Consider the following 57,671-nt stretch of genomic DNA (forward strand, 5'->3'; position numbering starts at 1 on the left):
CAACGGCCGCTCATTGCAGCTGTACCTGGGCAAGCAGACACCCGACGGGACCGGTTACTATGCCTACCAGCGCGATGACGACAATCTTTACGTCATTGAGTCCGTTTGGGGAGAGGTGCTGCGCCGGCTGGCCTTTGAGCCTCCCTACCCGCAATGGTATTACCGGCTGGACCCGGCGCGCGTGCTCTATCTCGGCGTGACAAAGGGCGAAGTCACCTCTGATTTCGTGACCGAATCGACGGGCTGGCGCTTCGCCAATCCGGAGCGCACGGCCATTGACGAGAACCGCTGGGCCGAAATCCTGCCGCTGCTGGACGGCCCCGACTTCCTCGGCATTGAGGCGGAACACATCAACGACCTGGCAAAGTACGGCCTGCTGGAGCCGAGGGCAGTCATCGTCATCGAATACCTGCCTCCCCAGGGCATTGAATCCTCCAACTGGGAGAGCATCCTGGAGATAGGCGACCCGACTCCAGAGGGTGACAGGTACTATGCCCGCGCGCAGGGACAGCCATTCCTTCTCGTCCTGGACGCCCCCTGGTTCGAGACTATGGAGCGCCTTGTGGACGAGCCGCCAATCCCCGAGGAGACTGCGGCTGAGGCCACACCCGCGGCCCAGTAGCGTCCCTGCCCGCTCCCTTGGCTAGCTCAAGACGCTCCCCTATACTCACCGTGTCCATTACCTGCACTTGAGGGGGATTCCCGCATGCGCGCTGAGATACTCGCCTTTGGCACCGAGCTCCTCATGGGGGAGACCCTTGACACCAACTCCGCCCACATCGCCGCCCGCCTGCCCGCCCTTGGCATCGACCTGCACACCGTCACCATCATGGGCGACGAGATGGGCGAGATGGTGGAGATGTTCCACAGGTGCATGGAGCGCTCAGACCTGATCATCTGCACGGGCGGACTTGGCCCCACGAAGGACGACCTCACCCGAGAGGCCATTGCCGAGACGTTTGGCGAGACCATCACCTTCGACCCTGACCTCATCACTGCCATGGAGCGGAACTTCCGCAACCGCGGACAGGAGATGCCTGAAACCAACAAGAAGCAGGCAGGCGTCATCCCCTCCGTCACCGTGCTGCCCAATCCCCGAGGCACGGCGCCGGGCTGGTGGGCGGAGAAGGGCGGCAAGATCATCATCGCGATGCCGGGCGTACCCGGAGAGATGGTGCTGATGTGGGAGCATCAGGCCGCGCCGAGGCTCAAGGAGCGAGCGCAGGGCACTGTCATTATGTCCCGCACTTTCAAGACCATCGGGCTGGGCGAGGCGGCCGTCGGGGAGTACGTCGGCTCGCTATTCGGGCGTGATAACCCGTACCTCGGCATCTATGCGCGGCAGGATGGCATTCATCTGCGCATTATCGCGCGGGCCGCGAACCAGGAGGAGGCGCTTGAGCTCATCGAGCCGATGGAGGCGGAGATACGCCAAGCGCTGGACTTCGCCATCTGGGGCGTCGACGGCGAGACGCCGGAGGAGCGCGTCGGCGCGCTGCTGAGCGACCGCGGACTAACGCTGGCAGCTATGGAATCGTGCACGGGCGGCCTGCTGGCGAGCACCGTCACTGACGTTCCCGGGGCGTCGGGCTACTTCAAGGGCAGCCTTGTCACCTACGCAACCGAGGTCAAGTCAATTGCGGGCGTCGACCCCGCGCTCATAGAGGAGCACGGGGTAGTGAGCGCCGAAGTTGCCGGGGCCATGGCCAAGGCTGTGAGGGAGGCGCTCGACGCCGACGTGGGCATTGGCATCACGGGCGTCGCCGGGCCGGGCCCGCAGGACGGTATACCGGCGGGCACCGTGTATGCGGGAGTCGCCATGGACGGCGCGGTCGAGAGCACGGTCATGCGCTTCCCGCCGGACCGGCCGCTCGTCAAGCGTCGAGCCGTCGTCATGGCGCTGCTGCAGGTGTACCGCATGCTCCTGGAGCGAAACGGATAGACGATTTTCGTTGCGGGCGCCACGCCTTACGCAATATACTCGTAATGCACGAAACAACGCTGATTGCTTTGTCCGGCGAGCTGCCTGGGAGGACCCATGAAGGTTGGCATTCTGAACGTCACCGGCTATGCGGGCAGTGAGCTCGCACGCATTCTTGCGCACCACCCGGAGGCCGAGATGGTCGCCGTGACGGGGCGCAGCGCTGCGGGCCAGCGACTGGCAGAGGTGTTCCCGCACCTGGCGGCAACCGACCTCCCCATTATGGAAGAGATTGAGGAGAGCGTTGACATCGTCTTTTCCGCGCTGCCGCACAAGGCCAGCGCCGAGGCGTGCGGGCCCTTCTACAAGCAGGGGATCAAGGTCGTCGACATCAGCGCGGACTTTCGCCTGAAGAGCCTGCCGGAGTACGAGTCGTGGTACAACGTGCAGCACCCGTTCCCCGAGCTGATTGAGGAGGCGGTCTACGGCCTCACGGAGCTCCACCGGCAGGAGGTAGCGGCGGCGGGACTCGTGGCGAACCCGGGATGCTACCCCACCGGCGCAATCCTCGCGCTGGCGCCCGCCGTCAAGGCAGGCATCATCGAGCCCAACGTCGTCGTCGACGGCAAGTCGGGCGTGTCCGGCGCGGGGCGGGGCCTCGCCCTGAGCACCCACTACTCGGAGGTCAACGAGAGCGTGCGGGCCTACTCGATGGATGGCCACCGCCATCTGCCGGAGATCACCCAGGAGCTGCGCCCCGACAACGGCACGGAGCCGCGCGTCACCTTCCTCCCGCACCTGATACCCATGACGCGGGGCATCCTGAGCAGCTGCTACGCCGACCTGAATCCCGGCGCGCTGCCCAATGGCGGGGAGGCGGCCGCAGCTCTCTTCGAGGTCTACCGCGACTTCTACCGCGACGAGCCGTTCGTGAAGGTCGTCGACCAGCCGCCGCACACCAAGCACCCCCTCGGCAACAACGACTGCCTCGTCTACCCGGCCATCGACCCGCGCACGGACCGGCTCACGGTAGTCAGCGCGATCGACAACCTCGTGAAGGGCGCCGCGGGCCAGGCCGTGCAGAACATGAACCTCATGTTCGGGCTGCCGGAGGCCATGGGCCTGGAAACCCTTGCCCTGTACCCGTAACCAAGCCGACAATTGAATGAGTGACGTTGGCTGCAAGTCTCCCTTACAGGACCAGCCCCAACGTATTAGAATGCCCCCATGGTCTAGCGGCCGAGGACGCCACCCTTTCAAGGTGGAGATCGCGGGTTCGAATCCCGCTGGGGGCACCACTTTCAGCCCTTCAATCCGGGCGACTCACTGTGGTACGGGGGATGTGGTATGGCATCGGATGCGATTCCAGTTGTTGCCGCCAGGGACGTGCACAAGACCTATGGGACCGGTGAGGTGCAGGTGCATGTGCTGAAGGGCGTCAGCCTGAGCATTCAGCGGGGCGAGATGGTCGCCATCATGGGTCCAAGCGGCGGCGGCAAGACTACCCTCCTCAACTGCCTCTCAGGTCTGGACGACATCGATTCCGGCATAATCTCCATCGGCGGGTCCGACCTTGCCAAGATGAACGACACAGAGAAAACCCGCTTTCGCGCGACCAAGATGGGCTACATCTTCCAGTCCTTCAACCTTCTTCCCGTGCTCACTGCCCTTGAAAACGTGGAGATGCCCTTGTTGATATCGGGCTTTCCGGAGAAGGAGTCGCGGGAAAAGGCGCGGACCGCACTCGACCTTGTAGGCCTGGCGCAGCGTTCGGGCCACTATCCGGCGGAGATGTCCGGCGGGCAGCAACAGCGTGTGACCATCGCCCGCGCGCTGGTGAACCAGCCGGAGATCGTGTGGGCGGACGAGCCGACGGGCAACCTGGACAGCGAGAACGCGCAAGAGGTGATGGACCTGCTCATCCGGCTGAACCGTGAGCTGAACAACACGTTCGTCATCATCACGCACTCGGACTCCGTGGCGGAGCAGTCTCACCGCACAATCCGGATGCGCGACGGCCTTGTCGTGGACGACGGACTGGGCGGGAGCGCGTAGTCCGCCATGGACGAGCTGTTTGGCGCGCCGGTCACGAGCATTGCGGCCGCGTTGGCTGTTCTCTTTACCATCGCGGTCCTCTTCCTTGTCTATATTCGAGTGCGAAGTCCCATCCTTGTCCGCATGGCCTTTCGCAATGTGCTCCGCAGGCCTGGCCAGAGCCTGCTCATCATTATGGGCCTGATGCTTGCGACGGCCATCATCTCAATCGCGTTTACCATTGGCGATTCCGTGTCCTACAGCATCAAGAACGCAGCAACGGAATCGCTCCGCAACGTCGACGAATTGATAACGGTGGACCCGGAGTCGGAGTTGTGGAAGGGCCGCACGCTTCCCGATGGCTTCGGCGAGGCGAGCGTTGAGGGACTGCTGGCGGACCTGCAGGCGGACCAGGACGTCGACGGCGTGCTGCCGGCGCTGTCCGTGAGCGTCGCCGTCACTAACCCGGCAACGCGCCAGTTCGAATCAAGGGTGGAGTTGTCCGGGATTGATCCCGATTTGGCGAATGACTTCGAGCAACTCCACGACACTGCAGGAGCCCCCGTCAACCTGAATGGGCTGGGCGCCGACGAGGTCTATCTCACCCGGCAGGCCGCGGAATCGCTGCAAGCCGGGGCGGGAGACACCGTACAAGTGGTGCTCGGGCCGGGGCAGTACGTCCCTGTATCCGTCGTGGGCGTCATTGATGAATACTTCGCGCGGCCCAACGGCACTGACGTTACCCTGGTGATGCCGCTCGCCGCGGCGCAGTCCTTACTGGGACGACCGGGAGAGGTGAACGCTGTCCTCATCTCCAACGACGGCGACGTCAACTCCGGCGTCGAGCTTACTTCCACGATTGTCGAACGCTATGAGCAGCGTGACGACCTGGCGGGCCAAGGTCTCCATCTGGTGACTCTGAAGCAAGAAGTTGTGGACAGGGCCAATGAGGTTGGCGGCCTGTTTGTCTCACTCTTCACCACATTCGGGCTCTTTTCCATCGGCGTTGGACTGTTGCTGATATTCCTGATCTTCTCCATGCTTGCGGCGGAGCGTAAGAGCGAAATGGGAATGGCCCGCGCGGTGGGGATGCAGCGCGGGCACCTGATACGCATGTTCACTTTCGAGGGATCCATTTACGGCATCGGGTCCGCAATGGTTGGCGCGGTCATCGGCGTCGGACTCGGGTACTTGCTTGTGCTGGTCGTCGATGCCATTTTTGGCGGGACTGAGACTGGTGGGGGCTACTTCTACAACTTCCATTTCGAACCGCTGGGGCTTGTGATTGCATTCCTGGCGGGCAGCGTGCTCACCTTTACGACGGTCGTGGCGGCATCGCGGGGAATCAGCAGGCTCAACATCGTCCGCGCCATCCGGGACCTGCCGGAGCCGGAGGTGTCCGGTTCACGGAACCGGCTCCTCATTCAGGGCGTCATCATCGCCGTCTTGGGTGTGCTGATTGCGGTGGGAGCGCTGCAGGACCTGCAGATTGTCAATCTGGGTCTTGGGATATCCTTCTTCATCATAGGCATTGCCATGGCGGTCCGTTCGCGGGGCGCGTCCGCGCGATGGACCTACACGGCCACCGGTCTGATCCTGGTTGTTTACTGGTTGATCCCACACGAACTGTTCAGTTTCATCAGTGAAGAATGGAATGAGGACATTTCCGGCTTCTTTGTCACCGGAGTGTTCATTGTCACCGGCGCAGTTTTGGCGACCGTCAACAACTCGACCTTCGTGCTGGTTTTGATGACCGGCACCTTTGGCCGCATCCGCAGGCTCTCTCCTATCATCAAGTCCGCCGTGTCCTATCCGATGCGGTATGGCTACAGGACCGGCATGTCGCTCGCTATGTTTGCCATCGTCATCTTCTCCGTTACGGCAATGGCTACCCTGGTGGCTGTGATGGACAATCTGTACGGGGACCAGGACCGACTCGCCGGCGGCTACGAGGTTACCGCAGTGGTCCGCTCCCACCTGAACCTGATTGAAGACCTGGGGGCGGCGGTAGACGCCAGCACGGCGCGGGACGTCATCGAGTACGCAAATGGAGAGCCCTCCGTGGGCACCATACGCTCGGCCAGCGGCGCCGAGGCCCGGCTGGCGTCCAGCGTCGACGGCGAGACTGAGCATACGTTCATCACCGGTCTCGACGACGATTTCATCGCAAGCAACGGCTTCGACATCGCCCTGACTACGGCAGAGTATACGGCGGACGGCGAAGTTGACTCTGCGGCGGTATGGCAAGCCCTGCGAGACAACCCGGGGACGGCCGTCGTCAACGCCCTCCTGGTGCCGGCCCGCAATCAGGTCGCGTTTCAACTTGTTGAGGAGCAGTTCACGCTGCACGAGGTAGAGGGCCTCTTTCTTGAGAACGAGGTCATGGACCCCATCCCCATCGTCATTCAGGATGAGGACACCGGAGAGATTCTGGAGCTCACGGTAATAGCGGTCCTGGACAACTTTGCGTCTTCTGACGGTCCGCTGCCCAGCGGATTTCTCACGTCCACTCAGTCCTTCGTGGATATGCCGGACGCCAGCCAGTATTTCTTCAATGTGAAAGGCGATACAGCGGAGGCTGCACAGACCATTGAAGCGGCCTTCTTTGAGAATGGGATTGAGTCGATTGACCTTCAGGCGTTGATTGCCGAGTTGCAGGCGGTGCGCAAGGCCCTGTTCAACATGATGGTGGGCTTCATGCTTCTGGGCCTGGTAGTGGGCATCGTGGCTCTGGGCTTCATCAGCGCCCGCACCGTCGTTGAGCGCCGCCAGGCGATTGGCGTCCTTCGGGCCATCGGTTTCTCCAGGGGCATGGTGCAACTGAGCTTCCTGATTGAGTCCTCTTTCGTTGCCCTGCTGGGCATAGGGCTTGGCGTAGGGCTCGGGCTCTTGGCCTCAGTGAATTTGGTCAACGAGATTCGGTCAGAGGAGCCTTCGCTTGAGTTCGTCATACCGTGGGTGAATATAGCGCTCATCGCGCTGACTGCCTACTTCTTCACGCTGTTGACCACCGTGTTGCCGGCGAGACAGGCGGCGGCAGTCGCACCCGCAGAAGCGCTGCGGTACGAGTAAGGCGAATGCCTCGGAAGCGCCCCTCCGCAGACTCAGGGCGAACGGCTGTCGTTTTCTATTGCGCTAGTCCCGCTCCAGCAGCTCGATGCGCACGTTGCCCGGCGCCTTCACGAAGGCGATCTTTACTCCGGGCCGTAGCTGGAACGGCTCTGTCGAGAACTCCGCGCCCTTGGCCTTCAGTTCCTCAGCGGCGGTGAATATGTCGTCCACGCGCAGGCCGAAGTGATCGAGGCCGGTGTAGGGCTCGCTGGGGCCCTCAGGCACGTTATCGCCGGCCCGGGCGATGAAGATGGTCAGGCCGTTGAGGTCCAGGTCCACACGGGGCTGGCCGTCGGACTGAACGGACTCGAGCACCTCGGCGCCGAACATCGTCTCGAAATAGCGCGCCGTCGCCATGGGGTCCCGGCTGCGCAGGTGCATGTGGTCGTACGTGTACATGGTCATGGCACTCCTCCATCATCGGATGGCGGGAGGCTAGCACGGGCGCCTCTGGCGGGCAAGCCGCGTCCTTGACTGCGCTTCTGACGCTCCATAGACTACAAACAATACGACTCCAAGGAGGAGCGGATGCTCTCACAGCACGACAACGAGACTCTCACTCGCGTAGGCCCAGGAACCCCGATGGGCGAACTGCTGCGTGAATACTGGATACCCGCGATGCTCTCGACGGAGCTGCCGGACCCGGACTGCCCTCCCGTGCGCGTACGGCTGCTCGGCGAGGACCTCGTCGCATTCCGCGACACCGACGGCAAGCTGGGCCTCATCGACAACTACTGTCCGCACCGCCGGGCAAGCCTGTTCTTCGGACGCAACGAGGAGTGCGGGCTTCGCTGCGTGTACCACGGCTGGAAGTTCGATGTGAACGGCGACTGCGTCGACATGCCCTCGGAGCCGGCAGAGAGCAACTTCAAGGACAAGGTGAAGATCAAGGCCTACAGGATGGTTGAGCGCAACGGCATGATCTGGGCGTACATGGGTCCTCGCGCGGTCCCGCCGCCGCTGCCGGACATCGAGCCGAACATGATGGAAGAGAGCGTAGACTCCAACTCGGCCGGGCTGCGGGAGTGCAACTGGGTGCAGGCGATGGAGGGCGACATAGACACGGCCCACCTGAGCTTCCTGCACCTTGGCAAGGTCTCGGCGGAGGACGTGCAGCCAGGTACGTTCGACTACTACAACCAGAAGGACAAGGCGCCCCATTACAAGGTTGTCGAGACGGATTACGGCACCATGTACGGCGCGTACCGCCCCGCGGAGGAGGACTCCTACTACTGGCGTGTCGCCCAGTTCATGATGCCCTTCTACACGATTCCACCAGAGGGGCGCCTGGGGCAGAAGATTGGCGTGCGGTGCTGGGTGCCCGTGGATGACAACCACACCATGTTCATGAGCATGTCAGTACGCAACACCAACAGTTCCATGGCGCGCAAGACCGTCGACGGACAGCCGATTGTGGGGCTGGGCGGCGCGCGCGGGAAGCGCCCCGACGGCACTGGATGGCTGGAGCGGCACCGCTTTGAAGCCAACAAGGAAAATGACTACTTCATTGACCGGGACGCGCAGAAGAGCAAGAGCTTCACGGGCATCGTTGGCATCCACATACAGGACCAGGCGATCACGGAGAGCATGGACCCCGTGGTCGACCGCTCCCGGGAGCGGCTCGGCACCAGCGACGGCATGATCATCAAGACACGGCAGCGGCTCATCAACGCGGCCCGCTCGCTGCAGGAGGGCGTGTCTGCGCCCGCTGTCGACAACCCGGAGCTCTACCGCGTGCGGTCGGGCGGGGTTATCCTCCCACGCGCCGCCGACTGGATCGAGGCGACGGAGGAATTGCGCAAGGCCTTCGTCGTCCACCCGGGCATTGAGAACACCACGTCCTAGCCACGATCATACGCGGCAGCAGGGGGGCGCGCACCGCAAGGGCGCGCCCCCCTGTTTCAGGACCGGCACACATTCAAGTTGTCTATACGTTGCCAACTGTTGCGTCCGTTCTATCTGGCAAACAGCCTTCACGTGAACTTCTACGAAAGCCGGCTTGAACGGCCCTACGTTCGGGACTTGCTCGCTTGCCGGTAGCGCGCGAGCAGTCATCTCATTCCCACGCGGAATCCTGTAATTCCATATTTGGTATTGCGCCTGTCGACCCTCACTTCGTACACTGGATGAGTCAAGGTTAACTTCTGGATTGGAAGCACCGAATTGAACGACTGGGCTATCTATGCGTCCACAATCTCCCGGTCTTTTGGCGACGTAAAGGCGGTCAACGCGGTAGACCTCGCCATCCCTAGGGGCGAGGTCTACGGCTTCCTGGGGCCGAACGGCGCCGGCAAGACCACCCTCGTGCGCATGCTGATCACGCTGCTGCTCCCGACCGCGGGGCAGGCGTGGGTGGTCGGCCATGAGCTCGTATCGGACGCCAAGGAGATACGGCTGCGCATTGGCGCCGCGCTACAGGATACGGCCCTGGACCCGAAGCAGACCGGCGTCGAGTTTCTCCGATTGCAGGGGTTCCTGTATGGGCTCACCGGCAGGGAAGTGCGGCAGCGCGTCGACGACCTGGCGTCGCTGGTGGACATCGGCGACGCGCTCTCGCGCAGCATCGGCACCTACTCGGGCGGCATGAAGCGGCGGCTTGACCTGGCCGCGGCCATGATCCACAACCCGGAGGTCCTGTTCCTCGATGAGCCGACGACCGGCCTTGACCCGATCAGCCGCCGCCGCGTATGGGAGGAGATCCAACGTGTCAACAAAGCGCTGGGCGTCACCATCTTCCTCACGACACAGTATCTTGAAGAGGCCGACATGCTGGCCGACCGCGTCGGGATCATCAACCAGGGCGTGCTCGCGGCCGAGGGCACGCCGCCCGATCTGAAGCGGTCGCTCGGGTCCGACGTGATCATTGCGACGGTGGATGGCGACGCGGAAGAGGCGCGGCTGGCGGTCGGGAGTCTGCCGGCCATTGAGCAGGTGGACGTGTACGGCAACGAGGTCGTCGTCCGCGTGTCCAACGGCGCGGCGCAGATCGGGGCCATCGCGCTCGCACTGAACCAGAACGGTGCCGAGATCCGCGAGATACGCATGCATACCCCAACCCTCGACGACGTTTTCCTCAGTGTCACGGGCGAGCGATTCGAGGAGGTTGGAACGGAGGAGTCAGCAGATGGCGAGTAGCCAATTAGCCGCGACGGAGGTACGCGCCCGGCACGCGGGGTTTCACCGGGACGTGATGTCCGTGGCCGGCCGTGCGCTCCGTTCCATTCCAAGGGACCCGGAGGCCATCTACCCGGCGCTGGTCATCCCTATCTTCTTCTTTGCCGTAAACATCGGCGCGCTGCAGGACCTGGCCGAGGATATCCCCGGGCTGGATTACAAGGCATTCCAGCTCCCGGTAGCCATCATCTTTGCGGTGACCGGCATCTCCCGCGCCATCACCCTGGTCACGGACATCCAGACCGGCTATTTCGACCGGCTCGCACTGACGCCGGTCAGCCGGTTCTCATTGTTGCTCGGGCTCATGGTGGCCGACATTGCGCTGGTGGTCGCGCTGACTATCCCGGTGCTTATCCTGGGATTCATCGTGGGGGTGCGTTTTGAAAGCGGCATGCTGGGGATACTTCTGTTCATCGCCATGGCCGGCGCGTGGGGTCTGGCGTTCACCGGCTTCCCATACGCCATCGCCCTGAAGACAGGCAATCCCGCCGCGGTCAACGTGAGCTTCCTGATATTCTTCCCGTTCGTGTTCCTGACCACCATTTTTGTGCCGCTGGAGGCCATGACCGGCTGGCTCCAGGCCATCGCCACCTACAACCCGGTCACATACCTGCTCGAAGGCCTGCGCTCCCTGGTCACCGACGACTGGAACTGGCCGATGATCCTGCAGGGGCTGGGGGCCATCGTGCTGGTGGGCGCGGTGAGCATGACGCTGGCCTTTCTCGCGCTCGTGGGCCGGGCGAGGCGGGCGTAGGCGGACGGCATTCCGCACCGGTGGACGCTCTTGATACCCGTTGCTATCATGGGCCACGATTGACCTTGCGAGGAGGCGTCCTGTGGCAACGTATTTCCGCGCGATCACGGACGAACAGGCGGACCTGATTCGGAATGCCCACCTCTTCTTCGTGGCGAGCGCGGACCCGGCGCTCGGCGAGGGGCCGGAGGGTGTTGGGCCCGTCAACCTGTCGCCCAAGGGCGGCGTGCCGCTGCACGTGCTTGGCCCCAACAAGGTCGCCTACCTGGACTTCGGCGGCAGCGGCAACGAGACGGCGCGGCATGCCTCAGCCGGCGGCCCCATGACGGTGATGGTGTGCTCGTTCGAGCAGGAAAACGCCGCAGTCGTCAGGCTTTTCGGCAAGGCCACAGTCACACCTCTGGAAGAGTCGCCCCTCGCCGCAATGCTTACGGAGGACAGCGGGGACGAGACTATGGGGATGCGGAAGCGGCAGGCTATCGTCGTCGAGGTAGACAGCACCGTCACAAGCTGCGGCTACGGCGTGCCGATGCTGGAGTACGTGTCCCAGCGCACGCCGGAGCAACGAGGGACAGCCTACAAGCCGCCGAGGCGAGCGGCGGCAGGAACCGCCTAGACAAAACCAGGGAGGAACCACACGTATGAGAGGTCTTCAGGGACGAGTGGCCGTCGTGACCGGCGCACACGGCGGCATGGGATCTGCCGCCGCGATTCGGCTCGGCGAGGAGGGCGTCAAGGTCGCAGCGCTCGACATCAAGGACTGCGGCGACACCATCGCGGCCATAGCCGCGGCGGGCGGCGATGCGCAGGCGTGGGTCTGCGACACCACGAACGAGGAGCAACTTGCACAGGTCATGCAGGAAGTCGCTGAGCGCTTTGGGGGCATCAACATCCTCGTCAACAACGCCGGGCTGCTCTCGCCACGCGTCCACTTCATGGACTGGAAGACCGAGGACGTCGAGCGGTTCATGCATGTGAACTACATGGGCTACGTACACACCACTCGCGCCGCGTACAACTACATCAAGGAAAGCGGCAACGGGCGCATCATCAACGTCGCGTCGCGCACCACCTTTGCGGGCGCGCCGGGGCAGTTTCCGTACACGGCCAGCAAGGGCGCCATCCAGGGCCTGACGTGGACGCTGTGCAAGGAGGCCGGCGCGGACGGCATCACGGTGAACGCCGTCATGCCGGGGCAGGTCGCGACGCCCGGCACCATGGCACACTCGGACGAGGAGGCGTTCAACCGCACGATGCAGAACCAGGCGATCAAGGAGCGCGTCTACCCGGAGCACCTGGCGGCGCTCATTGCGTTCATGGCGAGCGACGACGCCGCGATGATCAGCGGCCAGAGCATCGTGTGCGACGGCGGCGGGCTGATGCGGTAATTTGCCCCTGAACTCGGCGATGGGCCGGGCCAGGCAGAACGTAAGGAGGACATGATGAAGAAGTCCAGGATCAGCGAGGTCCCGAAGGAGTCCGCGGCGTCAGCGCTCTTCACCAGTGAAGACGTCTACCGCCAGCCCCTCGCGCCGGACAGCACCGACTTCAACGCGTCGGTCGTCGGCTTCGGGCATGGCGTGCGGAACAAGTTCCACACGCACACGAGCGACCAACTGCTCATCGTCACCCACGGCAAGGGCGTCTTTGCGACGGAGGGCGAGCAGGTGGAGCTGGAGCCCGGCGACGTGATCTTCTCCCCCGGCGGCGAGAAGCACTGGCACGGCGCGGACGGCGAGCACGACTTCGCGCACATCACCGTCACACGCAAGGACAGCGTCACGACGCAGCACGAGGAGTAGGGGAACAGCCGTTCATCCTGAGCCCGTCGAAAGGGGAGGGAAACCCCTTCGGAGCACCTCATGACTACGATTGTCAGCTGGAACGTTGCTCAACGCTCCGAACCTTGGGCGCAGTTGCTCGCTATGGACGCCGACGTCGCGCTGCTGCAAGAGGCTGCGGCACCCCCGGAGGGCGTACGCTATCGCGTCTGGCACAGCAATGTCCCATTTCACACTCCCGGTCCAGAAGGTTACCGACCCGTCAAGTGGCGTGCTGCCGTCGTTCGCCTTTCTAACCGCGTAAAGGTCGATTGGATCGAGGCCAAGCCTCTCGTCGACGCCGAGTGGGGCGAGTTCGCTGTTACCCGCCCGGGTACCCTGGAGGCGGCTTGGGTGACGCCGCCATTGGGCGAACCCTTCATTGTGTGCTCCATGTACAGCCAGTGGACACGACCCCTCAAGGGCGCCGGTGAGTGGATCATGGCCGACAACTCTGCCCATCGACTCATTTCAGACCTGTCCGGTCTTATCGGCAGGCAGCGGGGACACCGCATCATCGCTGCCGGAGACCTCAACATCTTTCACGGCTTTGGCGACGGAGGGAGCAAGTATTGGGAAGCTCGCTATCGGACGGTTTTCGACCGGATGACCGCCATTGGACTGGAGTTCATGGGTCCTCAGGCGCCGAACGGCAGGCAGGCTGAGCCGCGGGGATATGGTGAACCTGCCGACTCCAAAAACGTGCCTACCTACCACACCAACAGACAGTCCCCTGCGACCGCGCAGAACCAGCTTGACTACGTATTCGCGTCACGGGGCTTCCATGAGAGGGTCACCGTCCGCGCCCTCAACAACCCTGAAGACTGGGGGCCCAGCGACCACTGCCGCGTGCTCATTGAGGTCTCGGAGGGATAGAATGGTTGCGGCAGGCTTGTGACCCACAAACCTCGACAGTGCCCTCGGCCCGGCCCGCGTCAGGGCACAAGGGGGAAAGACATGACAACCGGAAGCTCACTCACAAGGACGGACAGAAACCTCTGGAACGCCATCGTCACGGAGTCCGTCGCCAATGTGAAGTACCAGGCCTTCGCGCAGCAGGCGTTGATTGAGGGCCACCCCGAGGTGGCGCAGATCTTCCAGGAGGTTGCCGGGGCCGAGAACATCCACGGCATAAACCACCTGCGGGTCGCGGGCGACGTCAAGTCATCGGTGGAGAACCTGCGCAGCGTCATCGCGGGCGAGGCTGAAGAAGCGGCGCGGGTGTATCCGCAGATGATCCAGGCAGCCCTCGATGAAGGGCGCCGCGACGCGGCCGACACCTTCCGCATGGCTATGGACCGCGAGCAGCACCACCTGAACATGTTTGAGGCCTCTCTGGAACAATTGAAGCGAAAGCTGTCAGAGCAGGCCTTGTCGCAGCCAACACCTGCGCAGGTCCAACAAGCGGCCGCCGCGGCGCGAACCAAGGCGGCTGAGCCCTTCATCGACAGGCAGTCGTGGGCCAGCACGGAGGAAGTAGACACGGAGCGATGGCGCATCGCGGCGTCCGCCCGCGTCCGCGAGGTTGTGTTTGGCGCGCAGGACGGGCTCGTCAGCACGCTTGCGCTGGTGACCGCAGTCGCGGCCGCCGTCACTGGGAACAACGCGTCGTTCGTGCTGGTTGCCGGGCTGGCGGGGGCGCTCGCAGGCATGATCTCCATGGCCACGGGCGCCTTCCTCGGCTCCCGTGCGGCGCAGGACCTGCAGCGGGCGGAGATCGAGAAGGAGGCGCGGGAGCTTGAGGAGCACCCAGCCGAGGAGCTGGCGGAGTTGGTGTCGTTATATCAGCGGGAGGGGCTGAGCCTGCGTGAGGCTCGTGGCCTTGCCGACAAGGTGTCCGAGGACAAGGACCTGTGGCTTCGGACGCTGCTGGAAAAGGAGTTGGGCATCAGCCCGGAGATTACCTCCAACCCCGTGAAGGACGCCGTTACGATGGGCACGGCCTTTGTGATTGCGGCGTTCATTCCCATCCTGCCGTATTTCTTCCTTGAGATTGCCAGGGCCATCCCTGTGTCTGTCGCGGTTACGCTGGTCGGGCTCTATGGTCTCGGCGTCTACAAGGGGCGGCTGGTCAAGAAGTCCCCGTGGATGCACGGGCTGGAAGTGTTGGCCATCGGCTCCGTGGCGGCTGCGTTGTCCTTCGGTATAGGCGAGGGCATCCCGCGCATCTTTGGCTAGCAAAGCACTCGATAGAAGGGTAGCCAATGCCTTTTGGCTTTTTGAACCGCAAGGGGGGCAAGGAGGAGGCGGAGCGCGGGCTGGAGCGCAGCCGCACCACTTTCTTTGGCCGCCTCAAGGACCTGATGGTGCGCGGCGGCGCCGGCGAGGACGTCTGGGACGAGGCCGAAGAGCTGCTGATCGAGGCCGATGTCGGCGCGGGGCTTGCGATGGAGCTCCTGGACCGCGCCCGCGACAGGGCTCGCGGCGCCCGCTCCGCTGACGATGTCTTCGAGGCGCTGAAGGCGGATATCCTTGGGGTGCTCACCGCCGTCGAGGGTGCGCCACTTGGTCAACCAGATGGCGGCGGCAACGGCATGCCGGCACACAAGCCGCTTGTGGTGCTGGTCGTCGGCGTGAACGGCGCGGGGAAGACGACGAGCATTGCCAAGCTCGCCGCGCTCTTCCGCTCCGAGGGCAAGCGCGTTGTGCTCGCCGCCGCCGACACGTTCCGGGCCGCCGCGATCGAGCAGCTCCAGCACTGGGGGGAGCGGGCGGGGGCCGACGTCATCGCGCACAACCAGGGCGGCGACCCGGCGGCCGTCGCTTTCGACGCCATGGAGGCCGCCCGCGCCCGCGGCGCCGACGTGCTCATCGTCGATACGGCGGGGGGGCTGCACACCAAGAGCAACCTGATGGAAGAGATGAAGAAGATCGGCCGCGTCCTTGGCCGGGTGGATGACTCCGCGCCGCACGAGGTGCTGCTGGTGCTGGACGCCACGACGGGCCAGAACGGCCTGGTGCAGGCCAAAGAGTTCACGCAGGCCGTCGGCTGCACGGGCATCGTGCTGACCAAGCTGGACGGCACCGCCAAGGGCGGTGTGGTCTTGGCCATCGCACGAGAGATGGGGCTGCCCGTACGCTTCGTAGGCACCGGTGAGGGTATGGGCGACCTCTCTCCCTTCGCGCCGGAAGAGTACGTGGACGCCCTGTTCAGCGCCAGCCGCTGATGACGCACGCCATCCTCTGGCTCATCACCATTGAGGCGCTGGGCCTGCTGGCCTTCCCCGTCGCCTACGCGCTGTTCCCCGCGCTCCGGGACCGTGGGTTCGGCTTTGCAAAGCCCCTGGGCATGCTGACGCTTGCCTACCCGGTGTGGGCGCTGGGGAGCGCGCACATTCCCCTCGGCCCGCGAGCGACCGCCGCGCTGGTGTTCGTCGCGCTGGCCCTCGGTGCTGCGATGCTCGCGCGGCGGCTATGGCCGGAGATCCTGGACTTCGTGCGACGCGAATGGCGGCTGCTGGCGGCGACGGAGGCCGTCTTCCTCATCGTCTTCATCCTGTGGGCGCTGATGCGGGCTGGCATGCCCGGCATCGGGCACACCGAGCAGCCGATGGACTTCGCCTTCCTCAACGCGTCCATGATCGCGCCCGTGTTTCCACCGGAGGACCCGTGGCTCTCCGGTCACGGCATCAGCTACTACTACTTCGGCTACCTGACAATGGGCCTGCCCGGCGTGCTGGCGGGCATTCCATCGGGCTTTGTGTACAACCTCGCGCTGGCGCTGCTGCCAGCGATGGCCGCGATGGGAGTCGTGAGCCTTGTCAGCTCTGTCGCGGTGCGGATGGGCGCGAGGCTGCACACGGCCTTTGGCGTTGGGCTGCTGGGCGTGCTGATGCTCGGCTTCCTCGGCAACCTTGAGGGCGTGTTCGAGATGCTGCGGACCTGGGGCGCCGGCGGCGAGGGGTTCTGGCAGGCCGTCGGCATCAAGGGCCTCGACGCGCCCGCCACGAGCGCCTCTTTCTTCCCGGCCGACCACTGGTGGTGGTGGCGGTCAAGCCGCGTCATCGACACCATCGTAGCGGGCGTCAGCATGGACCCGACGATCCACGAGTACCCCTTCTTCAGCTGGCACCTCGGAGACCTGCACGCACACGTTATGTCCATCCCCTTTGTGCTGCTCTTCCTGGGCTTCAGTTTCGCCCTGCTCGCCGATGAGACACCACTCAGCGGCGCCTGGTGGCGGCGACGCTGGCACTTCGTGGCCGCGATGGGGCTGACGCTGGGTGCGCTTGGTTTTATCAACGCGTGGGACCTGCCGGTGTTCTTCGCCATCGGGGCGGGCGCGGCGTCGCTATGCGCGTACCGTGCCGCGCGAGACGGCGAACGCGGCGGCCTCTGGTGGGCGGCGGGCGTCGCCGGTGCGCTGCTGCTCCTGGCAGTCGTGCCGTACTTGCCGTACTACGTCGGGTCACTGGCGGGACAGGTGAAAGGTATCGCGCCCCTCACGGCGCCGGGAAGCTCGCCCCTGCACTTCCTCATCGTGTGGGGCGTCTTCGCGTGGGCCATCGCCGCTATCGCGCTCCCGGCGCTTGCAGGAGAGCATGGGCAGCTCGTGCGCGACCGGCCCCTCATGGTTGCCGTTGCGCTGGGACTTGCGCCCTTTGTGCTGTGGCTTGGGCCGGTGCTCGTGGCGGGGGAGACGGCGGAGCTTGCGGACCGACTGTGGGTCGCGCTGCCGCTATCGCTGGCGCTTGCGATTGCACTGGCGGCGACGCTGCGGGCATCCTCGGGCGACGAGGGCGGAGGGCTCGCGTTTGCGCTGGGCGCGGCGGCCATGGGCATCGCGCTGGTCTTGGGGCCGGAGCTCTTCTACGTCGTCGATTCCTTTGACAACCGCATGAATACGGTGTTCAAGCTCTACTATCAGGCGTGGGCCATTCTTGCTGTGGCCGCGCCGCTCACCCTATACTTTGGAATACGGAGCGCCCTTCAAGGCGGCCTCTGGCTCCGCCGCGCCGGTGCGGCAGTGGTGGTTGGGTTTGCCGCCCTGGCAGTGGGCGCATTCTATCTTCCCGCGGGAATGACGCTGACAGTGAACGCAACGTCCGGCAACCAATACACCCTTGACGCGACGGCCTTCCTGCGCGAGCAGGCGCCGGGCGAGCACGCGGCCATCGAGTGGCTGCGCGACAACGCCTTGGCGGGCGACGTGATCGTCGAGGCCGTTGGCGGCGACTACTCGACGTTCGGGCGCGTGGCGTCGTTTACGGGCCTGCCGTCGCCGCTGAACTGGCCCGGCCACGAGCTGCAGTGGCGCGGTTCCTCCGATCCACAGACCGGCCGCGCCGAGGACGTAGCGGCGCTCTACCGCGCGCCGGACGCCTCGGCGGCCGAGTCCATCATCGAGCGCTACGGCGTCCGCTACGTTGTGCTCGGTCCGCGTGAGCGGGACACGTACAAGGTGGACACCCTCGATCACCTTGCCCCAGCGCTCTCGGAAGCGTTTTCGCACGACGATGTGCAGGTCTACGAAGCAGTGGGCGACGATGCGTAACCCCATCGCCTACCATCCCTCGACGTTCCAACGGCAGGAGCCATCCGGCGCGCCGCGGCCCGCGGGCCGGTGGTCTCCCGCGTGGCTCACCTTCCGTTGGGAGTTGGCCTTCTATATTGCGCTGGCGCTCGTCGCGCTGGCGATGCGCGTGTGGGAGCTGGGCGACCGGGCCATGCACCACGACGAGAGCCTGCACGCCCTGTATAGCTGGTACATCACCGAGGGCCGCGGCTACGAGCACAACCCGCTGCTGCACGGCCCGCTGCAGTACCACGTCAACGCCCTGGTCTTCTTCCTGTTCGGCGACAATGATGCAACGGCCCGCATCGCCTACGCCCTGGTGGGCACGGGCCTCGTCGCGCTGCCGTGGCTTCTGCGAGACTGGCTGGGACGCACGGGCGCGATGTGCGCGGCTGTCCTGCTGGCCCTCTCTCCCACGATGCTGTACTTCAGCCGCTTCGCCCGCAACGACATCCTCATGGCGGCGCTGACGCTGGGGCTGGTGATTGTGGTGTGGCGGTACATGCGAGACCGGCAGCCCGTGTACCTCTACTTGGCGGCGGCAATCCTGGCGCTGGCCTTCTCCGCCAAGGAGACCATCTACATTACCCTCTTTGCGATGGGCGCGTTTCTTGCCTTCCTCTCGATCGGCGACCTGAAGGGCGTCGTTCTGGGACGCCTGAGGATATCCGAGATCAGCGCGCCCGCCGCCATGCTGCTGGTGCTCTTCACCCTGAGCCTGCCGATGGCGGCCGCCGCGTCCTCCGTGGTGCAGGGTCCGCTGGGCATTGTGCTGCTGAACGATGACCCTGGCGCAGGGCGCGTCGGGATGCCGCTGGAGGGCGGGAACTACGTCGCGGCGGCGCTGACCGCAGTGCTGTTCGCGGTGTCGGCGGCGCTGGGGATCGCCTGGGACTGGCGGCGCTGGCTGCTGTGTGCAGGCATCTTTGGGCTCATATACGTGCTGCTCTTCACCAGCTTCTTCACCAGCCCCTTCGGCGCGGTCACCGGCGTGTGGCAGAGCCTTGGCTACTGGCTGGCGCAGCAGGACGTGGGCCGGGGGAGCCAACCTTGGTACTACTACTTCGTCATCGGCAGCAACTACGAGTTCCTTGCGGCCGCTGCGGCTATTGGCGGCGCGGTGTGGGCCTTTGTGCGGGGCGGCGTGCTGGCCCCCCTCGACGCGGTGTGGAACACACCCCTGCGAGAGCACAACCGGGACGCCTTCGCGTCGCCGCAGCTCTTTGCTGTGTTCCTCATCTTCTGGGGCGTCGTCAACTTCATCCTGTTTACCCTGGCGGCCGAGAAGATGCCGTGGCTGCTGGTGCACGTCATGCTGCCGGCGGCGCTGCTGGCGGGCCTGGCCCTCGGGCGGCTGGTGGCGTTGATGCCGTGGCGGCGCGCCGTGCGCGAGAACGCGTGGCTCGCGCTGCCGCTGACGCCGCTGGCGCTGCTGCTGGCCTACCGCGTGCTGTTCTACGAATCTCCGGCGGTCATCGACCTGCAGGCGTTCCTGCGTATCTGGGGCATTCTGCTGCTCCTGTTCGGGGCAATCGCGGGCGTGCTCTACTTCGCCATGCGGCTGGGCACGCGGCAGGGGCTTGGACTGGCGGGGCTGGCGCTGGCCGTCGTGCTGCTGGCGCTCGGCGTGCGCGCAGGCTGGACGGCCTCGTACCACAACGGCGACACGCCGACCGAGATGCTGGTCTACACCATGAGCTCCCCGGACATCGTCAACGTCCTGCGGGACGTGAAGCGGTTGTCCGAGCAGAGCGGCCGCGGCGAGGCCATTCCCATCAGCATCGACGGGCATAGCGGCTTCGCGTGGCCGTGGGCGTGGTACTTCCGCGACTACGAGGCCGTCGGCTACCCGACGTACGCAAGCCCTCGGCAGCCGGAGAACCCCAACGGCGGCGTCGTCCTCGTCCACGTCAACAATGAGGCCCTCGCGGACGCGGGGCTTCGCGAGGCGGGCTTCACGCAGGTCCTGCGCTACAAGCACCGGTGGTGGTTCCCGGAGAGCTACCGCAACCTGACACCCGGTGGGGTATTGAACGGCATTGCGGACCGTTCGGCGTGGCAGAGCGCTTTCCGCTATTGGCTTTTCCGCGACTTTGAGACGCCACTTGGCTCGGAGGACGCCTACCTCTACTATTCGGATGACTTGCTGCAATTGGGCGCAATTGACCCCGGTTAGGCCCGTTGCTTGTACGGCGTCGCGGCCCCTATACTCATAGCTGTTGAGACGGGACTGAAAGACTCTTCTGCACCGAAACCGTCTCCGGAGAGAGTTCCCGTTGCTGTTATCCAAGCGGTTCTTCATTGGCCTTGTCCTGAGCGTGTTCTTCCTGGCTATATTCCTTTGGCGAGCGGATGTCAGTGACATCTGGGATGCCATGGAGTCAGCCAACTACCTCTACATCATCCCCGCTGTCGGGATGTACCTGACTTCGCTGTTGTGGCGGACGCTGCGCTGGAAGATCATTCTCTCGCCCATGGGCGACTACCGCGTATCCCGGCTGTGGCCAGTTGTGCTGGTGGGGTATGCGGCCAACAACGTCCTCCCCGTCCGGCTGGGAGAGCTGGTCCGCTCATACTTCCTGAACATCCGCGAGGGCGTGTCGAAGACCACGGCCCTCGCCACCATCCTCATTGAGCGCGTGGCGGACGGCATGGCGCTGCTGCTGCTGGTGGGCGTGGTCGCCATATTCATCCCTCCCATCGACCTGTTCAGGGCCATCGGTGAATTGACGCGCGTGCCGTGGCTGCTGCTCACCATGATGCTGAGTGTGCCGTTCTTCTCCTTCGCCTTCCTCCTTGTCTCAATGGCGGTCTGGCCTGAGCGGGTCGAGCGTTTCATGGCCCGGGTGCTCAACTACCTGCCGGCTCGTGCGCGCCCGATGGCCGGCTTCCTCTCGTCGCGCTTCCTGGAAGGGCTTACGGCGCTCCGGCACCCGGACCGGCTTGGCAAGATCATCGCCCTCTCCATTCCCGTGTGGACGTTTGAGGCGAGCCTGTTCCTCCTGATCGCGCTGGGCTTTGGGCTGGACGACTACTTCTCCATCTGGAAGCTGATAGGCGTGCTGATCCTGACGACCGCCACTTCCAACCTGGGCACGATTATCCCCTCCGGCGGCGGCGGCGTGGGCCCCTTTGAGTTCTTCGCGCAGGCGACGCTCGTCTACTTCGCCGTCGACGTATCCGTGGCATCGGCGTACGTGCTGGTGGTGCATGCGTCGCTGCTGGTGCCGGTGACGTTCGTCGGCGTTGGGTACGCCTCGCTGAGCAACCACACGCTGACCGGGTTGGCGCGTTCGAGCCGCGAGGGGGATGGGCGGGCGTCCACTGCGGGCGAGGCTGGCACAGCGTGAGAGTCGGAATCATCGGCGGTGGCGCCGCGGGCCTCGCCGCCGCGTTCGAACTCCTGCGGCAGGGTCACGAGGCGGAGGTATTCGAGCGCGCGCCATTCCTCGGCGGGCAGGCGTCCACCTTCGACGTCGGCGGCGGGCGGCTTGAGCGCGGCTACCACCACCTCTTCACCAGCGACACCGACATGGTCTGGCTCATCCATGAGCTGGGACTGGGCCAGAAGCTGGTATGGATCCCCTCCAGGGTGGGCATGTACCACAGCGGCCGCATATGGCCCTTCACCACGCCGACCGACCTCCTGAAGTTCAGCGCCATCGGCATCGCCGACCGGATGCGCCTGGGGCTCGTGACACTGGCGCTGCGGCGGCGGCGCAGCTGGCGCTCGCTGGAGAACGTGACCGCGGCCGAGTGGTTGCCTCGCTGGGCCGGCAAGCGCGCCTACGAGGCTGTGTGGGAGCCGCTGCTCCGGGGCAAGTTCGGCCGCTACTACGATCAGATAGGCATGACATGGTTCTGGGGCAAGATCGCCTTGAGACTGGCTTCCCGCGGCAAGAGCCTCGGCGGGGAGAGCCTCGGCTATCCGATGGGGAGCTTCGGCGAGGTCTTCGACACGCTGGGCGAGCGTGTCCGCGCGATGGGCGGAACGGTGCACACGTCGGCCGAGGTGGCGCGCGTGGTCGTCGAGGAGGGCCGAGCGACGGGGCTCGATGTGCGGCTGCCAGGCGAGCCCGCCGCCGTGCGACGCTACGACGCCGTGCTATCGACGACGCCGTCGCGCATCATGGCGTCGCTGACGCCGGAGCTGCCGGACTCGTACCGGGAGGCGCTGACGAGCACGACGTACCTCGCGGCGGTGCTCATCGTGCTGGAGATGGACCGCTCGCTGACGCCCGCGTACTGGCTGAACATCGCCGACCGGAGCATCCCGTTCGTCGCAGCCATCGAACACACCAACTTCGTGCCGCCGGAGCACTACGGCGGCAGCCACCTGCTCTACCTCTCCAACTACCTGGACCGGGAGGACAGGCTGTACTCGCTGGGCCACGACGACCTGCTGGCCGAGTACGCGCCCCACCTGCGGCGGCTCAACCCGGACTTCGACGAACGGTGGATCAAGAATAGCTTCTACCACCGCGAGGATGCCGCGCAGCCGGTGAACCGGACGGGCTACGCCGCGAGCATCCCACGGCACCGCACGCCCATTCCTGACCTGTACCTCGCGAACACCACGCAGATCTACCCGGAGGACCGGGGCACCAACTACAGCGTCCGTCTCGGCCGCAAGGTGGCGCGGCTCCTGCTCACCGACTACGGCCACGCCGTCAGCGGTGAGCTGCCGGAGGCCGTTATCAAGGACTCCGTCACCTCCGCATGGGAGTGGTAGCGGCGGTTCTTATCTGCATCAGGATTCGTTGCGATTCGTCTCTTTCTTTTCTGACGAAACAATTCCCGTATGTGGAATAGTCTCTTGCAGATAGGGACTGGCGGCGAAACAATTCGCTGCTCCCCTGTGTGCGTGGCCGGCTGCGGTTCCCATGGGTTGTAGGGTAGCGAGGGACAGTTCGCTCCCACGGTGACTCCGTGTCAGGGTGGCGTGGAGCGCTGGACACAGGCCCTCGCACTGACTGCACACTCGAACGCTCAGGACGCCCCACCCCAATCCTGCTATAGTTGCGCGCAATGGAGCAGAAGCAGGGCTTTCACTTCCCGGTCATCTACTACGGGTGGGTCCTCCTGGCCGTCGCGATGATCGCCGGGTCATTCTCGACGGGCGCGGGCGTCTGGGGCGCGAGCGTCATGGCGCGGCCGATGACGGAGGCGCTGGGCTGGTCGCGGGCAAGCTACTTCGGCGCGCTGACCGTGCGGTCGCTGGTGGCCGGCGCGCTGGCGCCCATCATCGGGCCGCTGCACGACACGCGAAACGGGCCGCGCCGGCTCATGCTGCTCTCGGCGGTACTGCTTGGCGGCTCGCTTATGCTGACGACGTGGGTGGAGTACCGCTGGCAGTTCTACCTGCTTTTCGGACTCTTGGGAGGCATCGCACAGGTCACGGGCATCAACGCCCTCACGCGGGTTATCCTGCCGAAGTGGTTCGTGCGCAAGCGCGGCCGCGTCATGGGGCTGGCCGCCATGGGGCCGGGCTTCGGCCCCATGCTCTTTCCCATATCCATCCAGGCGCTCATCGAGCTTTTTGACTGGCGCGAGGCCTGGTTTGCCCTCGGACTGGCCGCGTTCCTCATCCTGGTCCCGGTGTCCTTCATGGTGCGCACGCGGCCGGAGGACATGGGGCTTCTGCCCGACGGCGACAAACCGGGCGAGCCGCCGCCGGTTCGATCCGACCCCGCACCGGGGACTGCTGCCCCGCCTCGAACGATCAGCGCCCCCGACGGCCTGACGGTCCGCGAAAGCCTGCGGACTGTTGCCTTCTGGCTTATCATCGGCGCCTTCATGCTCGTGGGGCTGGGCATGGGCGGCTTCCACGCCAACCTCGTGACCTATTTCCAGGACATCGGCCTCGCCGCATCAGTGGCGGCGCTGAGCGGCACAGCGTTTGCGGTTGCCTCCGTTAGTCTTCGGCCGATATGGGGCTTGCTGGCCGAGCGCGTGACCGTCCGGTACCTCATCGGCCCGCAGCTCATTCTGAGCGCAGGGACGGTGCTGCTCATCCTGAACGTGGGCGGGCAGACCTCCATGCTCATCGCCGCGGGACTGCACGGGCTGACCATCGGTGCCTACATCACGCTGCAAAACCTGATGGTCGCCGACTATTTCGGCCGCGCACACCTGGGCGCCATCAGCGGCATCATTCGACCGTTCATGACGGTGGCGGGCGCAACCAGCCCCGTCCTCATCGCCTTCCTATTCGACCTGCAGGACTCGTACACGACGGCATTCCTGATCATCGCGACGGCCTGGCTTATAGCGGGCGGGCTCATTCTGCTGGCCGCGCCTCCGCGACAGCAAACTGGCCGGGCAACGGCGCCCGGCGGGCTCGCGCCGGACCCGGCGGGGTAGGCCCAACCTCCCTTACGACCAGGCCACGAACGCATGGCCCGCTTCAGACATTGGCCCCCAATCCTGCTATAGTCCGCTCCATGATGCGGCGGACGGGTTTCCGGCTCCCGAAGCTCTACTACGGCTGGGTGATTCTCGGAGTCGCCATCCTCGCGGGGTCGTTCTCCACTGGTGTCGGCGTCTGGGGCGCGAGCGTCTTCGTGCGGCCCATGACGGAGGAGCTGGAGTGGTCGCGGGCAAGCTTCTACGGCGCCCTGACCTTCCAGATGATCGTAGCGGGTGCGCTGGCGCCAATCATCGGGCCCATGCAGGACACGCGTACGGGCCCGATGCGGCTGATGCTCCTATCTGCCGTGTTGCTGGGATGCTCCCTCATGGCGCTCCGCTACATCGACAGCCTGTGGCAGTTCTACCTGCTCTTCGGCGTCTGCAGCGGCTTTGCCCAGATTGCCGGGGGCTTCGCCCTCACGATGACCATCCTGCCCAAGTGGTTCGTGCGCAAACGGGGCCGCGTGTTGGGCATAGCAGCCATGGGGCCGGGTCTGGGCCCGATGCTCTACCCAGTGTCACTGCAAGCCCTCATTGACGCTTCGGACTGGCGCATGGCGTGGTTCGTCCTTGGCATCGTGGCGCTCTGCGTGCTCGTACCCCTCTCCTTCCTGGTGCGCACGCGGCCCGAGGACATAGGCCAGCTCCCTGACGGAGAGGCGCCGGACGTGTCAGCGGCAGGGGAGAGGGAGGCATCACAGGTAGAGGGGCAACCTCGTTCCATTGATGCGGGCGGCCTGACGTTGCGCGAGAGCGTTAGGACACTCTCCTTTTGGCTCATTGTTGCCGCATTCATGCTGGTGGGCCTCGGGATTGGCGGGTTCCACGCCAACCTGGTTCCCTATTACCAGGACATCGGCATCGCTGAGTCCGTAGCGGCGCTCAGCGCCACGGCCTTCGCTGTCGGCTCGGTGAGCTTCCGACCAATCTGGGGCCTGCTTGCCGAGAGGGTGCCGCTGCGCTTCCTCATCGGTCCTCAGCTCATCCTGACCGCGGGCACCGTCTTGCTCATCCTCAACGTGGAAGGCCGTACGTCGATGCTGATCGCGTCGGGGCTGCACGGCCTGACCATCGGGGCGTACATCACGCTGATGGGGGTCATCGTGGCCGACTATTTCGGCCGGCTGCACCTCGGCGCGATCAACGGCGTCCTGCGGCCATTCATGACGATCTCAGGCGCGGCGAGCCCGCTCTTCATCGCCTTCCTGTTCGATTGGCAGGACTCGTACACGCTGGCGTTCCTGATCATCGCCGCGGGCTGGGCGCTCGCAGGCGGGCTCATGCTGGTGGCGAAGCCGCCTCGCGTGCCGACGCCAACGGCGACCTTGCATGACCGCGACTTGAAGGCCAACTAGAATATACGTATACTAAGGTTCACCGTACGTATACTCAGGGAAGGACGGCCCTCGCCATGAAGCAAAAACTTACGATCACGGTTGACGCGGAGTTGGTCCCCGCTGCCAAGCGCTACGCCCGCTCCCGGGGCATGTCGCTTTCGGCGGTAATCGAGCAGTCCCTCCGGGAAGTTGCCGGAGAGGAGACCGAGTCCTTTGCAAAGAAGTGGATGGGCAAGTTGAAGTTGGCGGAGCGGCATGGCGACCCTCTTTACGAAGCGTTGGTGAAAAAGTACGTCCGATGATGCTCATAGACACGGACGTACTCATCGACGTTGCGCTCCGTAGGGTGCCCCACGCATTTCCAGCCGCGGAACTCTTTGAGAAGATTCAGCACGGGGTTGAGGCCGCAAATGTTGCATGGCATTCCATATCCAACCTCCACTACCTCACGGCTCGGTCGCTCGGCAGGGACAATGCCCGCGAGTTCATCCTTGAACTGATACGCTTCGTGCCCGTTGCCGCAACCGGCACGGAGGCGGTCCGCTACGCGGCAGAACTCCCCATGAGCGACTTCGAGGACGCGATGCAGGTTGCCGCGGCCCGGGCCTGCGGGGCCACTCGTATTGTGACCCGGAACGTCTCCGATTACGCGCGGTCTCCCATACCGGCAGTCACGCCCCAGGAGGCGCTGGCCGGGTTGAGCTAGGTCCGCAACCGGACCCACTCCAGGCCTCTCTGGGTTCCCTCCCTCGTGTTTCCCCAGGACAGGCTTCCACCTCCCTAGGGCGAACGGGGTGGGACACCCCCATCCCAGCCTTCCCCCATCAGGTGGGAAGGGGTCTACGTGATCAGCGGACGCCCCAGAAAACGCTCACGCCAGGCGGGCAGCGCCTCGACGTTGTAGACGTGCTCCGGCTCCTCGCCGCGCAGCGCGTGCAGCACGTCTGCCGTGCCCCATTTGATGCCCGGCCCGATGCCCCCGCCGACGTTGTGCGACGACATGTGCGGCGAGAGCAGCACGTTGCCGCCCATCGACCGCAGGGGGCTGTCCAGCGGCAGGGGCTCGACCTCGAACACGTCCAGCGCCGCGCCGGCGATGACGTTCGCGTTGAGCGCCTCGACCAGCGCGGGCTCATCGACGGCCGGACCGCGCGACGTGTTGATGAGGATGGCCGTTGGCTTCATCAGCCCCAGCTCCCGCGAGCTGATCATATGGTGCGTCTCGCGGGTCAGGATAACGTGCAGGCTGACGACGTCGGACTGGCGGAGGAGATCGTCCAGGGCCAGCCGCTCGACACCCAGATCGCGGAAGTGGTCGTCGGACACGTACGGGTCGTGGGCGACGATGCGCATGCCCCACGGCGCCATGAGCCTCGACACGCGCGTGCCGATGCGGCCCAGGCCGATCAAGCCCAGCACGATGCCCTCGTAGCCGTCCTCCGCCCGGTAGCCGAGGTGGACGCCGGTGAGGGCGCCGTCGCGCCAGGGTTCGCCGGCCTTCAGGTGGGCGTCGCGCTCGCGGGTGTTCTTGAGCAGCGTCAGCATCTTGGTGATGGTGGTCTCGGCGACGCCCCCCCAGTTGGCCTCGGTGGGCGCGTGGGTGACTAGGATGCCCAACTCCGTCGCGGCGTCGATGTCGATCTCGTCGACGCCGACGGTGTACTTGGCGACGATGCGGAGGCCCTCGGAGGCGGTGAGCACGTCGCGGGAAATCTTGGCGCCCTTGATGGAGGTGCCGACGAGGGCGTCGGCGCCGGAGGCCATTTCGGCGAGCCGTTCGGTGGAGTCGCCGGTGGGGTCGCTCCAGTTGGCGCTGCCGAGGGTGAGGGAGCAGCCGGCCGACTTCATCTCCTCCAAGCTGTCAGAATCAGCGGGCGCAAAGACGAATACCTTGGGGTCAGACATGACGGCCTCCGTGGGCAAAGGTTCCGCACCATCATGCCGTAGGGCGCGGGCGGGTGCAAGCGGTGAGCGAGTCGGCCATTTGAGTTTCTCCTTCAATGTGCCCATGCATACTTGAGCCGCCGTGTTGTTTCGTCGTCCTCCGTAGCTGAGAAGACACTTGTTTCGTCTTCGTTTTGTAGCTGTTGTGGCACACGCCAGCTACAAAACCGTTTTTTGCGCAGGGGGGAAACAACCCCCGGCTGCCAGACTGCGGCGCTTCCCGGTGAGGGCGGTCAGGGTTGTCATGGGGACAGGGTAGCGAGGGTGTCGTCGTTCGCGCGAGGGGGCGGTGGCAGAGGGGAGGATTGGCTAATCTTGCAGGAGGGGCTTAGACTGCATTCATGCTCAAACGACTGCAAGTCCTCATTGATGAAGAAGAGTACCGGGAGATCCAGGGCATCGCCCGCAGGCAGGGGGTGACGCTTGCGGAGTGGGTGCGGCAGGCGCTGCGCCAGGCGCGAAGCGGCGATTCCGGTACCGTGGCGGCCAAACTGCAAGTCATCGCCGACGCATCCCGGCATGCGTTCCCCACTGCCGAAATAGAAGTCATGCTGCGGGAGATCAATGCAGGGCGGCGGCATGAACCTTTATGAGCCTTTCGCAATGGAGAATAGGCACAAGGGGCCTGACACAATCAAGTGTCATCGGCTACTAGACAGCGATAAGACTTTCTACACCTGCGGTCGGCCTGGATACTTGAAGACTAACAAGACGAGACAAGTATCGGAGGGTGAGGTCTCACAATGGGTACTCAGTTTGCCAGGACCCGGTACTGTGATTATTTCTTTATTGGGCCGTAAACCGGATGGGAAGAGCGAGTTCCGCTTCTATCCATTTCACGGCAACTGGGACTCTGTAGAAGAACGCCGCGACAAGCCCTCATTTCAGGAGTGGTTGGACAGGCATCACTCAGACATGAGCCTATCAGTGATTGAGCATCCCACTGTTGACCAAGGCATTGAGACCGAAAAGGCCAAAATGATCGCTGCCGAAGTGGTTAGACTTACTTCGTTGGGTCGAACGGTCGTAGTTGTTGACTCTGCCGGGGTTTCCAGAACAGGTAAGGTAGCCAAGGTCCTTCGCACCTGGTCAGAAGTCGTCCACGCGACCGCACCAAGCGAATAGGAGGTGCTCGCTGTGAAGTCTACCTACGCGGAATCTTTTGGCACAGTGCAGGCTTGAGTGGCTTACGCCACGCAAAGCCGCTACGGGAATTAGATGTTCTGGGGTAAGGTATGGGGCAAGTACTGGCGATACTGCGATCTCGTGGAGGGCACGGACTCAGTGTAAGTTGCGGGACTACTCCTCTGCTCAGCCTCGCTATTTGGGCTGACGGTGACGCTGATCCTTCTAGCGCGGCACCTGTGGTTGCCGTAGAGAGTTAGATGGTGCCAACCGAATGAAAACAAAGATCATTGGGTTTGCAGGTAGTGTGCTCATAGCCTTAATGGTGTTGGCAGCGTGCGGCCCTGGTGCAGCGGAACCCCTAGCGACCCCGGAACCGACTACAACCCCTTCCATGCTGGATTATCTTGACAGCGTGCGGCCCGCGTGCCCGGAATGGAGGGAAAGGGAGTTCGCTGACCAGTGGGCCACCTTTGTGGTCGTGGGAAGTGCTTATTGGGAGGACCTGCAGGAGTGGATCGGCGAGGCGGACGCGACGGTCGGGGCCAAAGCCTTGGAGCGGGAGCAAACCATCCGGATCCAGTGCCTGCGAGAGGCACGCGATGCGTGTCCGAGGGCGGTCTACCCGCAGTGTGGGCTTATCGACAGCATCCTCGAAGGACTCTAGCGGCCTGGCGACTTTTGCATCAATGCGGCTCATTTATCAAAGCCAGGCCGAATTCTGGTGCTGTCTGTGCCAGGAATCTAAGGGAATCTTTAGGCTATGTGGGACTCTTGAACTTCTCTGACTAGTACTGGTTGACGCCCTAGTGAGTAGGTCTATTTTGGTACGTAAGGGTTGACTGGGCGGTGCTGCTAACCCCCAACCGAGGAGCTTGACCATGACTGAAATACTGGCCGTCTCAGGCCTGACCCTCTTCCTCACCGTGTTTACGGCGTGGTTTCTCCTCTCCTCCGGCATGAAGAATGACCAGGGCACTGCCTTTCTGGTCGGCCTCGTCGCTTTGCTGGGGTACGTGTTTGCGGGCAGCGTCGTCGCGTAGCCGTTACGACTCCCCCCTGGATACCGGCCCCGTACCGCGGTACGGGGCAAGCTATTCGCCGATATGAAGGTTGGGGATTGGGCGGGCGATTCGCGAATCGCCCCTACGGTGGGAGATGGGGCCGGGGGAAGGGCGACCACGAGGGTCGCCCCCACGGTGGCGCCGCCGCCCGTTGGATACCGGCTCAATCCGTTCGTAGGTTCCCCTTCGACGGAGTCAGGGCGAACGATGTGGGCGGTAGTCGCGGGGATCAAGACAGGCATCGTATGTGGCCTGGTCTATGGGGACCCACGTCGTGCCGGGAATCCCTCTTGTGTACGTGGTGCTTGGGCCAAGAGGAAAGGCAGACTCGAAGTACAGCTTGCGGTTTTGCCCGGCCCCCACCTGACGCGCCAATTTCACTGCGGGGCCAAAGTCAGTGTCTTGACTCACGATGATTGCAACTTCATATCGTTCCTCATAGGTTGCCTGAATCAAGTCCAGGGCGAGGCTGACGTCAACGCCTTTTTCCTGCCTGCCTGTATTTATGGCGCCCCGGTAGGTGTAGATCCCCTTATTGTTCAAATACCGAAGTTTGCTGGACCAGAAATCATGCCAAAACCGTTGTGAAGTCCCGCCGTTCCGGTTCGGCACGCCAGTATAGAATCGAATTTCAGAGAGCACACGACCGGGCGTCTTTGTTGCAAGCGCATCAGCGAGTTTCTCGACGTCGTAACTGGGCCATTCATACGGCGACGGGAGAGCGGGATGTGGGGGAGTCCAGGCACGCTTTGCGCCGTAGAAGAGGTTTTGCCCGTCTATGAGCACGATTGTGTTCATACAAAAAGTAACCCCGCCCGGGGATTTGGCCTAAGCCGCTTCCAGCGGACGGGGAGCAGATAGCCGTAGTCTACCCGCCAGTGGACGCCCTGTCAACCCACTACGCCCCCTCCCTCTCTTTACCCTGCGCTTTGTTGAGGGGCGAACAGGGTCGCGGACAATTTGCGAAGAGCCCCTACGGTGGCCGCGACCCCCTGTCGCCCGCCCCCTGGATCCCGGCTTTCGCCGGGAAGACGATAGAGGTGGGCGCCCTTCGATTTTCCTCAGGGCGAACGGGTTGGGCCGCTCCCCTGGATTCCCGCGAAAGCGGGAATGACGGTAGGGGGGTCTCCGTGATAAGATTCACGCAGTCTGGGGCAAGCGCCGCAAAGGGGGCCAAGTGGCAGACGACGCCCTGCGGGCCCGCATCGTGCGGGCCGTTACAGAACAACCGCAGCCCACGGTCACCGTGCTCTCTTCCCTATTGGCGGTCGAGGACGAGCTCGGCTGGATCCCCCCGGAGGCCATTGAGGAGGTCGCCGCGCGCCAGGCCGTCACGTCGAACGACGTCTGGGCCGTCGCGTCCTTCTACCCCAACTTTCGCTTCACTTCCCCCGGCGCCCACATGGTCGAGGTGTGCTGGGGGCCGACGTGCCACCTGCTGGGTGCGCAACAACTGCTCGACCGCGTCCACGACGCCCTGGGCCTGGATGGCGAGGGCGACACCCCCGATGGCGCGATGACCCTGCGCTACAACACATGCCTCGGCGCGTGCAGCCAGGCGCCCGTCGTGTCCGCCGACCACCACCTGCACGGCCGCACGAACGCCGACGCCGTCGAGACGCTGATTGCCGGGCTGAGGGGAGCCCGTTCATCCTTCGATTTCCCTCAGGGCGAACGGGAGGACGCACCCCCATCCCAGCCTTCCCCCATCAAGGGGGAAGGGGACGTGGCGGAGCGATTCCAGGCGCTGCAGCAGCAGGCGCAGGCGCACGTTGCCGAGCTGGATAGCCGCACGCGCATCCGTGTCGGCGTGGCGCTGTGCGGGCACGCGGCGGGGGCGCTGCCGGTGACGGAGGCGCTGCGGCGCGAGGCATCGTCGCGCGGGCTTGACGCGTCGGTGCACGAGGTCGGCTGCATTGGGCTGTGCTACGCGGAGCCGCTGGTGGACGTGCAGTCGCCCGGCGGGCCGCGCGTGTTCTACCGCAACGTGACACCGGAGCAGGTCGCGGGCATCCTCGACGCCGTGGCGACGGGCCGATGGAACGACGGCGGCGACGTGCTCGGCACCCTCGGCGAGAGCGCGATCGACGGCATCGCCCGCATCGAGGACTGGGAGCAGTGGCGGCTACAGGTGCGCATCGCGACGCGCAACTGCGGGACCGTCGATCCGGGCGACATCCTCGAGTACATGGCGGCGGGCGGGTACGGCGGGCTCGCCAAGGCGCTGGCAGAGATGACGCAGGAGGAGCTGATCGAGGAGGTCAAGGCGTCCGGCCTGCGCGGGCGCGGCGGCGCGGCCTTCCCCACCGGCGTCAAGTGGGGCTTCCTGCAGGGCTCCAACCGGCCCAACAAGTACGTGCTGGTGAACTGCGAGGAGGGCGACCCCGGCGCTTACAACGACAAGGGCCTCATCGAGAGCGACCCGCACACCGTCGTGGAGGGCACGATCATCGCGGGGCGGGCGACGGGCGCGAACTACGGCTACATCTTCATTCGCCACGGCCACGACGGCCCCATCGACCGCGCGAGGGAGGCCATCCGGCAGGCGTACGAGCACGGGTTGCTGGGCGAGGACATCCTCGGCTCCGGGTTCTCGTTCGACATGGAGGTTGCGCTGACCGGCGACTCCTACGTCGCGGGCGAGGAGACGGCGCTGATGGAGGCCATCGAGGGCAAGCGCTCCATGCCGCGGTTCCGGCCGCCCTTTCCGGCGCAAGCCGGCGTGTGGGGCAACCCGAGCAACATCAACAACGTGAAGACGCTGGCCTACGTGCCGGAGCTGGTCCGGCTGGGCGGCGAGTGGTTTGCGGGCATCGGCTACGAGCGCAGCAAGGGCACGGCCATTTTGTGCCTTACCGGCGACGTCAACTATCCCGGCATGTATGAGGTGCCGTTCGGCCTGACGTTGGGGCAGGTGGTGAACGACATCGCGGGCGGCGTTGCGACGGGCGGGCCGGTCAAGCTGCTGCAGACCGGCGGGCCGCTGGGCGGGGTGCTGGGGCCGGACAGCCTGGAGATCACGCTGGACTACGAGTTGATGTCGCAGGCGGGGGCGATCCTCGGGTCAGGCGGCATCATCGTGGCGTCAGACGACGTATGCGCGGTGGACCTGGCGTGGAACATGGTCGCCTTCTGCCAGTACGAGTCGTGCGGGAAGTGCTTCCCGTGCCGGCTGGGCATGACGCACCTGCTGGACACGCTGGAGCGCATCGCGTCGAACGCGGGGCGGGCGGCGGACCCGGACCTGATGCGCACCATCGGCAAGACGATGGGCATGGGGTCGCTGTGCGGGCACGGGCAGCTGGGGTTCAACCCCATCAGCTCGTCGCTGCGGCACTTTGAGGAGGACTTCCGCGTGCACCTGGAGGAGGGGCGGTGCCCAACGGGGAGTTGCACGGCGCGCCACCACCGGCCGACGCGGACGTCGCCGGAAGCGGTGTCCGGGTGGTATGTGGAGCAGGGCGCGGGGGCAAGGGGGGTCTAGCCCCTGGATTCCCGCTTTCGCGGGAATGACGGTAGGGCGGTGAGAGTGAAGGGACTCTTTTGAGAGAATAGAGGCAGAGCGAATGACGGAGCCCATCAAGCTCACTATAGACGGGGTTGAGGTCGAGGCGAAGCCGGGGCAGACGGTGCTGCAGGCGGCCATCGACAACAACGTGTACATCCCGTACCTGTGCTACTGGCCGGGCATGAAGCCCTACGGCGCGTGCCGGATGTGCTGCGTCGAGGTCGAGGGCGGCCGGGGCACGCCGGCGTCGTGCACGCTGCCCGTGGCGAACGGGATGGTGGTGAACACCCTCGGCAGCGAGATTCGCGGTCTGCGGGAGAGCGTGCTGGAGCTGCTGCTGTCGGAGCACCCGCACGGCTGCCTGACGTGCCACCGCATCGAGCTGTGCGGGCCGCAGGACATCTGCCTGCGCCACGTGCGCGTCATGGACCGGTGCGTGGTGTGCCCCAAGAACGAGCGGTGCGAGCTCAAGGACACCGTGCGTTATGTTAACGTCAACCTCGAATCGCCGCTGGCCTACAACTACCGGAACCTCCAGATAGAGACCGGCGACCCGTTCTACGACCGCGACTACAACCTGTGCATCGTCTGCGCGCGGTGCGTGCGGGTGTGCGAGGAGATGCGCGGCGACGACGCCATCGCGATGATCGAGCGGTCCGGCACGGTGCTCGTGGGCACGTCGCAGGGGATGTCGCTGCTGGAGTCGGGCTGCGAGTTCTGCGGCGCGTGCATCGACGTCTGCCCCGTCGGCGCGCTGGTTGAGCGCGACCACAAGTGGGACAAGGCGGTCAACGTGGTGAAGACCACGTGTACCCACTGCTCCGTCGGCTGCCAGGTCAACCTTGAGGTGGACCGGCGTGGGCGCGTGATCCGCTCCATTGGCGACTGGGAGTCGCCCGTCAACACGGGGCAACTCTGCTACATGGGCAAGTTCGGCAACGAGTTCGTGAACAGCCGTCGCAGGCTCAAGACCCCGATGCTGCGGCAGCACGGCGAGCTTGTGGAGGCGACGTGGGAGCAGGCGCTGGAGGCCATCGCAGAGCGGCTGCCGGACTACAAGGGCGGCGCGTTCTCGCTGCTGGTGTCACCGCGGTCGACGGACCAGCAGGCGTACTTGGCGGGCCGGTTCGCGCGGGAGGTCATGGGTACGGACAACGTCGACCTCTCCGTCGACCACCGGCCGGAGCTGGTGGAGCCGCTGGGCCGCCGGCTCGGCATAGCCGCCGCGACGGGGACCGTGGCAGAGCTGGAGAGCGCGGGCTGCGTGCTGGTTGTCAACGCCAACGTCACGGAGGAGCACAACGTCGCCGCCATTCCCATCAAGAAGGCGCACAAGGCGGGCGGCAAGCTGGTGGTCATCGACACGCGCGAGGTGGAGCTCTCGCGCTACGCGGACCTCTGGCTGCGGCCGTACCCCGGCACGGAGCGCGCGCTGGTGGGCGGTATGCTCCGGGTCATCCTGGACGAAGGACTGCAGGACGACGCGTTCATTGCCGAACACAGCGGCGGACTCGACGCGCTGCGGGAGTCGCTGGCTGGCTACGCGCTGGACGCCGTGGCGGACGCGACGGGCGTTGCCGCCGACAGGATCGCGGCGGCGGCGCGGGCCTTCGCGCAGGCGGGCAGCGCGGCAGTCGTGTACGCGCTGGACAACGTCGCGCAGGAGGAGCGCGCTCCGGTCACTGACGCACTGGTCAATCTCGCGCTGGCGACGGGCAACGTCGGCAAGGCTGCGAGCGGCATGTTCCCGCTGCGGCCCGGTGCCGCGAGCCAGGGCGCCCTCGACATGGGTTGCTCGCCGGGCGACGCCGGGTTGAGCGCGGCGCAGTCGCTGGAAGCGATCGCTCAGGGAAGCGTGAAGGCAGCCATGGTCCTCGGCGACAGCGTGATGTTCACGCCCGAGGCTGTCCATACCCTGACCCACACGGACTTCCTCGTGGTGCAGGCCATGTTCCCGTCGGAGCTGACGGAGGCCGCCGACGTGCTGCTGCCGATGACCTCCTTCGCGGAGGAGGACGGCGTGGTGACGAGCCTGGACCGCTGGGTCCTGCGCCGCCGCGCGGCCATTGACCCGGCCGGCGAGGCCCGTCCCAGCGACGCGCTGCTCACGCAGCTTGCGCGGCGCATGGGCGCGAACGGCTTCGGCGGGCACCCGTCGGAGGTGCTGGAGGCCATCCGCGAGGCCATCCCTGCGTACGCCGTCGCTACGGACGAGGCGCTTGATGCGGGCGGCGCGCAGATACCGTGGTCAATGCCGGAACGCGCCGAGCTGACGCCGCTCGCCCCGATGCGGGCTCGCGACTATGATGCTCCGTTCCTCTTTGCGCCGGGCCGGGTGCTCGCGCTGCCTGAGGGCGAGGTGGAGGTAGTGCGCAGCAACGGCAAGAACGCCATCCGCCGCGAAGACGCGCTGGAGCTGCATCCGGACGACGCCTCCACAATGGGCGTCGCGCCGGGCGACGTCATCGAGGTTGCGGCCAACGGGCACCGCATTCGCGGGCTTGCTCGGACGACAGGCCCACTGCGGGGCGTCGTGTCCGCGACGGTGCTGTTCGGCGAGCTGGCGACGGCCCTCGACCAGAGCGCGGACGACGACCCCATGCTGCGGGTGCCCGGCCTCCACGTCATGCCCGTGCAGGTGGCGAAGGCTTAGCGTGAGGCTGACCCAAGACGCCGGGTTCTCCACAGGCGGCACCCCCTTTCCTGCAATCGAGACACATGCGCCGGAACCTTAGACCTTACGGATACTCGCCCGATGCGACGGCGCCGGGAGGCAACCGTCGTCGGCGCGGCTTGCGTAATTCCAGGACCATCGCTGGTGTCTCGCTGGTGTTGGCGCTCATTGCCGTCGCTCTCTCCATCGTTGCCCTTGTGCTCGCGCTTGACGCGTCTGAAGTCGAGGACGAGCTCGTGGAAGATGAGGCCACCGAGGCGCCGTGGGTTGAACCGGCGGCTCGTACCATGGCTATGGTGGACGAGGCCATACGCCGCTACGATACCGAAGGTTGGGCTGAGACAGTTGAGTTCTACCTCTCCCCCTGGAGTGTCGACGGGACGTGGCATGTGATCATGGTGAGCCCTGAAGACCGCATCGTTGCGAGTCAGGACCAGTCGCTGCTGGGGCACAGCATCAAGAGCCTCGGCAGGGACTACTGGGGCAACGGCTGGGGTGACATCGAGATCTCCGAGAACGGACGTTGGGTGCACCAGCACTCCTGGCACCCGGTCACAGGGTGGCCGACGGTGAGCCACACGTGGGTCGTGCGCCACGACGGCTACGTGTTCGGCTCGGTCTGGTACGAGTAGGGAGGGCGTTCGACGCTTCATTCGTTCCTTCCCGTTGCCCATCGCGCCGCCTTTCGTGTACCATTGTCTGGTTGCACTCAATTTCACAGAGCTAGAGGGACCCGCATGGACGCCCATCACCTCATCGAAGTCACGAAGAACCCGAACATCCCCGAGTTTCGCGCCGGGGACACGGTCCAGGTCAACTACAAGGTCCGCGAGGGTGAGCGCACCCGGACGCAGCCGTTCCAGGGCGTCGTCATCCGGCGCATGGGCGGCAAGAGCGCCGCGGCCTGCTTCACCGTCCGCCGCGTGACCCGCGGCTTCGGTGTTGAGCGCACCTTCCCGCTGTACTCGCCGCACATCGAGTCGGTGCAGGTGCAGCGCTACGGCAAGGTTCGGCGCGCCAAGCTGTACTACCTGCGACAGCGCTCCGGCCGCGCCGCCCGCATCAAGGAACAGACCAACCTGCCGGCGTGGCTGAAGGTCAACCCTGCCGCCGTCGCCGCTGCTGCCGCCGCCGCTGAAGCCGAAGCAGCCGCTGCTGCCGAAGCAGCCGCAGCTGCTGAAGCCGCCGCAGCTGCCGAGGAAGAACTCGTCGAGGAGATCTCCGCGGAAGAGGCTGAGGCCGAGCTCGAGGCCACCGCGGAAGAGACCGTCGACGAGGCTGCAGAGGCCGCCTCTGACGAGGCTCCTGCGGAAGACACCGCTGATGCTGCCGAGGAAGCCCCGGCTGAGGACGCTCCCGTCGAGGAGGCTGCCGCCGAAGCTGAGGCTCCTGCCGAGGAGCCCGTCGCCGAAGCTGAGGCCGCCGCTGAGGACGCTCCCGCTGAGGAGCCCGTCGCCGAAGCTGAGGCCGCCGCTGAGGACGCTCCCGCTGAGGAGACCGTCGCAGAGGCAGAGCCGGTTGCTGAGGACGCCCCTGCCGAGGAGCCCGAGGCTGCTGAGGCCGACGCTCCAACCGAGGCCGACGGCGACGCTGAAGAGAAGCGATCCTAATTCCCCGGCCTTTCGCCGCGCGGCCGGGCCACAGGTGATGCGCTATGGCTGCGCAGTCGGAGCGGCCGCTCGATCGCTACGCTGAAATCGCTGTCGATGCCGCGGTAGGGCCTGAGCGCACGTTCACCTACGCGATCCCCTCTGGCATGCTTCTTCACCCCGGCCAGCCTGTGCTTGTCCCCCTCCTATCTCGCCGGGTTGGCGGCGTTGTCTTTGCGCTTTCCGACACCACCGAGATCCAGGGCATTCGCGCCGTGGCGGGCGTGCAGCACCCCGAGCCGATACTCGCGCCGCACCAACTCAATCTTGCGCGGTGGCTCAGCCGCGAGACGCGCTGCACACTCTACGAGGCCGCCGCCGCCATGCTTCCCCCCGATTTCCGCCGCCGTCTTGTGCGCTACCTCAGCTTGGCGGACTCGGATGCTGACGCGCAAGGAGACGGTGGCAGTGTCATCGCGCCGGCGGAGGGGCGCGTGCTGGAGATGCTGTCGCGACGGGGGCGCGTGCCGCAGGACGCGGTGGAGAGCTCGCTGGGGGCGGGGGCCGCGCGGTCGCTGCGGAGGCTGGTGCGAGCCGGGCTCGTCGCGGAGCAGTGGGAGCTGTCGCGGCAGGCGGCGCGGCCTGCGTACTCGCAGCGGTTGCGGCTGGCGGTAGCCGAGGATGAGGCGCAGCGGGCCGCCGGTGGCTTCCCGCTGACGTCGCGGCGGCTGGCGCTGCTGCAGCAGGTGCTGCTGGAGGAGACGCTGGACGCCGCGCAGGCCCGCAAGGAGTTCGGGGCCGACACGGTGCGGCGGCTCGTCGGGCTTGGGCTGCTGGCGATCGAGGAGCGGCGGCGGGTGCGCGACCCCCTGGAAAGCTACACGCCGGAGCGCGAGGCGCCGCTGTCGCTGACCGCCGAGCAGGCGGACGCCGTGGGGCACATCGTCAACAGCCTGCGCACGGGGCAGCCGCACACGTACCTCCTTCACGGGCCGACCGGCAGCGGCAAGACGGAGGTCTACCTGCGCGCGCTGGCCGCCTGCATCGCGGTTGGGAAGCGGGGGATGCTGCTGGCGCCGGAGATCTCGCTGACGCCACAGCTCGTCGCGCGGCTGCAGTCGCGGTTCCCGGGGCGCGTCGGGCTGCTGCACAGCGGGCTGTCGGCGGGCCAGCACTATGACACGTGGTGGCGCGTTCGCGAGGGCGGCTATGACGTGCTGCTGGGCACTCGGAGCGCCGTCTTCGCGCCGATGCCGGACCTCGGGCTGATCATCCTGGACGAGGAGCACGAGTGGACATACAAGCAGGCCGACATGGCCCCTCGCTACCACGCCCGCTCGACGGCGATGGTGCTTGGGCGGCTGACGGGCGCGACGGTGGCGCTCGGCAGCGCGACGCCGGACCTGGCCACCTACCACGCCGCCGACCGGGGCATCCTCCGGTCGCTCTCGCTCCGTGACCGGCTGCGACCGGGGCCCGACGGTTCCCCGCGGCCCGTGCCGCTCGCCGATGTCGAGGTCGTCGACATGCGGGAGGAGCTGAAGGCCGGGGTTCGCAGCATCTTCAGCCGCTCGCTGAGCGAGGCGCTGTCGGAGACGCTCGGGCGCGGGCGGCAGGCGATCCTGTTTCTGAACCGTCGCGGGGCCGCCGGGACCGTGCAGTGCCGCGATTGCGGGCACGTGCTGCACTGCCGCAGCTGCTCGTCGCCTCTGACGTACCATGCCGAGGGCGACCGGCTGGTGTGCCACCAGTGCGGGCGGCGCTACCGGCCGGGCGGCGCGTGCCCTCGATGCCGGAGCCCGCACATCCGCTACCTGGGGCTGGGCACGCAGCGGGTGGTGCAGGAGGTCGAGCGGACGACGGGGGCGTCGGCGCTGCGGTGGGACCGGGACGCCGCCCGTGAGCGGGACGCGCACCGCGCCATCATGGAGCGGTTCTCCCGCGGCGACGCGCAGGTGCTGGTGGGCACGCAGATGGTGGCGCAGGGGCTGCACCTGCCGAACGTGACGCTGGTCGGCGTAGTGCTGGCGGACCTGGGCCTGTACCTGCCCGACTTCCGGGCTGGCGAGCGGGCCTTCCAGCTACTGTGCCAGGTTGCGGGCCGCGCGGGCCGGGGCGACGATCCGGGCCGGGTGGTGGTGCAGACGTACACGCCGGAGCACTACGCGGTGCAGGCCGGCGCCCGGCAGGACTACCACGCCTTCTACGAGACGGAGATCTCGCTGCGGCGGGACCTGCGGAACCCTCCATTCTCGCGGCTGGCGCGGTTCAGCTTCTCGCACACCAACCGCGAGTACGGGGCGAGCGAGGCGCGGCGCTTCGGGACGGAGCTGCAGCTTGCGCTCGTCCAGCAGGGGCTTACGGAGGTGGAGATCATCGGGCCGGCGCCGGGCTACCCTGCTCGCGTGCGGGGGCGCTACCGGTGGCACGTCGTGCTGCGCTTGCCGCCGACGCCGGCGACGGACATGCCGTCGCTGCTCTCAACGCTGCCGGTGCCGCCGACGTGGACGGTGGACGTGGACCCGGTGACGCTGGCGTAGGCGTCCCGGGGCCGGAATCCCCCGCTGTTTTCAGGCTGGACTCCTCACCAATTATCTTGTTAGCCACACCGCCGGTTGTTTGGTAAAACAACCTGTTTGTTGTTGTAGCGGACACGGCACATTTCACTTACAAGACGAGAAAAAAAATTAAGGCACTGTCTCTCTGGTTATGTCATGTAACGAGCACACTGGTGTGTGGGGGTGGCCGCAAGCAACGAAGAAACTGGTGACCTCGGTGTTGTGCGACGGCGATGCGGGGGCGGCGGTTGCGTGTGTCATGGCTCGACGGTAGCGGAGGGCGAGGGTTGGGGGCAATGGGGTTGTGGCAGGGTGTGTGGGGCCCCGACGACCTCGATGGTGAACGCGGCGACGCTGGCGCCTTCGGTTGCCTTTCCTCCCGCTGCTAACCTACGGGTGGTGGTGGGATTCTGCGTAGTGGAGGGCCAGGGGGTCTGTGCCGAAGTCTCCTCTTGGGTTTCGCAGGACGCTGTGGGTGTGGTTGGCGTCGTTCTGCGTGCAGTCGTACTCGATGAGGAGGTCGTCGGACTGGACGCGGTAGCAGAGCGGCGAGCGGAGCTCCGACCCACTTTGATGCTCAAGCCTATGGTGGGGATCCATGACCTTCCCAGTCAGCTGTCGCCCCGCCTAACTCATGGTATTGTTCTTCGCTTGAAGCAGCCAACAGTCGCCAACTTACGAGACACAGGCTTCCATACAAGATCCCTTCTGCCAGTCGCTGTAGCAATCCTCGCCACGGGTCGAAGTCGGGTGCAAGCGCCAGCATGTAAAGGGTGATAAAGACCGCGGCCAACAACACCCAGCCCGCTCGTCTGTGGGGCGCAAGGTTCTTGTTGAGCGACAGAAGCACCAATCCCAACGTGGTCATGAGAAGTGTGAACACGCTCAAGAGATTGTGGACATTTTGGGAAATACTGCCGGTACTTGGACAACCTAGATCACAAGGAGCAAACGCCGAGCCAAGGTAAGCGATCGGTTCGCCGGAAAGCAACCACATGCCCATTAAGCCAATACCGGTCAGTTGTGTAATTCGAGCAACCGTGACCAGCATGAAAAGGCCAAGCAGGCCGAGGGGCAAAAACCCCAAATAGCCGATGTGCCAGCTCCATTCCGAACCTGTGGCATTGAGTTCGCTAATGTATTGACCAATATGACTGTAGTCGGCCTTCAGTGATGCGCCACCGAACACCACCGTCACGTAAAGCAGGATGAGCGCAGTGATGATCAAACGCTTACCCATCCAGAATCTGTATCTGTTCAAATCCAATCCCTTACACGAAGTCCCTTGCCAATCGCGAGACGGCTTCCCGGACTGTGAATCCGGACACAGTCCGGATTTTTCGGCTTACGCATCCTGGCCGTGCAACTCTTGAACCCGAATATCAAGCTGATTGCCTACGGGTGGTGGTGGGATTCGGCGTAGTGGAGGGCCAGGGGGTCTGTGCCGAAGTCTCCTCTTGGGTTGCGGAGGACGCTGTGGGTGTGGTTGGCGTCGTTCTGCGTGCAATCGTACTCGACGAGGAGGTCGTCGGACTGGACGCGGTAGTAGTGGGGGGCTTCGCGCTCGGACGAGCCCGCCCACGCGAAGTGCAGCTCCTGAAGGCTGTCGGGCTCCAGCAGGGGCGCGTAGCCGTCGACGATCTCATCCGGCAGATGGTCGAGGTAGACGCGGACGAGGCGCGCGAGGGCGTCGCGCTGGGCGGCGTCCATGGCGCTGGCGGGCAGGCCCTTGGGCGTGAGGGTGTAGCGGACCATGTCGTCGAGCTCGGGGGTGAGGCCGAGGGCCGTGCGGAGGCGCTCGCCGCCGGGGCCGGGGCCGCCGATGGGGGGCATGGCGCCGTCCTCGACCTGCGGGCGGTTGGTCTGGACGATGTCGGTTGGCGGCACGGGCGCGATGACGGCCCGCGAGAGCTGCTCGGGTGACAGGAGGGCGAGGAGCTCTCGGGCGGCGTCCTCCTCGGCGGCCAGCGGGCGCAGACCGACGCCGCCGGGAAGCAGCGAGCGTGCGGGCTCGGCGCCGAAGAAGGCGGGCGTCGGGTATACGAGGCCGCCGCGCACGGTGTAGTGGAGGCTCAGGTGGTGGCCGCCGATGCGCCAGCTCCAGCCGCTCTCATCGCCGGGCGTGCCGAAGACGGCGACGAAGTAGTTGGCGGGGTCGCGCAGGCGGGTGCCCGGCAGGTCGCCGTAGGTGCGGTCCGGGAAGTTCGACGAGCGGTCAACGACGTTCTCCATGCCCGTGAGCAGCGACGCGTAGTTGTAGCCGCGCTCGCTGAGCCCCGTCGCCATGAGCTGCCAGACCTTCTGCTGCTGTCGGGGGGCAAGGTCGCCGAGGCGCAAGCCCGCGCGCGGGGTGGGCGTGTAGAACCAGCGCCGGCGCTCCTCCTCGTCGCCGAAGGGGAACGTCCCGGCGCTGCGCTGCTCGGGGGACAGCGCGGCGAGGAACTCGGACGCCGCCTGTGCCATTGTGTCCGCGAGGGCCGAGACCTTCTCCATGTCATGCTCCTTTGGGCCGGTTGCGCTCGGCGTACGTGTGCGCCCGTGCTCGCGCCCGTGGAACGCGAGTCGAGTATAGTATAGCCTCGGTGTTCGTGGCGGCAATGACGGACTGTAGTCACGCCCCAGACGCACTGGAACGGCCACAAATCGCACCCATACGGAGAGAGACATGACGCGCATCAAGCCGATCACCGACAAGGCGCAGCTGCCGCCGGAGCAGCACCACGAATGGGACGCGATCCTGGCCGAGCGCGGGCGCGTCCGAGGGCCGTTTGGGGTGTTGCTCCACAGCCCGGGGCTCTCGATGGGCTTCCTGGGGAGCGTCGCCAACGCGCATCCCCACGGCGTGGTGAGCGACGCGCTGCACGAGCTCGCGATCCTGGCCGTCGCGTACGAGGACGACGCGCCGTACCAGTGGTCGGCGCACGTCGCGCCCGCTCGCGCCGCGGGGGTGAGCGACGCGGCGATCGAGGCCGTGCGCGCGGGCGACGACGCGGGCGGCCTCGGCGAGGACGAGCGCGGGGTCATCGAGCTGTGCCGTCAGCTATGCCGCACGAACCGCGTCGAGCAGGCGCTGTTCGACGAGCTGACGGCGCGGCAGGGCGAGCGGTGGGGGATCGTGATGATCGCGACCGTTGGCCTCTACCGGTACGTGGCCGCCGTCAACAACGCCTTCGAGATCGACGTGGTCGAGGGTGACGACCAGTTGCCGGTGCGGCGGGGGTTCCACAGCGGGGGGTAGCATTGAGGGAGAGGAGTCTCACAGGCATGCCCATTCACGCCATGCAGTTTGACGCTGACGACCGGGGGCCGCTGGACGGTTTGCGGGTGCTCGACATGTCCCGGCTGGTGGCGGGGAACATGCTGACGCTGCAGCTTGGGGACTTTGGGGCGGAGGTCGTCAAGATCGAGCCGCTGCCGAACGGCGACCCGCTGCGGGCGTGGGGCGACAGCTCCGTCGAGACGCACTGGAAGACGTACTGCCGGAACAAGAAGAGCGTGTCGGTCAACTTGCGGGAGGCCGACGGTCGCGCCCTCGTGCGGCGGCTGGCGAGGGACGCGGACGTGCTGGTGGAGAACTTCATCCCCGGCCGGCTGGAGGAGATGGGGCTGGGGCCGGAGGTCCTGCAGGAGGACAACCCGGGGCTGATCATCGTGCGCGTTTCCGGGTTCGGGCAGACGGGGCCGTACCGGGAGCGGCCGGGGTTCGGCACGCTGGTGGAGGCGATGTCGGGGTTCGCGGACCACAACGGCTTCGCCGACCGCGAGCCGGTGCTGCCGCCGATGGCGCTGGCGGACATGGCGGCGGGCCTGTACGGCGCGATGGCTGTGCTGATCGCGGTGCGCGAGCGCGAGGTGAAGGGCGGCGCGGGGCAGGTGATCGACCTCTCGCTACTGGAGCCTATCTTCTCCATCCTGGGCGCCGACGCCGCGGGCTATCGCGTCGACGGGAGCATCAAGCAGCGCGTGGGCAGCGCCTCGAACACGGCGTCACCGCGCAACGTGTACGCGACGCGGGACGGCAAGTGGGTGGCAATGTCAGCATCGATCCAATCGATGGCGGAGCGCGTGTTCCGCGTCGTGGGGCGCGAGGACGCCATCGACGACCCACGCTTCAGGAACAACGCCGAACGGGTGCTGCACCGTGCCGAGGTGGACTCCATCATTGGCGGCTGGATGGCCGAGCGGAGCCTCGACGAGGCGCTCGCCGAGCTGAACGGCGCGGGGGTGACGGCCGGGCCCGTGTACGACATCGCGCAGTTCCTCGACGACCCGCACGTCATCGAGCGCGAGGTGGTGGTCGACCTGCCGGACGCGGACGTGGGAACGGTGCCGGTGCACAACATCGTGCCACGGCTGTCTCGGACGCCGGGGACGTTCCGCTACCCGGCGCCCACGCTGGGGCAGCACAATGACGAGGTCCTCGGCGGCGCGGGCGTGTCCGCCGACGAGCTTGCCGAACTGAGAGCGCGAGGGGTGATTGGATGACTGACGGACGGAGGCTCCCGGTATGGCGGTCGCTGCTGTACGTGCCGGCCAACGTGGAACGCTTCGTCGCGAGGGCGCACGAGCGGGGCGCGGACGGCATCATCCTCGACCTGGAGGACTCGGTGCCGCTGTCGGAGAAGGCGTCGGCGCGGGCGGGCGTACAGGCGGCGGCGGAGCGCGCCGGGCAGGCGGGCGCGGACGTGCTGGTGCGCGTCAACCAGCCGCTGCGGCTGGCGGCGCCGGACATCGAGGCGTGCGTATCGCCGGCGGTCGACGCCCTCGCGCTGCCGAAGCTCGCGGGGCCCGACCACGTGCGGCTGCTCGACGAGCTGGTGTCGGAGCTGGAGGCCGAGCGTGGGATGGCGGTGGGCTCGACGGCGTTCCTGGCGATGATCGAGACGCCGGAGGCATTCTTCCAAATCGGCGAGATCGCCAAGGCGAGCACGCGCATTGCGGCCATCACCATCGGCGCGGAGGACCTGGCGTCGTCGCTGGGGATGCAGCCGGACGCGGAGACGCTGCTGTACCCGAAGACGCAGTCCGTGTACGCGGCGAAGGCGGCGGGGGTGATGGCGCTGGGCATCTTCGGCACGGTGGCCGACTACAAGGACCTGGACGCGGTGCGGGAGGTCGCGCTCAAAGCGAGGCGGTTCGGGCTGGAGGGCGCATCGTGCATCCACCCGAGCGTGGTGCCGGTGCTCAACGAGGCGTTCAGCCCGGGCGAGGCGGAGGTCGCGCTGGCCAAGCGCATCATCGAGGCGAACGACGAGGCGGAAAAGAGCGGGCGCGGCTCGTTCGAGCTCGACGGCAAGATGATCGACGTGCCGGTGGTGCGGCGAGCGCAGGCGCTGCTCGCGCGGCACGAGGCGATTGTGGCGCGGGGCGTGTGACGCGTTTGATGATTACGGGTGCATGCCGGGGCCGCTGAGGTCCGCCATCGACAGGTTCTGGCAATTGGTGCAGGCGTCCTTGCCCCCCATGCCCGGATATGAATTGGCAGGCTGAATCCGGGCCCCTACGGGGCAGTCGCTGTAGAAGTGGAAAATCTTTGTGCTCTTGTCGTGGTAAGGCTTGACCTGCGGCATTGTCCACCTCCTGCTCTTGACCCCGGTCCGCCTACATGCCGCAAAGCTTACGCAAACTGGCGCACGGGTCAAGGGCGCGATGTATGCGCCTCGGTTCGTGCTTCGATTTCCCTCAGGGCGAACGGGGGGGGCGGGCGATTACAAGGTCGTCCCTACGGCTCCGCCCCCGCTGCCCCCTCTGGATACCGGCTTCCGTGGTATGCCGGGGCAGGTCGCCCCTACGCCCTTGCGGTAGCCTCTGCTATGCTGTGTGGCATAGTAGCCTGGGAGGTTGTTCATGCTGACGCGCGAGGACAACGAGCTCATCTGCCGCACGGGACCCGGCACGCCGATGGGGCGTGTGCTCCGGCGCTACTGGCATCCCTGCCTGCTTTCCTCCGACCTCCCCAACAACGACGGCCCGCCCGTGCAGGTGAAAATCCTCGGCGAGAACCTCGTCGCGTTCCGCGATGGCGAGGGGCGCGTGGGGCTCATCGGCGAGCGTTGCCCGCACCGGGGGGCGTCGCTGTACTACGGGCTGAACGGCGGTGGCGGGCTGATGTGCATCTACCACGGCTGGAAGTTCGACGCGGACGGCAACTGCGTCGACATGCCCTCGGACATGCCCGGCAGCCGGTTCCTGGAGAAGGTGCACACGACGTCGTACCCGGTCGTCGAGTCGGCAGGCATGGTGTGGGCGTACATGGGGCCGCGGGATCTGCAACCTCCGCCGCCGGACTTCCTCTTCAACCGGCTGCCGCTCGATCAGGTCGTGGCGGCGAAGTCTCCCGTGTACTGCAACTACCTGCAGAGCATTGAGGGGAACATCGACTCGTCGCACCTGGGGACTCTTCACCGGCGGCACGCGGACTTTACCCTTGAGCCGGACGAGACGGACCGGCCGGGGGTGCCGTCGGCGAACCAGCGGTCGTACCTGCTGGCGCACTACCGCTTCGCCGAAATCAACGTGCAGGACACGGCGTACGGCTTCCGGCTCATCGGCATGCGGCCGACGGACGCGGGGCACCGGCACCTGCGCATCACCAGCCACGTCTTCCCCGTGTGCAGCATGATCGCCAGCCCGGGCGTGGCAAGCGGCACCTTCTTCATCGTGCCGACGGACGACGACAACTGCATGCGCTTCTTCGTGCGGTGCAACCCCGACCGGGCGATCACCGACGACGAGCGCGCGTCGACGTACGCGGAGAACACGATCATGGACCCGGCCGACCCTCGGCGGCGGCTCAAGCGGGCCGACAACGAGTACCTGATCGACCGCGCGGTGCAGCGGACAACGCTCGTCTCCGGCATCTGGCCGAACCCGGAGCAGGACTACGCGGTGACGGAGAGCATGGGGCGCATCGTCGACCGGACGCGCGAGCACCTCTACTCGGCCGACGGGGCGATCATCCGGCTGCGGCAGCTCATGATCCGCGCGGCCAAGGGTCTCGACGAGGACATCGACCTGCCGGCGCTCGACCCGGGCATCCCGTACCACCTGATCCGCTCAGAGGAGGTCATCGTGCACGAGGACGACGACCCGTGGCTCGCGGGCGCGGACGCAGGGGAGACGGCGCGGCCGGGGGAGCGGCTGTGGTAGGGGGAGTCCGCTCTAATGGAAATCACAAAGTAACTAGAGATACATCACGGACTGCCCATTATGTGCGCGCCGGATTCTACGCTACTCGCTCCTTAAGAAAGGCTTAGAAATCGTCGTCCTCCTCCGAACCCAAACCCAGGCTCGTGTATCAAGATCAAGCCGGTTTCACCTTCTGGGATTTGGAAGCAGATGTTGCCGATTGTTTGTCCTCCAGAAAAAACCTCGACGCTCCCAAGTGCGTCAGGGATGACAGAGAAGCCACAAGAGGGGTCGTAGACCACGCGGTTATTCCCAATGAGATTGAAGTCATAACTTGCAACCTCAACTGAGCCGGACGCATCGGAAGGATAAGCAACTTCAACAGAGATCATAAAGAAACGCATCCCCTTCTCAGGGGAATCGTTAAACTGGTTTTCCGCAGCTATTTGCTCGCGAGCGTCCTGAACAATTCCAAGCACTCGAATGACTGTACCGTCGGATCCCATCAGGACTTCTCCGGCAGATACAGGATCGTCGAGGGTGAACCCTGATGGTGGCACAGGGACAGCCATAGCACCTAGAGAGAAGACGGCTTGTCCCAACGTAAAGATATCACCGGAGAACCGCCAAGTCAGACCCGTTGCAGTCGTGGGGATTTGAAATCCCGCCTCTCCTCGGAGAGTTCCTCCCGGACCAATTTCACCGTCTGGCGAAGCGCTGCCAGAGGCAGCAACGGCGGTGAAATCAATGTCGTATGACCTCCCTTCAGCATCGCGAATCTCCATTTGCAGCAAAGTGCTGACTACTTCAGGTTGAGGTCCTTCGTTTCGAAATGTGACATCTACGTATACGAAGTAATTTCCTGCCTCAGGCATCCACAAGCTATCGCCAAGAGAGCCTCGTACACCATTCACAGTGATATGAAGGTCGCCAAGTCGCACGGTATCTCCGACATTGAATACTTGGGGTTCAGGTATTGCAGTGGGTTCAGGGGTTGGTGTCGCAGCAGTAGCAGTGGGTTCAGCGGCAATTGTCGGGACGGGTGTAGCTGCCGGGGTGTCGGTTGCAACCGTCGTGGGTTCAGGATCGGGTGCCGATGGTTCAGCGCTTGCGGCTGTAATAGGTGCAGTTGCCGGAGTATCGGCTGGCTCTGCTGTGGCTACTAACTCCGGCTCTTCTGTAGCGCAGGCAATCATGGCGACCACCAGCAACACCAACATTGGTATGATTGGAGCTCTAGGGTTCATTATAAAGGGACCCCCTCGCAGCAAGGATTCGGCGCGTTGGGCAACGTACCTTATCCCCATGCTGTGCGCTGCGAGAGGGCCATAGAGGCCGAGTCCTCGCACGCACAGTGAGAGTGAGACGTTGCCCAACGCACGAATAGGTTAGGATGATGGAGTACCCTTGTCAAACTCAGAAGGGTTTATGGGTAATCAACTATATAAGTTCCTAATGGAGGCTAGGAGGGACTAAAGCATGTTGCCAGATTTTTCGGAGTTTTCGTACGGATTCGCATTCACGCACGAATATGTTAATCGCAATCCAAGCTTAACGAGTGCGCCCGAGTTGCCATCACTAATCAAGGAAGCGGAAACAGGCACTGATTTGAAACTAGGATATGCGGGACATCCCAAGTATTTTCAGTTCAAACTTTCGGCTTATCTGAATCGAAAAAACGCCATCCATTGGCAGGATCACCTTCGTTCGCACTATCGAGTCCGTATTACTACGCATCCTCGGCCTAACCAGCCAGTAGGTACCGACCAGCATTCTCAACTCAAGCGCCTTGCAACGACTGTGGATGATGTCGTTTATGTTGCGCCTAGATTTCACAGTTTGAATGACTTCAACCGGTTCTTTCTTCAGGGCAGGATTACGGAAAACAGTTTGTGGGCGCCCGTGAAGGACTTGCCCTGGGTTTTTGACAGCGACGTTCATTATTTGACTTTCACTAGGAGTCAGACGATACCCCTGTGGCATTCGGAAATAGTCAAGCTGGAAGGAAGCTTCACTTCGGATGAACACTACGAGAGAACTCGTAACAGAGTTACAATTGATGAGGATTTCTTCAGAACTCTTCACAGTAGGCTGCAAGCCTCACTGCAAGAAAACCAGAGGCAGCTACCAAGCGGTCGCAATGCCAGTGACAGCGATGACTTTGCGAGTGTATTGAGGGACACTTATCGTCTATTGACCACACAATACGGGCTTCAATTGGTAATCCTTAGGGAAGAACGCGGGTAACGAAATCACGATTGGACTGTGTTAGAAGGCCACACAAATTATAGTCGTACTATTTCAACTCTCACTTATTTTTAATTGCCTCTCCTCGCCTCCCGCCCCCTCTGCTATCCTGAACGCACTCTCGCGAAGGATTGCGCATGTACGTCATTGGGACTGCGGGCCACGTTGACCATGGGAAGTCGACGCTGGTGAAGGCGCTTACAGGCATTGACCCGGACCGGCTCCAGGAGGAGAAGGACCGGGAGATGACCATCGAGCTGGGGTTTGCGTGGTTCACGCTGCCCAGCGGCCGCGAGATCAGCGTCGTCGACGTGCCGGGGCATGAGCGGTTCATCAAGAACATGCTCGCGGGCGTGGGCGGGATAGACCTCGCGATGCTCATCGTCGCGGCGGACGAGTCGGTGATGCCGCAGACCCGCGAGCACCTGGCCATCCTCGACCTGCTGCAGGTGAAGCGGGGCATCGTCGTGCTCACGAAGGCGGACACCGTCGACGAGGAGTGGGCGGACCTCGTGCGCGGCGAGGTCGAGGAGGCGCTGGAGGGCACGACGCTGGAGGGCGCCCCGATGGCGCTCGTCTCGGCCGTCACGGGGCAGGGGCTGCCGGAGCTCATGGCGCTCATCGACGCGATGCTGGAGGAGACAGTGCGGCGCGAGGACCTTGGGCGGCCGCGGCTGGCCATCGACCGCAGCTTCGTCATGCCGGGCTTCGGCACTGTCGTGACGGGGACGTTGCTGGACGGCGCGCTGACGGTGGGGCAGGAGGTCGAGCTGCTGCCGTCTGGGCTGCGGCGGCGCATCCGCGGGCTGCAGTCGCACCAGCAGCGCATCGAGTCGGTCGGGCCGGGGAACCGGGTCGCCGTGAACCTCGCGAACACGACGCAGGAGGAGGCGGAGCGCGGGCAGGTGCTGACGCTGCCGGGGTGGCTGCAGCCGACGACGACGGTGGACGTGCAGATACGCATGGCGCCCGGCGCGCCGATGCCCATCCGGCACAACCTCGGCGTTACCTTCCACGCCGGGACGAGCGAGAGTTTCTCCCGCGTGCGGTTGTTGGACGTGGGCGAGCTGCGGCCGGGGCAGGAGGGCTGGGCGCAGGTACACCTGACCGACCCGATTCCGCTGGTGAAGGGTGACTACTTTGTGGTGCGTTCGTCCCAGTGGACGCTGGGCGGCGGGCGCGTCGTCGACCCGCACCCGGCGCGGCACCGGCGGTTCCAGCTCGGCGTGCTGGAGAAGCTGGAGGTCATGGCCGAGGGCTCGCCGGAGGACCTTGTGCTGAAGGCGCTCGAGGGCGCGGAGCCGTGCGGGCTCGCGGCGCTGGCGCGGGCGGCAAACCTCGCCGTCGCCGAAACCGCGACGATTGTGGGCGAGCTTGCGGAGGTGGGCGACGTGGTAGTGCTGGGCGGCGCGCCGTCGGACTCGGGCGCCGTGCTGATGACGACACCCGGCTGGGCGACCGTTCGCGGGCAGGCGGACGCGGCGGTGCAGGCCTACCACACGGCGAACCCACTGCGGCCGGGGCTGCCGCGCGAGGAGCTGCGCAACCGGCTGAAGCTCTCGCAGGCCGTGTTCACGCTCGTGCTGCAGCGGCTGGCCGACGAGGGCGTGCTTGAGGAGACGGGGGCGGTAGTCCGCGCGCCGGGCCACCGCGTCGTGTTGTCCGACGCGCAGGAGGCCGAGGTCGCGAGGTACGTCGCCGCGCTGGAGCGCGAGCCGTACGCGCCGCCGACGGAGATCGCCATCGACGCGGCGCTCGTGGGTGTGCTGGCGGAGCGCGGCAGCGTGGTGCGCGTCAACGACTCGATCGTGTTCGCGGCGGGCGCGTACCGGGAGATTGTCGACCGCATCGTGGCGCACCTGCGGGAGCACGGGGCGATCACGGTCGCGGACGTGCGGGACACCTTCGGGACGTCGCGGAAGTACGCGCTGCCGCTGCTGGAGCACCTCGACCAGCTACACGTCACGCGGCGGCAGGGCGACCAACGCGTGCTGCTCCGCGACCCGGGGCGGTCGTGATGCAGGAGCGCGTCTACGGTGTGGACTTCAGCGGCGGGAAGCAGGCGGGCAACAAGATCTGGATAGCACAGGCCGTGCCCTACCGCCGGGGAATCGTGGTGGAGGACTGCGCACCAGCGACCGACTTCCTGGGGTGTGCCGCCGACCGCGGTGAGACACTATCGGCCCTGCGCCGCTTCATCGCCGGAGCGGAAAGCGCGGCGTTCGGCTGCGACTTTCCCTTCAGCCTGCCGAGGGAACTGCTAGCCGCCGAGTCGTGGGCGGAGTTCGTGGCTGGCTTTGCGAACCGATACAGTACGGAGCACGAGTTCAAGGCGCATTGCCTGGAAACAGCGCTGCAATCATTGGGCCGCAAGGAGCTGAGACGGCAGACCGACGTCGAGGCGAGGGCGCCGTTCTGCCCATACAATTTGCGCATCTACAAGCAGACCTACTTCGGCATCAAGGACGTGCTCGGCCCACTGGTGGCCGACAACGCCGTCAACATCCCACCCCTGCACTACTCGGAAGACGACGCTCCATGGGTCATGGAGGTGTGCCCGGCAAGCACGCTCAAGGCGTCCGGGCTTTACGGGTCCTACAAGGACGCAAGGGGGAGCGTCGACGCTAGAGATGGCATCCTGGAGGCGTTGAAAGGCTCCGGCCGCCTCACATTCGGCAACGGGGACGTCCGGCAGCGAGTGCTGGAAGACCGGCATGGGGACGCGCTGGACAGCGTGATTGCCGCGGACGCAACGTTTCGCGCGATTGCCGACCCTGAACGCATAGTTCAGGCACACCGTTTTCCCTACTATCTTGAGGCGTGCATATTTGTGTGAGCCCGTCCACTCTGCATCCAAGCGGAGGCATTCACATGGCCCTTGACCTGTACCGGACTGCCGCGCAGATCGACGCTGCCGTCGCGATTGCGGACTTTGGCGCGGCGAGGGAGCGGCGGATGGATGCGGCGCTCGCGGCGCTGCGGGATGGCGACGCCGCGACGCTGAACGCCCGCGTGGAGGCGGCGCAGGGGTTGCTGGCGTTTTTGCCTGCGGAGGCCGTCGAGCCGCCGGGCGCGGTCTTCGACGCGCCGGCTGCGCCCTCGGACTTTAGTGTGGTTGCTACTGATGGGTCTCACATTGACGTGAACCGGCACCTGCCGCTGCGGTGCGCGCTCGTCAACATCGGCGGGTGCAGGCTGACGTACGGCGCGGGCGCCGACGCAGAGCTGTTCAGCCGACCTCGGCTGCGGACGTCGGACGCGGAGCTCTTCTTGCGAGACCCGGACACACCCTCGGCGCGGCATGCGGTCGAGGGCGCGCTGATGGGACTGGTGCGCACGGTTGAGGAGGCGGTCGCGCTGGCCGAGGCGGTGGAGGCGGACGACGGCGGGCTGCCAACGCTCGCGCTGCTGGACGGGACACTGGTGATGTGGGAGCTCGGCGGCGAGCTGCCGCCCCGGGGGCGCTACCCGGACTACGTGCGCGAGCAGCTCCTCGACGACGGGCTGCTGGCGGCGCTGGAGCGCATCCGCGACGCGAGTGCGCATCGGCAAGTGGCGGTCGCGTCGTACATCAGCCTGCCCAACAGCGCGGAGGTGGTGAACCTGCTGCGGCTGGGGCTGTGCGACCTCGACCCCGTCGGGCATTGCCAGACGCACTGTCGCGCGCTCGTGCCGGGCACGAGGCGGTGCGACGCGGCGCACGGGCTGACGGACCGCGAGCTCTTCGAGCGGACGCTGGCGCCGGGGCAGCGCTCGGCGGTGTTCGCGAGCCGCTCGCCCGTTGCGCGCGACGCCTACGGGTCGAACCGGGTCCACTTCTTCTACGTGAACGTGGAGGAGGAGATCGGCCGCGTCGAGGTTCCGGCGTGGGTGGCGCTCGACCCGGCGTTGCTGTCGCTGGCGCACGCGCTCGTCGTCGACAACGCCCGGCGCGGGGCGGGGTACCCCGTCGCGCTGCAGGAGGCGCACGAGCAGGCCGTCGTCACGGGCGCGGACCGGGAAGCCTTCCGAAACATGGTGGAGCGCGCCCTAGAGGAGCGTGGGTTGCCCGTGTACACTTCACAGAAGCAGCGCTCCAAGCGCCGCCCCTGGGTTTAGGCTCCCCGACCGCAATCACCGACGAGGTACCGCTTTGACGACTGTTCCCCATCCTGAGGCTCGCATCGGCGAGGTGGTGGAGGCCGGCTCCACCGAGTTCGCTGCCGAGTGCTACACGCTCTACGGCGCGCCGCCGCTGGGCGCGCTGGTGCGCGTCGGCGACCCGGCGGTGTACGGCGTCGTGTACAGCGTGACGACGGCGGCGCTCGACCCCGGACGGCGTGTGGCGGCACGCGGCGCGGGCGAGCCGGACGAGGCGTCGGTGTACCGTAACAACCCGCAGATTGCGCGGCTGCTGGCGACGCATTTGCAGGCGCTGGTGGTCGGCCACGACCGCGCGGGAACGCTCGCGCAGCGGCTGCCGGCCGCGCCGCCGCGCATCCACGCCTTCGTGTACTGCTGCGATGACGCCAACGTGCTCGCCTTCACCGAGCAGCTCGACTACCTGCACTTGCTGACGACGGCCAACGTGCCCGCCATCGACGAGGTCATCGCGGCCAACGTGCGGCTCACGGCGGAGGGCCGCGACGACGGGGACGGCTTCCGCGAGCGGGCGGCCCACACCCTCGCGACGGAGCTGGCGAACGACGTTACGCGGCTGAACGCCATTCTGCGAGGCATCGCATGACGCCGGAAGAGACGCGGCCAGCGGACGTACCCTCTCCCAAAGCCGGTTTCAACGCCGATGGACACATGGAGGAAGGCGCCCTGGATTCCGGCATTCGCCGGAATGAGGGTGTTGGGGTGGCGTCGGGCGCTCTCCTTGGCGCGGTGGTCGGCGGCTCCCTGACGGAGGGCGTGGAGGTGCGGCTGGCCGAGGGGGCGTCCGTCGAGGACATCCCCGTCGGCAGTTATGTCGTCATCCAGGGCGAGCGGCGCCGGTTCTTCGGCATGGTCAGCGAGGTCAGGCTCGCGTCCACCGACGCCCGCTTGAGGAGCGCGCCCGGCGGGTTCACCGATCCCCTCGTTACGCGGGCACTGTCCGGCACGGCGGCCTACGGGACGATCACTGTCCGGCCGCGGCTCACGCTGCCCGCCGTCGCCGGCGTGGAGGGCGACATCGCACCCGCGCGCACGGTGCCGTCGCACTTCTCGCGGGCGACGCGCGCCACGGACGCGGACGTCGCGCAGGTGTTCGGCGCGGAGGGCGGCGGCAACTTCGCCGTGGGCACGCCGCTGGACATGGACGCCGTGGTCTGCCTGGACCTCAAGACGATGCTGCAACGCTCCAACGGCGTCTTCGGCAAGAGCGGCACCGGCAAGAGTTTTCTGACCAGGCTGCTGCTCATCGGCGTGCTGCAGAGCCGCCTGTCGGCGCTGCTCATCTTCGACATGCACAACGAGTACGGCTGGGAGGGCGGCGACGTGGAGCGCGGGCGGCGCGTGAAGTCGCTCAAGCAGCTCTTTCCGTCCGAGGTGTCCGTCTTTGCGCTGGACGAGCAGCGCGCCCGGGGCGCGAAGATACAGCCCGACTTCACCGTCGAGATCGGCTACGACGAGATCACGCCCGAGGACGTCATGGCCCTCCGCGAGACCCTCGGCGTCTCCGATGCCGCGGCGGAAGCCGCCTTCGCGCTGGGCCGCAAGTTCGGCGACCGCCGGTGGCTGCGTGAGTTCCTGCGGCTGGAGGGATCGGACGAGATCGGCGAGCTGGCGAACGCCATCAACGTGAACGGCGCGGCCCTTGCGACGCTGCACCGCCGCCTGACCAACCGCATCGCGCGGCTGCCCTTCCTGTCGGACGCGGTGGGGGCGGACGCGGTGGCCGCAATCATGGACCACCTCGACCGCGGGAAGCACGTTGTGCTGGAGTTCGGGCGGTACGGCGACGACGTGATTGCCTACATGCTCGTGGCGAACCTGCTGACGCGGCGCATCCACGACCGCTACCGGGAGCGGCAGTCGGCGGACGCGGGCGAGGGCCGCGCGACAACGCCGCTCACCATCGTCATAGAGGAGGCGCACCGTTTCCTGAGCCCGGCGGTGGCGGCGCAATCGCCCTTTGGGGTGATCGCGCGGGAGATGCGCAAGAACAACGTGACCCTGCTGGTCGTCGACCAGCGGCCCAGCGCCATCGACGCCGAGGTGCTGAGCCAGGTGGGCACGAAGGTGTGCTGCCTGCTGGACGACGAGCGCGACGTGGACGCCGTCATGGCGGGCGCGTCGGGCAGCCGCGAGCTGCGCACCGTGCTGGCGGGCCTGCGCTCCCGGCAGCAGGCGCTCTTCTTCGGCGAGGCGGTGCCCATCCCCGTCGCGGTGCAGGTGCGCGACTACGGCACGGACACGAGCTACGACGCGCTCATACGGCGGCGGCCGCGACGCGAGGCGGCGACCGTTCGCGCCGAGGGAAATCGAGGCGCGGACGCCCCGCCAGCCTCGGAGGATGAGGACCACGACCCGCTGTTTGGGTAGGGGATCTTCGCCAAACTCCCTCGCCGGGGTCAGAGGGAATCGAATCAGAAAGACCTGTACTGCAGCAACTTTCATTGATATACTTGTGAATGCAATGCATAAAGGAGTAATGTAATGCATTTGAGGGAGTCGCATGATTGAATCCGGGATAACTTCAAGAGGGCAGACCACATTGCCCAAGGCCGTGCGTGAGGCCCTCTCCGTTCAGTCAGGAGACAGGGTGCGTTACATCATCCAGAACGGTGAAGTCAGGATCGTGCCCGTGCGCCCCATTGGCCGGCTTTTCGGCGCACTGCGGCATACCGGCGATGCGGTAACCCTCGAGGACATGGAACGCGCGATCATCGATGGGGCCACCGACTCGTGATTTCCGTCGACACCAACGTCATTGTCCGGTATCTCGTGAACGACGTCGCCGAGCAGGCGCTCGCCGCCCGAACGTTCCTGGAGGGGTTGACCCCCGAACACCCGGCGTTCATATGCCGCGAGGTTGCGATTGAGTTGGTCTGGGTATTGGAGCGGGCCTACGGGTTCAGCCGTGCCCAGATTTCGGACGTTCTTGTCGAGTTGATTGCCACCGACAGCATCGTGGTCGAGGCTGCGGACGACGTGGCCGGCGCGGCCAGTCGCTATCGCCGCGGAGGCGTGGGATTCGCGGACCTCATGGTCCTCGCGGCGGCCGAGCGAGCCGGTGCCACTCCGCTTCATACCTTTGACCGTCGGCTCGCGGGGGTGGACGGAGCGATTCTGGTGAACAGCCCGGCAGCGGGCGCTGCTTCTTGAACCCTACCTCGGGCCCTTCGACGAGCACAGGACGCATTCAGAGGGACCGTAGGCGTGCGTCGTAACCACGGAATTGGGGCGCTTCAGGTATACTTGCGCGTGAGGAGGGAACCATGCCGGAGAGACCACCAAGGTTGGAAGGGAAGGTCGCCGTTGTTACTGGCGGCGGCAGCATTGCCGAGGGCATCGGGAACGGGAAGGCGACGAGCGTCCTGTTTGCGCGAGAGGGCGCGAAAGTGCTCGTGGTGGACATCATCGAGGAGGCGGCGCAGGACACGGTGAACATGATCGAGGAGGAGGGCGGCGTGGCGTCGGTCTTCGTCGCGGACGTCACCAACTCGGACGACTGCTACGCCATGTGCCGCGCCGCCGTCGACCGCTACGGACGCCTCGACATCCTGGTCAACAACGTCGGCATCTCCTCGCGGGGCGACGTGCTCTCGCTGGACATCGAGGAGTGGGAC

51 protein-coding genes, 1 tRNA gene and 1 pseudogene (2 of these 53 cut by a window edge) are annotated in these 57,671 nt (G+C 65.6%); 45 read left to right on the forward strand and 8 right to left on the reverse strand.

The genetic code is table 11. The features are described from left to right. From OXC99_06155 to OXC99_06180, 6 genes are all read left to right on the forward strand, one after another. Window positions 1-622, forward strand: the 3' portion of a protein-coding gene (locus OXC99_06155) for a DUF4340 domain-containing protein (GenBank protein MCY4624563.1). It extends 371 nt beyond the left edge of the window; 622 of the gene's 993 nt are visible here — the last part of the coding sequence; its start codon lies off the left edge, out of view; the stop codon is at window positions 620-622. 84 nt (window positions 623-706) lie between these two features. Further along, window positions 707-1,942 (forward strand): competence/damage-inducible protein A, encoded by a 1,236-nt coding sequence (locus OXC99_06160; GenBank protein MCY4624564.1) that lies wholly within the window; start codon window positions 707-709, stop codon window positions 1,940-1,942. Between the two features lie 96 nt (window positions 1,943-2,038). Then, window positions 2,039-3,070 (forward strand): N-acetyl-gamma-glutamyl-phosphate reductase, encoded by a 1,032-nt coding sequence (gene argC, locus OXC99_06165; protein ID MCY4624565.1) that lies wholly within the window; start codon window positions 2,039-2,041, stop codon window positions 3,068-3,070. Between the two features lie 72 nt (window positions 3,071-3,142). Next, window positions 3,143-3,219, forward strand: a tRNA-Glu gene (locus OXC99_06170). Between the two features lie 49 nt (window positions 3,220-3,268). Beyond that, complete coding sequence (locus OXC99_06175) at window positions 3,269-3,976, forward strand: ABC transporter ATP-binding protein (protein ID MCY4624566.1); 708 nt, start codon at window positions 3,269-3,271, stop codon at window positions 3,974-3,976. Window positions 3,977-3,982: 6 nt separating this feature from the next. Beyond that, window positions 3,983-7,027, forward strand: coding sequence for an FtsX-like permease family protein (locus tag OXC99_06180; GenBank protein MCY4624567.1), 3,045 nt, complete (start codon window positions 3,983-3,985; stop codon window positions 7,025-7,027). Window positions 7,028-7,090: 63 nt separating this feature from the next. On the opposite strand, the gene OXC99_06185 is transcribed toward OXC99_06180, so the two are convergent. Further along, entirely contained in the window at window positions 7,091-7,471 is a 381-nt protein-coding gene (locus tag OXC99_06185; protein ID MCY4624568.1) for a VOC family protein, read from the reverse strand. Window positions 7,472-7,594: 123 nt separating this feature from the next. Here OXC99_06185 and OXC99_06190 point away from each other — a divergent pair, with 123 nt between their 5' ends. The 17 genes from OXC99_06190 to OXC99_06270 all read left to right on the forward strand — a co-directional run bounded on the left by OXC99_06190 (window position 7,595) and on the right by OXC99_06270 (window position 26,783). Continuing rightward, entirely contained in the window at window positions 7,595-8,911 is a 1,317-nt protein-coding gene (locus tag OXC99_06190) for a Rieske 2Fe-2S domain-containing protein (GenBank protein ID MCY4624569.1), read from the forward strand. Between the two features lie 318 nt (window positions 8,912-9,229). Beyond that, window positions 9,230-10,201, forward strand: a complete 972-nt coding sequence (locus OXC99_06195; GenBank protein ID MCY4624570.1) for an ATP-binding cassette domain-containing protein — start codon at window positions 9,230-9,232, stop codon at window positions 10,199-10,201. Next, on the forward strand, window positions 10,191-10,994 hold the full coding sequence (locus OXC99_06200; GenBank protein ID MCY4624571.1) for an ABC transporter permease: 804 nt from the start codon (window positions 10,191-10,193) through the stop codon (window positions 10,992-10,994). Before OXC99_06195 ends, OXC99_06200 begins: the two co-directional genes overlap by 11 nt. Window positions 10,995-11,076: 82 nt before the next feature. After that, on the forward strand, window positions 11,077-11,610 hold the full coding sequence (locus tag OXC99_06205) for a pyridoxamine 5'-phosphate oxidase family protein (GenBank protein MCY4624572.1): 534 nt from the start codon (window positions 11,077-11,079) through the stop codon (window positions 11,608-11,610). A 25-nt stretch (window positions 11,611-11,635) separates the two neighbouring features. Next, entirely contained in the window at window positions 11,636-12,382 is a 747-nt protein-coding gene (locus OXC99_06210; protein ID MCY4624573.1) for an SDR family NAD(P)-dependent oxidoreductase, read from the forward strand. Window positions 12,383-12,436: 54 nt separating this feature from the next. Further along, window positions 12,437-12,796, forward strand: a complete 360-nt coding sequence (locus tag OXC99_06215) for a cupin domain-containing protein (protein MCY4624574.1) — start codon at window positions 12,437-12,439, stop codon at window positions 12,794-12,796. A 60-nt stretch (window positions 12,797-12,856) separates the two neighbouring features. Then, window positions 12,857-13,690, forward strand: coding sequence for an endonuclease/exonuclease/phosphatase family protein (locus OXC99_06220; GenBank protein MCY4624575.1), 834 nt, complete (start codon window positions 12,857-12,859; stop codon window positions 13,688-13,690). A gap of 81 nt (window positions 13,691-13,771) precedes the next feature. Then, window positions 13,772-14,992 (forward strand): VIT1/CCC1 transporter family protein, encoded by a 1,221-nt coding sequence (locus OXC99_06225; protein MCY4624576.1) that lies wholly within the window; start codon window positions 13,772-13,774, stop codon window positions 14,990-14,992. 26 nt (window positions 14,993-15,018) lie between these two features. Next, the gene (gene ftsY / locus OXC99_06230) at window positions 15,019-15,981 is read left to right on the forward strand and encodes a signal recognition particle-docking protein FtsY (protein MCY4624577.1); all 963 of its coding nucleotides are present in this window, start codon (window positions 15,019-15,021) and stop codon (window positions 15,979-15,981) included. After that, a complete protein-coding gene (locus OXC99_06235) occupies window positions 15,981-18,308 on the forward strand; it encodes a DUF2298 domain-containing protein (protein MCY4624578.1) in 2,328 nt (775 codons plus the stop codon). Before ftsY ends, OXC99_06235 begins: the two co-directional genes overlap by 1 nt. Continuing rightward, window positions 18,301-20,505: a TIGR03663 family protein gene (locus OXC99_06240; protein MCY4624579.1), complete on the forward strand. Its 2,205-nt coding sequence runs from the start codon at window positions 18,301-18,303 to the stop codon at window positions 20,503-20,505. Before OXC99_06235 ends, OXC99_06240 begins: the two co-directional genes overlap by 8 nt. A 100-nt stretch (window positions 20,506-20,605) precedes the next feature. Next, complete coding sequence (locus OXC99_06245) at window positions 20,606-21,679, forward strand: lysylphosphatidylglycerol synthase transmembrane domain-containing protein (GenBank protein ID MCY4624580.1); 1,074 nt, start codon at window positions 20,606-20,608, stop codon at window positions 21,677-21,679. Next, window positions 21,676-23,061: an NAD(P)/FAD-dependent oxidoreductase gene (locus OXC99_06250; GenBank protein ID MCY4624581.1), complete on the forward strand. Its 1,386-nt coding sequence runs from the start codon at window positions 21,676-21,678 to the stop codon at window positions 23,059-23,061. Before OXC99_06245 ends, OXC99_06250 begins: the two co-directional genes overlap by 4 nt. Before the next feature lie 296 nt (window positions 23,062-23,357). Next, complete coding sequence (locus OXC99_06255) at window positions 23,358-24,692, forward strand: MFS transporter (GenBank protein MCY4624582.1); 1,335 nt, start codon at window positions 23,358-23,360, stop codon at window positions 24,690-24,692. Between the two features lie 80 nt (window positions 24,693-24,772). Then, complete coding sequence (locus OXC99_06260) at window positions 24,773-26,095, forward strand: MFS transporter (protein ID MCY4624583.1); 1,323 nt, start codon at window positions 24,773-24,775, stop codon at window positions 26,093-26,095. A 56-nt stretch (window positions 26,096-26,151) separates the two neighbouring features. Further along, on the forward strand, window positions 26,152-26,379 hold the full coding sequence (locus OXC99_06265) for a DUF6364 family protein (GenBank protein MCY4624584.1): 228 nt from the start codon (window positions 26,152-26,154) through the stop codon (window positions 26,377-26,379). Next, window positions 26,376-26,783, forward strand: coding sequence for a PIN domain-containing protein (locus tag OXC99_06270; GenBank protein ID MCY4624585.1), 408 nt, complete (start codon window positions 26,376-26,378; stop codon window positions 26,781-26,783). Before OXC99_06265 ends, OXC99_06270 begins: the two co-directional genes overlap by 4 nt. 134 nt (window positions 26,784-26,917) lie before the next feature. On the opposite strand, the gene OXC99_06275 is transcribed toward OXC99_06270, so the two are convergent. Further along, window positions 26,918-27,982, reverse strand: a complete 1,065-nt coding sequence (locus OXC99_06275) for a hypothetical protein (GenBank protein MCY4624586.1) — start codon at window positions 27,980-27,982, stop codon at window positions 26,918-26,920. A gap of 380 nt (window positions 27,983-28,362) precedes the next feature. Here OXC99_06275 and OXC99_06280 point away from each other — a divergent pair, with 380 nt between their 5' ends. From OXC99_06280 to OXC99_06295, 4 genes are all read left to right on the forward strand, one after another. Then, window positions 28,363-28,614, forward strand: coding sequence for a ribbon-helix-helix protein, CopG family (locus tag OXC99_06280; protein MCY4624587.1), 252 nt, complete (start codon window positions 28,363-28,365; stop codon window positions 28,612-28,614). Window positions 28,615-28,795: 181 nt separating this feature from the next. Continuing rightward, window positions 28,796-29,146 carry a hypothetical protein gene (locus OXC99_06285; GenBank protein MCY4624588.1) on the forward strand — a complete coding sequence of 117 codons (351 nt, stop codon included), beginning with the start codon at window positions 28,796-28,798 and terminating at the stop codon, window positions 29,144-29,146. 394 nt (window positions 29,147-29,540) lie between these two features. Next, window positions 29,541-29,813 (forward strand): hypothetical protein, encoded by a 273-nt coding sequence (locus OXC99_06290; GenBank protein ID MCY4624589.1) that lies wholly within the window; start codon window positions 29,541-29,543, stop codon window positions 29,811-29,813. 214 nt (window positions 29,814-30,027) lie between these two features. Next, entirely contained in the window at window positions 30,028-30,189 is a 162-nt protein-coding gene (locus tag OXC99_06295) for a hypothetical protein (protein ID MCY4624590.1), read from the forward strand. Window positions 30,190-30,405: 216 nt separating this feature from the next. On the opposite strand, the gene OXC99_06300 is transcribed toward OXC99_06295, so the two are convergent. Next, window positions 30,406-31,008: an NYN domain-containing protein gene (locus OXC99_06300; protein MCY4624591.1), complete on the reverse strand. Its 603-nt coding sequence runs from the start codon at window positions 31,006-31,008 to the stop codon at window positions 30,406-30,408. Between the two features lie 379 nt (window positions 31,009-31,387). On the opposite strand from OXC99_06300, the gene OXC99_06305 reads away from it, so the two are divergent. The 5 genes and pseudogenes from OXC99_06305 (at window position 31,388) to priA (ending at window position 40,521) form a co-directional block, all read left to right on the forward strand. Then, a complete protein-coding gene (locus OXC99_06305) occupies window positions 31,388-33,694 on the forward strand; it encodes an NAD(P)H-dependent oxidoreductase subunit E (GenBank protein MCY4624592.1) in 2,307 nt (768 codons plus the stop codon). Window positions 33,695-33,776: 82 nt separating this feature from the next. Continuing rightward, window positions 33,777-36,371, forward strand: a complete 2,595-nt coding sequence (locus tag OXC99_06310; GenBank protein ID MCY4624593.1) for a molybdopterin-dependent oxidoreductase — start codon at window positions 33,777-33,779, stop codon at window positions 36,369-36,371. 140 nt (window positions 36,372-36,511) lie between these two features. Then, window positions 36,512-37,024, forward strand: coding sequence for a hypothetical protein (locus tag OXC99_06315; GenBank protein MCY4624594.1), 513 nt, complete (start codon window positions 36,512-36,514; stop codon window positions 37,022-37,024). Window positions 37,025-37,129: 105 nt separating this feature from the next. Next, window positions 37,130-37,636 (forward strand): annotated as a pseudogene (gene rplS / locus OXC99_06320) (50S ribosomal protein L19). A 410-nt stretch (window positions 37,637-38,046) separates the two neighbouring features. Then, complete coding sequence (priA, locus tag OXC99_06325; GenBank protein ID MCY4624595.1) at window positions 38,047-40,521, forward strand: primosomal protein N'; 2,475 nt, start codon at window positions 38,047-38,049, stop codon at window positions 40,519-40,521. Between the two features lie 408 nt (window positions 40,522-40,929). Here priA and OXC99_06330 read toward each other — a convergent pair whose 3' ends face one another. The 3 genes from OXC99_06330 to OXC99_06340 form a co-directional block, all read right to left on the reverse strand. Beyond that, window positions 40,930-41,154: a DUF3500 domain-containing protein gene (locus tag OXC99_06330; protein MCY4624596.1), complete on the reverse strand. Its 225-nt coding sequence runs from the start codon at window positions 41,152-41,154 to the stop codon at window positions 40,930-40,932. Continuing rightward, a complete protein-coding gene (locus OXC99_06335) occupies window positions 41,123-41,779 on the reverse strand; it encodes a DUF998 domain-containing protein (protein MCY4624597.1) in 657 nt (218 codons plus the stop codon). The genes OXC99_06330 and OXC99_06335 overlap by 32 nt, the downstream gene beginning before the upstream one ends. A 155-nt stretch (window positions 41,780-41,934) precedes the next feature. Next, entirely contained in the window at window positions 41,935-43,032 is a 1,098-nt protein-coding gene (locus OXC99_06340; protein ID MCY4624598.1) for a DUF3500 domain-containing protein, read from the reverse strand. Window positions 43,033-43,204: 172 nt separating this feature from the next. On the opposite strand from OXC99_06340, the gene OXC99_06345 reads away from it, so the two are divergent. From OXC99_06345 to OXC99_06355, 3 genes are read left to right on the forward strand one after another with little or no spacing between them, the layout of a single operon-like run. After that, on the forward strand, window positions 43,205-43,777 hold the full coding sequence (locus OXC99_06345) for a carboxymuconolactone decarboxylase family protein (protein MCY4624599.1): 573 nt from the start codon (window positions 43,205-43,207) through the stop codon (window positions 43,775-43,777). Between the two features lie 26 nt (window positions 43,778-43,803). Continuing rightward, on the forward strand, window positions 43,804-45,024 hold the full coding sequence (locus tag OXC99_06350; protein ID MCY4624600.1) for a CoA transferase: 1,221 nt from the start codon (window positions 43,804-43,806) through the stop codon (window positions 45,022-45,024). Beyond that, on the forward strand, window positions 45,021-45,914 hold the full coding sequence (locus OXC99_06355) for a CoA ester lyase (protein ID MCY4624601.1): 894 nt from the start codon (window positions 45,021-45,023) through the stop codon (window positions 45,912-45,914). The genes OXC99_06350 and OXC99_06355 overlap by 4 nt, the downstream gene beginning before the upstream one ends. 12 nt (window positions 45,915-45,926) lie before the next feature. Here OXC99_06355 and OXC99_06360 read toward each other — a convergent pair whose 3' ends face one another. Beyond that, a complete protein-coding gene (locus tag OXC99_06360; GenBank protein MCY4624602.1) occupies window positions 45,927-46,109 on the reverse strand; it encodes a hypothetical protein in 183 nt (60 codons plus the stop codon). A 277-nt stretch (window positions 46,110-46,386) separates the two neighbouring features. Between OXC99_06360 and OXC99_06365 the strand changes: the two genes are divergently transcribed. Next, on the forward strand, window positions 46,387-47,688 hold the full coding sequence (locus tag OXC99_06365; protein MCY4624603.1) for a Rieske 2Fe-2S domain-containing protein: 1,302 nt from the start codon (window positions 46,387-46,389) through the stop codon (window positions 47,686-47,688). 92 nt (window positions 47,689-47,780) lie between these two features. On the opposite strand, the gene OXC99_06370 is transcribed toward OXC99_06365, so the two are convergent. After that, the gene (locus tag OXC99_06370) at window positions 47,781-48,887 is read right to left on the reverse strand and encodes a DUF4352 domain-containing protein (GenBank protein ID MCY4624604.1); all 1,107 of its coding nucleotides are present in this window, start codon (window positions 48,885-48,887) and stop codon (window positions 47,781-47,783) included. Window positions 48,888-49,146: 259 nt separating this feature from the next. Between OXC99_06370 and OXC99_06375 the strand changes: the two genes are divergently transcribed. The 9 genes from OXC99_06375 to OXC99_06415 form a co-directional block, all read left to right on the forward strand. Then, window positions 49,147-49,914, forward strand: coding sequence for a hypothetical protein (locus tag OXC99_06375; GenBank protein ID MCY4624605.1), 768 nt, complete (start codon window positions 49,147-49,149; stop codon window positions 49,912-49,914). A gap of 137 nt (window positions 49,915-50,051) precedes the next feature. Beyond that, window positions 50,052-51,932, forward strand: coding sequence for a selenocysteine-specific translation elongation factor (gene selB / locus OXC99_06380; protein MCY4624606.1), 1,881 nt, complete (start codon window positions 50,052-50,054; stop codon window positions 51,930-51,932). Continuing rightward, a complete protein-coding gene (locus OXC99_06385) occupies window positions 51,932-52,750 on the forward strand; it encodes a hypothetical protein (protein MCY4624607.1) in 819 nt (272 codons plus the stop codon). The genes selB and OXC99_06385 overlap by 1 nt, the downstream gene beginning before the upstream one ends. A gap of 35 nt (window positions 52,751-52,785) precedes the next feature. Beyond that, window positions 52,786-54,012, forward strand: a complete 1,227-nt coding sequence (locus OXC99_06390) for a DNA double-strand break repair nuclease NurA (protein MCY4624608.1) — start codon at window positions 52,786-52,788, stop codon at window positions 54,010-54,012. A 34-nt stretch (window positions 54,013-54,046) separates the two neighbouring features. Further along, window positions 54,047-54,640, forward strand: coding sequence for a hypothetical protein (locus tag OXC99_06395; protein ID MCY4624609.1), 594 nt, complete (start codon window positions 54,047-54,049; stop codon window positions 54,638-54,640). Between the two features lie 65 nt (window positions 54,641-54,705). Further along, window positions 54,706-56,424 carry an ATP-binding protein gene (locus OXC99_06400; protein MCY4624610.1) on the forward strand — a complete coding sequence of 573 codons (1,719 nt, stop codon included), beginning with the start codon at window positions 54,706-54,708 and terminating at the stop codon, window positions 56,422-56,424. A 133-nt stretch (window positions 56,425-56,557) separates the two neighbouring features. Next, window positions 56,558-56,791 (forward strand): type II toxin-antitoxin system PrlF family antitoxin, encoded by a 234-nt coding sequence (locus OXC99_06405; protein MCY4624611.1) that lies wholly within the window; start codon window positions 56,558-56,560, stop codon window positions 56,789-56,791. Next, a complete protein-coding gene (locus OXC99_06410; protein ID MCY4624612.1) occupies window positions 56,788-57,207 on the forward strand; it encodes a type II toxin-antitoxin system VapC family toxin in 420 nt (139 codons plus the stop codon). The genes OXC99_06405 and OXC99_06410 overlap by 4 nt, the downstream gene beginning before the upstream one ends. Before the next feature lie 113 nt (window positions 57,208-57,320). Beyond that, window positions 57,321-57,671, forward strand: partial view of an SDR family oxidoreductase gene (locus OXC99_06415; GenBank protein MCY4624613.1) — the beginning only. The gene runs 483 nt beyond the window's last position; only the first 351 of its 834 coding nucleotides appear in the window; the start codon lies at window positions 57,321-57,323; its stop codon lies beyond the right edge, outside the window.

This window comes from Chloroflexota bacterium (assembly GCA_026713825.1).
GTDB lineage: Bacteria > Chloroflexota > Dehalococcoidia > Lucifugimonadales > UBA1127 > UBA1127.

What these genes read in the sequence shown, in the direction of transcription:
- OXC99_06160 (MCY4624564.1), top strand. Translation starts at nt 707, where the DNA reads ATGCGCGCTGAGATACTCGCCTTTGGCACCGAGCTCCTCATGGGGGAG.
- argC (MCY4624565.1), top strand. Translation starts at nt 2,039, where the DNA reads ATGAAGGTTGGCATTCTGAACGTCACCGGCTATGCGGGCAGTGAGCTC.
- OXC99_06175 (MCY4624566.1), top strand. Translation starts at nt 3,269, where the DNA reads ATGGCATCGGATGCGATTCCAGTTGTTGCCGCCAGGGACGTGCACAAG.
- OXC99_06180 (MCY4624567.1), top strand. Translation starts at nt 3,983, where the DNA reads ATGGACGAGCTGTTTGGCGCGCCGGTCACGAGCATTGCGGCCGCGTTG.
- OXC99_06185 (MCY4624568.1), bottom strand. Translation starts at nt 7,471, where the DNA reads ATGACCATGTACACGTACGACCACATGCACCTGCGCAGCCGGGACCCC.
- OXC99_06190 (MCY4624569.1), top strand. Translation starts at nt 7,595, where the DNA reads ATGCTCTCACAGCACGACAACGAGACTCTCACTCGCGTAGGCCCAGGA.
- OXC99_06200 (MCY4624571.1), top strand. Translation starts at nt 10,191, where the DNA reads ATGGCGAGTAGCCAATTAGCCGCGACGGAGGTACGCGCCCGGCACGCG.
- OXC99_06210 (MCY4624573.1), top strand. Translation starts at nt 11,636, where the DNA reads ATGAGAGGTCTTCAGGGACGAGTGGCCGTCGTGACCGGCGCACACGGC.
- OXC99_06215 (MCY4624574.1), top strand. Translation starts at nt 12,437, where the DNA reads ATGAAGAAGTCCAGGATCAGCGAGGTCCCGAAGGAGTCCGCGGCGTCA.
- OXC99_06220 (MCY4624575.1), top strand. Translation starts at nt 12,857, where the DNA reads ATGACTACGATTGTCAGCTGGAACGTTGCTCAACGCTCCGAACCTTGG.
- OXC99_06225 (MCY4624576.1), top strand. Translation starts at nt 13,772, where the DNA reads ATGACAACCGGAAGCTCACTCACAAGGACGGACAGAAACCTCTGGAAC.
- ftsY (MCY4624577.1), top strand. Translation starts at nt 15,019, where the DNA reads ATGCCTTTTGGCTTTTTGAACCGCAAGGGGGGCAAGGAGGAGGCGGAG.
- OXC99_06235 (MCY4624578.1), top strand. Translation starts at nt 15,981, where the DNA reads ATGACGCACGCCATCCTCTGGCTCATCACCATTGAGGCGCTGGGCCTG.
- OXC99_06240 (MCY4624579.1), top strand. Translation starts at nt 18,301, where the DNA reads ATGCGTAACCCCATCGCCTACCATCCCTCGACGTTCCAACGGCAGGAG.
- OXC99_06255 (MCY4624582.1), top strand. Translation starts at nt 23,358, where the DNA reads ATGGAGCAGAAGCAGGGCTTTCACTTCCCGGTCATCTACTACGGGTGG.
- OXC99_06260 (MCY4624583.1), top strand. Translation starts at nt 24,773, where the DNA reads ATGATGCGGCGGACGGGTTTCCGGCTCCCGAAGCTCTACTACGGCTGG.
- OXC99_06265 (MCY4624584.1), top strand. Translation starts at nt 26,152, where the DNA reads ATGAAGCAAAAACTTACGATCACGGTTGACGCGGAGTTGGTCCCCGCT.
- OXC99_06270 (MCY4624585.1), top strand. Translation starts at nt 26,376, where the DNA reads ATGATGCTCATAGACACGGACGTACTCATCGACGTTGCGCTCCGTAGG.
- OXC99_06275 (MCY4624586.1), bottom strand. Translation starts at nt 27,982, where the DNA reads ATGTCTGACCCCAAGGTATTCGTCTTTGCGCCCGCTGATTCTGACAGC.
- OXC99_06280 (MCY4624587.1), top strand. Translation starts at nt 28,363, where the DNA reads ATGCTCAAACGACTGCAAGTCCTCATTGATGAAGAAGAGTACCGGGAG.
- OXC99_06290 (MCY4624589.1), top strand. Translation starts at nt 29,541, where the DNA reads ATGCTGGATTATCTTGACAGCGTGCGGCCCGCGTGCCCGGAATGGAGG.
- OXC99_06295 (MCY4624590.1), top strand. Translation starts at nt 30,028, where the DNA reads ATGACTGAAATACTGGCCGTCTCAGGCCTGACCCTCTTCCTCACCGTG.
- OXC99_06300 (MCY4624591.1), bottom strand. Translation starts at nt 31,008, where the DNA reads ATGAACACAATCGTGCTCATAGACGGGCAAAACCTCTTCTACGGCGCA.
- OXC99_06310 (MCY4624593.1), top strand. Translation starts at nt 33,777, where the DNA reads ATGACGGAGCCCATCAAGCTCACTATAGACGGGGTTGAGGTCGAGGCG.
- priA (MCY4624595.1), top strand. Translation starts at nt 38,047, where the DNA reads ATGGCTGCGCAGTCGGAGCGGCCGCTCGATCGCTACGCTGAAATCGCT.
- OXC99_06335 (MCY4624597.1), bottom strand. Translation starts at nt 41,779, where the DNA reads ATGGGTAAGCGTTTGATCATCACTGCGCTCATCCTGCTTTACGTGACG.
- OXC99_06340 (MCY4624598.1), bottom strand. Translation starts at nt 43,032, where the DNA reads ATGGAGAAGGTCTCGGCCCTCGCGGACACAATGGCACAGGCGGCGTCC.
- OXC99_06345 (MCY4624599.1), top strand. Translation starts at nt 43,205, where the DNA reads ATGACGCGCATCAAGCCGATCACCGACAAGGCGCAGCTGCCGCCGGAG.
- OXC99_06350 (MCY4624600.1), top strand. Translation starts at nt 43,804, where the DNA reads ATGCCCATTCACGCCATGCAGTTTGACGCTGACGACCGGGGGCCGCTG.
- OXC99_06355 (MCY4624601.1), top strand. Translation starts at nt 45,021, where the DNA reads ATGACTGACGGACGGAGGCTCCCGGTATGGCGGTCGCTGCTGTACGTG.
- OXC99_06360 (MCY4624602.1), bottom strand. Translation starts at nt 46,109, where the DNA reads ATGCCGCAGGTCAAGCCTTACCACGACAAGAGCACAAAGATTTTCCAC.
- OXC99_06365 (MCY4624603.1), top strand. Translation starts at nt 46,387, where the DNA reads ATGCTGACGCGCGAGGACAACGAGCTCATCTGCCGCACGGGACCCGGC.
- OXC99_06370 (MCY4624604.1), bottom strand. Translation starts at nt 48,887, where the DNA reads ATGTTGGTGTTGCTGGTGGTCGCCATGATTGCCTGCGCTACAGAAGAG.
- OXC99_06375 (MCY4624605.1), top strand. Translation starts at nt 49,147, where the DNA reads ATGTTGCCAGATTTTTCGGAGTTTTCGTACGGATTCGCATTCACGCAC.
- selB (MCY4624606.1), top strand. Translation starts at nt 50,052, where the DNA reads ATGTACGTCATTGGGACTGCGGGCCACGTTGACCATGGGAAGTCGACG.
- OXC99_06385 (MCY4624607.1), top strand. Translation starts at nt 51,932, where the DNA reads ATGCAGGAGCGCGTCTACGGTGTGGACTTCAGCGGCGGGAAGCAGGCG.
- OXC99_06390 (MCY4624608.1), top strand. Translation starts at nt 52,786, where the DNA reads ATGGCCCTTGACCTGTACCGGACTGCCGCGCAGATCGACGCTGCCGTC.
- OXC99_06400 (MCY4624610.1), top strand. Translation starts at nt 54,706, where the DNA reads ATGGAGGAAGGCGCCCTGGATTCCGGCATTCGCCGGAATGAGGGTGTT.
- OXC99_06405 (MCY4624611.1), top strand. Translation starts at nt 56,558, where the DNA reads ATGATTGAATCCGGGATAACTTCAAGAGGGCAGACCACATTGCCCAAG.